Genomic DNA, 57,671 nt, shown 5'->3' with positions numbered 1-57,671 from the left:
GCTGGCGGGTACGGACATTCTGGCCACCGTGCCGGATTATGCGGCGGAAGCGCTGACCTCGGCGGGTGGTTTGCGTGCCGAGGACCCGCCGTTGCCAGTGCGCTCGTTTGAGCTGCATATGGCGTGGCGGGGGTCGCAGGACAATGATCCGGGGGAACGGTGGTTGAGGTCGCGGATTCAGATGTTTTTTGGCGATCCTGAGAGTCTTTAGGTGTCGTCTGGCAGGCTGTTCGGCTGATCATTTCTGCCTTTCCACAAACCATGGAGTTTCATTCACTTCCAGTGGATTGCTACATTGGGGGCACATCTGAGGGCATGCTTTGGATGGTTTGAAACGGATGCCCCCAGCCTGAGGCCAAGCAGGTTATAGATGAAGATGGGTGGACTGAGGGAGATGTGAACGCTCGACCCTACCCGTATCAATGACCGAGCCGTAGTGAGCGCACCACCCACCACGCTGGACAAATGCGTGCAAATGTAAAAAATTATGATGGCATAATGCCTCGGCAACCTGCAAAATCCACACGTTTCCAACGGATTTGAAGGAGCGGTTCCGATGACATGGCCTGTCACGCTGAAACTCGACAGCGAAGCCTACCCGCTCAGCGTGGTGCAACGCGCCGCTTATTCCCTTGCCGACACTGTCGCGATCCAGGTCGGTATTGAAACCAATCAGATAAGTCTCACGGCCCACCCCGCCGAAGCAAGGCTAACGCTTTCCCCGGAGCAGGCTCACTCGCTGATCCTCCAGCATCTGAACGACTTCGCCCTACGCGACCATATCAACCGCGAAACAGCAGGGTTGCGCGAAGTCCTGGCCCGAGCCGCACTCGCTGGATGTGGGGTTTCGCAGTGACACTGATTGCGACAGACGCCAAGCACTACCGCTTGCTGCCTTTTCGATTCATGCGCATGAACACGGGACATGACCGTGACATCCTGCTCACCTCCGATACCGGTGAGTACATGCACGTGAACGACGCGCAATTACGAGCCCTCAGTTACTTCGACGTTCAAGCAAGTACGCCTTTTTACAAGGACCTGCTGGCCCGCCACTTCATCTACGAACCAGGCCGCCACGACCCGTTCCCGGAAATGGCCGCGCAGTATCGCAGCCGCAAGGACTTCCTCTTCCAGGGCCCTGCACTGCACTTGTTCGTGGTTACATTGCGCTGCAACCACACCTGCCAGTACTGCCAGGTGTCGCGAGCCCCTCTGGGAGGATCCGGCCACGACCTGTCGGAAGCGGATGCACAGGCGGCGGTCGATCGCCTGTTCGAATCGAACGCTCCCGCCCTGACTGTGGAGTTTCAGGGTGGCGAGCCGCTTCTAGCCTTCGAGCGCGTCCGCCAGATTGTCGAATGGGTCGCTGAACGGAACGTGGTCGAACAACGGGATATCCAGTTCGTCATCACCACCACGCTGCACCACCTGACGGAGGAAATACTCGACTTCGCAGAACAAAATCGCATCCAATTTTCGACCTCGCTCGATGGGCCGGCGCCCTTGCACAATGCCAACCGCCCTACCCCGTCACGAGACTCCTACGAACGCACTGTAAAAGGCATCCAGTGGGTCCGTCAGCGCCTTGGCCATGATGCAGTTTCCGCGCTGACCACGCTGACTTCAAGAAGCCTCGAACAGCCTGAAGCGATCATCGATGAGTATGTAAGCCAGGGCTTCTCCAGCATCTCGCTTCGGCCTCTGAGCCCTTATGGGTTTGCCACCAAGAGTGCCCATCGACTTGATTATCCGATTGAGCGATACCTGGCCTTCTACAAGAAGGCACTGGACTATTTGTTGCGTATCAACCAGCAAGGCGTGTACCTGTCGGAGAGTTACACGAGCTTGCTGCTGAAGAACATCCTCACGCCCTTCTCCTCCGGCTATGTGGACCTGCGCTCCCCTGCTGGCGCAGGCACTGCGGCGTTGGTTTACAACTATGACGGTTATGTCTATCCCTCGGACGAAGCCCGAATGTTGCTGGAGATGGGTGAAGATGGCTTGAGGCTCGGCACCGTACAGCAACACTTGTCTGAACTACTGGCATCGCCCGTCATGGAGGCATTGCTTGCCAGTGGTGTTGCGGAGGCACTGCCGGGCTGCTCGGACTGCGCACTGGTCCCCTACTGCGGCGCAGACCCCATCGAACACTATGCGCGCCAAGGCGACCCAATCGGACACCGGGTGTTCAGCAGCTTCTGCAAGAAGAACATGGGACTGCTGAAGCATTTATTCGGCCTGCTTCGCGATGGCGACGACAACGCGCAGAGGGTGCTGTTGTCCTGGTTGAACAGGCGCTCCTACAGCGATGTTCGGTTCCCGGGTTACAGGGGCTGATGGCGATGCTGCGCAAAGATACCCATTTCGAAATCTATCACCTGGATGAGCCAAAGCTGCTCAAAGTCATCACCCTGGATGAGTTTATCGAACAAGGCCTGGCTGTATGTGCGGGAAACGCTGAGGTCGGTGAGCTGCTGCTTTGGCTGCCAAACCAAGAACGGCTACGGAGCCCGAACCTGCTTTCATTGCCCGTGGGTGGATTCCTGACCCCAGAGCCATTGATTGGCGACTTCGACAGCGAGCGGCTACACCTGCACACACCCAAAGATGCGGATGTCGTGCAGCCCGGCGATGTCATTGCCATCACACCAGGCAACGCTTTGGTGCGAGTGCTGTATCGACGAGGCTCGGACAGCAACCTGCTGTTCATGACCGATCGTTGCAACAGCCTCTGCCTGATGTGCTCGCAGCCGCCCAAAGATATCGATGACCGTTGGCACATCGAGGAAAACCTTCGGCTGATCGACCTGATGGACCCGGGCGAGGAAAACCTGGGCATCAGCGGCGGCGAGCCAACACTCTATCGCGACGGCCTACTCGAAACTCTGGCCAAGTGCAAAGCCGTTTTGCCGCGGAAATCCATTCATGTGCTCAGCAATGGGCGCCTGTTCAAAGATCCGATCTGGATCCAAGCACTCTCTACTATCGACCACCCTCAGTTGAGCTGGGGTATTCCGCTGTATGCCGACAATGCCGAAGACCATGACCATGTGGTGCAGGCTCCCGGCGCGTTTAGCGAAACCCTGCAAGGTCTTTACAACCTGGCGCGTGCCAACCAGATCATCGAGATACGCGTGGTGCTCAATCGCCTGACCACGCCACGCTTGCCGGAGCTCGCCAACTACGTGTTCAGGAACCTGCCCTTCGTGCGGCATGTTGCGCTGATGGGTATCGAAAGTACCGGCCTGGCTAGGAAGAACTATGAAGAACTGTGGATTGACCCGCTGGACTATCAGGAGTCGTTGAGCCAGGCAGTGTATTTCCTGTTCAACCGCGGAGTGCCGGTTTCGATCTACAACTTGCCCCTGTGCCTGATCCCGGCCCACCTCTCGCGTTTCGCCCGCCAGAGCATCTCGGACTGGAAGAACCTGTTCATCGATACCTGTCAGCAATGCGCTGCCGTCAAACACTGCTCCGGCTTTTTCAAATCCCACACCGACCGCTGGCAGAGCCGCGGCGTACAACAACTATCGACCGAGGCCTTTAGCGCCTATGCAAGGAGTGCAGAGTGAAATTGCTTGACCGCTGGAAAGTCATGATCAGTGGGATCAGTTTGCTGCCTATGGCAGGTACCGCCCTGGCACAGACGGGCCATATGCCGCTCGCCGATGCGAACTGGCAGCCTAATGACAAGCTGCAGCCCCCGGTATTTGCCGATACGCTCAATGCGCCAGACGCCGTGAACATCTATGCGGCACATCGCTCACACAGTTCACACCGGTCCCACAGTTCGCACAGTTCTCACTACAGCGGCTCGGGTGGCTATAGCGCACCTCGCTACTACAGTCCACCCGCTACCAGTACCCGAAGCTACAGCGCGCCGAGTGCTTCGAGCAGCAGCCCAAGTAGCAACAGTCTTTATCAGTCGTCTGGCACTACCAGCGGGACAAGTTCGAGCACTTCAAAGAGCCGCGCGACCAATGAGCAGAAAAGCAACCTGGTCACCCGTGTGCAGACCGCGCTGATGGTGCGACAGTATTACCAAGGCTCCATTGATGGGGTGATGGGCAAAGCGACACGTGGTGCGTTGATGGCCTTTCAGATGGACAGTGGGCTGACCGTGAATGGCCGGATGGATACACCATCGCTGAATGCGTTGGGTATCAAGATTCCATAAGTTTTTGGCGCTGATGTGATTTTTGACGCCGGCTACCGGAACTCATTGGCCCACCCGAGTACTCAAGAAATGATTACCTTGCGGGTGATTTCGGAGGCAGCGTGTGGGTCAGTCAAAATCAGCAACCTGGGTCAAAATCGCATCAGCGCCGACTATCATGGGCTTATCTTGCACCGCAAATAGTTCGATTTGAACTGGCCTAATGCTCCCGGACACCTCTTAAGGGCGATATGATTCGCCCAATCAGGAGGTTTCCATGCAAGAGCGAAAGACCTACACCCGCGAGTTCAAGCAACGTGCTGCAAGCATGGTTCTTGATGATAACTGCTCAGTTCCTGACGTCTGTGCATCGATGGACGTTGGGCCTACGGCTCTGCGCCGATGGATTGATCAGGTTCGCAAAGAGCGTCAGAAAGGGCAGCCAGTGGCAGGTACTAGGGCAATCAGCGACGAACAGCTAGAGCTTCAACAGCTGCGAGCCAAGGTCAAACACCTGGAAACCGAGGCTGAAATCTTAAAAAAGGCTACGGCTCTCTTGATGTCGGATCCCGATCGTTTTTCCTGATCGAGGAGCTGAGAGAGTCGAGCTCATATCCGACCCGCCTTCTTTGTAGCGCGCTCAGCGTTTCCCGCAGCGCGTTTTATGACTGGCTTAAGCGTCGCTCAGTGCCGAATACCAAGCGTGACGCACTCAGAGCAAAAGTCGTGCAACTGCATGAAAAGCCGGGGAAGTTCAGGCGCGCGGATGATTTCTCAGCACTTGAAGGCCCAGCAGATCAAGGTGGGACGGCATCTGGCCGGAAAACTCATGGCGGAGGCAAATCTGGCCAGCAGACAGCGCCGCCGCCAGTATCGCTCTAGAGGAGTCGAAGCATTTGTGGCCAAGAACCTGCTTGAGCGTAATTTCGAGCCAACCGCAATCAATCAGGTCTGGTGCGGCGACGTTACCAGCCTGATGGTTGGTAAACGCTGGTATCACTTGGCAGCGGTCATTGATCTGTTTGCCCGCCGAATCGTTGGCTGGGCGTTTTCTCTGATCAATGATGCCAACCTGGTTACCAAGGCGCTGAGAATGGCGATGGAGGTTCGAGGCAAACATGCAGGTTTGACGTTTCATTCGGATCAAAGCTGCCAATACACCAGCCAGCTCTTTCAATCCGCGCTGCTGGAGCATTGGATAACGCAAAGCATGAGCCGCAGAGGGCAGTGCCGGGACAACGCGCCAACAGAGCGTGCTCAAATCAGAGTGGGTGCCCATTAAGGGCTACACGACGGTTGAAGAAGCCAGGCAGGATATGACCAGCTTCTTCATGCGATACAATCGAATCAGGCTCCACAGCCACAACAACTACCTGTCGCCAATAGCAATGGAGCAGCAGGCGGCTTAATTACCGTAGTCGGTGTCCGGAAAAACTTGACCAGAACACGCCCGCTCCTCCCGATCCTCAGCGGCGACTGCTGCCCGCATGACCGTAGTGTAACCGAGCTACGTTCTGATCGATGCGGCCTTGGATCGTGCGCAAGGTGTCTCGAGTAATAACCTGTGGGTATAGGTTCTCGGCGATGCTTGCAAACTGGCTCGCCACATCGCAAATGCCGTCAATCATTCTGCCGGCAACGTCCGGGGGCACCTCGGCTTCCTCGGCAAGCCGAAACATTTGCGTGCGAGAAATCGACAGGGCTTCCCCCATCACATCCATCTGGTGATATCCACTCGGCCCCTCGCAGAAGGTCACGTCGTAAGCCGGCGACAATCTCCACTGACCGTCTTGCGACATGATGTACGCAAAGTTTTTGGGATGATCGTCTCGATTGTTGAACGCAACATTGAAGACGGCACGTTTGAAGGCCACCGCCATCTCTCGCACGTCGTTGGTACACATCTGTGTTGCCCGCAAGAAGTTGACGTAGTCCAACACCCCCGGAGACCGGTAATTTGCCCCCGTAAAGGCCGCGAGGCTTTGCATGGGTACACGCAGACCATCCCGACGGTCAAATCGCTTACTGGCAAACGCTGCCAACCCATTAGGCAGACTGAAGTAATGCGTGTCAGGGGTCTCGATGCCGCACATGCGCAGGCACTCGGCGTAGACCATTTCGATAGCGCACACCTCGGCATGCTCTTCTTTCGCCGGGAACTTGACCAACCAAGCTTCAAAGCCCGCCGTAACGGCAGTGGTAAAACGGCCAGTTTCTGGATCGCGATAGACGAGGGCCTTAGGCCTTGCACCTTGAGGCGAGCCACCCACCAGCAGCAACGTCTGCAGGAACTCGCCACCGTCTCCATGGAGCACTTCCTGCACCTCGGCGGCAAGCTGCTCCAGCGGGATGTGGACTTCAGACTCCTGCCCTTCTGGTGCCACGGGCTCAAACGTTATGGCCCCCATTGCATTGCTACCGATGTAGGCAAGCCGTTCCAGTGAGCCGATGCGCGCCGTGGTGAGCCCGCGGCGCCTGAACATACGGTCCATCAGTAACATGCCCCACCCATCGGGCAAGGAGTCGTAAACAGGCCCTGGCAAGTACAGTTGGTGGTCTGGAAAATTTTGGCGCAACTGAGCCCCCACCAACGGGAGCGTGTAGGAGGACAGTTCCAGGCCCCTTTGCCTGGCTTCATTGCTGTACTCGAACACGATCAGCGGGCGACCGGTCAAGGCGGTTGTGGAGACCAGCGTCCCCCATTGCCATCGCTCACCCCAGCCCTCGTAGAAGACGTTCACCTGCTCAAGCATTGCCGGACTTCCTCTTTGAACGGAGACGATTGGCGCTGTTTTCGTAGCGCCGAATATCCTCGATGCTGTCCAGCTTTGGCAGGAACAGGCCTTCAAGTTCCTTGGTGCGACCAAGAGCCATCGCCACACGAACGACGTTCTCGAATCCGACATTGCGCCCTGCTTCAAGGTTGGACACCGTGTTTGTGCCGATGCCAGCACGTCCGGCCAAGTCGGCTTGTGTCATGTCCAGCGCCAAGCGCTCTGTACGCAAGCGATCGCAGAGGCGCTTGACGACCTCGCTCGGCTTGCTGAAGCTTAAATCCAACATAGTGTGCACCAAGCCCATTGCCTGCCAGTTAGTCCACAAAATTATAGAATTAACGCCCACCATCTATCAAGCGACTTAATTCCCAGAACCTGTGGCTTATCGATTAATTTCTAGTATTAGCCACAATTTAATGGATTTATCTACCATAAAAGCCAAAAACTGGGAGAGTTATTGGGGGCCGTTAAGAACCGTACTCTGGGTGAAGGCTTGCCTTACGCCCGAGCCCAGTTAGCGTTGGGGGCAAAGATGGGGGCACGCTAAGAATTTCGCGACCTGAAACCACCGTTCTAGAGCCTGGTCAAAATGCTCTTCGGCGACTCGGATAGCCTATAGACGGCCCTTGCAGGCCGAATAGCGCCTATCGCCTTGGCCAAGGCGCTTAGTCGATCCTTCTCATGCTGCAGTGTCAGTGTGGCATGCGCGCGCGTGATCAGTTGGTCCGCCTGCCTAAGGCACGCCGTTTTGAACAGAACAGGGTTTATTTCGGCAAGGCTGATAAGGGCTTTCAACAGGCGAGCATCCACTTCGAACACACCTGCACCGTCTCTGCTGATCGGGGCGAAGAAATCCTCAAACAGATCATCGACGTTCAGCCCTCGAACAAATACCTGCTCACACTGCGGATCTGTCTGCCGGCCAGACCCGCCGGGCTTACCCCAGCATGCCAACGTTCTCACTCCCCGGCCAATCACATCAATAGCGGTACCTGGATCGTTGACGGCAGGTGACAACGCGCGCGAAGCGATTTCAGAGAGGACGCAGAGCCCGAAACGGGGATCGTGTTCGAATGTGCGACGGTTACCGATGGTCAGCGTAGACAGGATCTTTTCCCTGGTGGCCTGTGTGCCATCGTCTTGCCTGGTGCCCAGGCTGACAACGTGCAACAGCGGCATGCCTTCGTGTACGAAGGTTCCCGGCACCACCTCCAGGTAAATATGCGTGCAGTCGTGCTGCGCGATAGCGCCCAAGGCCAACACGTCGATATGTTGCACATAGCCCGTCTGCCCACTTTCGATGGTCATTGCGCCGGGGGCCAGAGCGTGATCGGCCGGGTAGGCTGCAGCGCCAAGGCAGGGCCATTGGGCGCGTTGGCTGATGGCCGCCATGGCCGCTTTTTCGACGCGGTCGATGGTTTCTCCTACCCTGCCGAGCTTGGACAAATGGTCGATCCACCGCAGCAGGGTGTAGACCACCAGTACAACCACGGCGATGGTCACCGCGAACAGCAGCACGCGACCCTGCGCGCCGTAGGCGCCGGTGCTCAGGGCAATGATGCCTACCAGGCTGAAAAGAAATGAGCCAATAAACGTAGCGAGGGCGTTTTGCGTCGTAGTGTCTTCCATCACCAAAGTGGTGGCTCGCGGGGTCACACCACTACTTGCGGCACCGTACGCGGTGACCATCGTGCTCAACGAAAAGGTCGTGACGGCCAGCATGCTGGACGCAATGATGCCCAGAATCTTGTCCACCGCATCTGCACCGATGCGCGTGGGCAGGGACTCGGGAACGAAGTCTTTGAACACAACGGCAAGCAGTGCCGTAGCGACCCCTAGAAGCGAGAACAAGGAGGCTCTGAACCACAATCGCTTGGTGAGACGATGGGTTGCCCAGCGCAAACGGTCGATCATGTGGTGCCCTCGGTGACTGCGTCGATTTGAACGGAGTGTACATGGCTGTCGATACTGGCTAAGTTGAATTAATCTTGGCCATCTCAAAAATGGAACACTGCCCATGTTCGACCTCAACGAACTCTTCCTCTACGCCAAGGTGGTCGAGCACGGCGGCTTTGCGGCGGCGGGCCGTGCGCTGAACCTGCCCAAATCGACCTTGAGCCGCAGAGTCAGCCAGCTTGAAGCCAGGCTGGGGGCGCGGCTGATACAGCGTTCGACGCGCCAGTTCCAGGTCACCGATATCGGCCAGGCCTATTACCGCCATTGCGTGGCGATGATTGCCGAAGCCGAGTCGGCCGAAGATGTGATTGCCTTCAATAAATCAGAGCCGCGGGGCGTGATCCGCTTGAGTTGCACCACTGCGCTGCTCAACTACTGGGTGGCACCGATGCTCGCCCAATTCATGGCCCAATGCGCCAGCGTCGAACTGAACGTGAAAAGCTTCAACCGCAAGGTCGACATCATCAGCGAAGGCTATGACATGGCCTTGAACCTGTGTTTCCCACCGCTGGAAAGCAGTGAGCTGGTCATGAAGGTACTGGCGAAAAGCCCTCAGGTACTGGTGGCGAGCGCGACTTTTCTGCAGGACGCTCCCCTGCCCTCGCTACCGGCTGACCTTGCCGGGATGGCGACGATCCATTGGGGCAACCCGTTGCTTCAGTACGTGTGGGACTTGAACGCGCCGGACGGCGCGACGGCCCAGATCGCGCACACGCCACGCCTGGTAAGTGATGATATGTCGACCCTGAAAAACGCAGCACTGGCGGGCGTGGGCATCGCCAACCTGCCGCAGGTAGTCGTGAAAGACGAACTGGCCGATGGCCGCTTGATTGCCGTATTGCCTGAATGGCAACCCGCTGAAGGCGTGATCACCGCCGTGTTCCCCTCCAGGCGTGGGCTGATGCCGTCGGTGCGGTCCTTGATCGACTTTCTGGGCGATGCATTTGAGGCGCCGTGATGCTCCCACGGGTTGTTGGGAAAGTTCCTTGCACCCTCAGCAACAGTCTTTTGTCATCAATCACATTGATAGCTCCCTAACAAAAACCCCATGCTAGAGGGCTGACTCCGCGCTTATATCATTCCGAATGATAGTTACCTTTGCTTCATTCGATTCGTGACATAGCACCTCCCCGCGCATGATCCGCCCATCTCAAATACATTGGCGGATGCACCTCATGGAACAGTCACTCAAACATTTGCGCTTCCCTCTGGCGATATTGGCCGTGGTGGTGATGAGCGCGTGCGGCAAGTCCCCGGAACAAGCGGCCGCCATGCCTCCTGCCAAAGTCAGCGTGGCCAAGGTGCTGGAACAACCGGTCAACGAGTGGGACGAGTTCACCGGGCGTCTTGAAGCGCCGGAAACCGTACAGATTCGTCCGCGGGTGTCCGGGCAGATTGACCAGGTGGCGTTCACCGAAGGCGCGCTGGTGAAGAAAGGCGACCTGCTGTTCCAGATCGACCCTCGCCCGTTCCAGGCCGAAGTACGCCGCCTGGAGGCCCAGCTGGCTCAGACCAAAGCCGCCGCCACCCGCAGCGAAAACGAAGCACAACGCGGCGAACGCCTGCGCCAGAGCAATGCGATCTCCGCCGAACTGGCCGACTCGCGCACCACCGCCGCCCAGGAAGCCCGTGCCGCGATGGCCGGGATCCAGGCGCAGTTGGATCTGGCCAAGCTGAACCTGAGTTTCACCCGCGTGACCTCGCCCATCAGTGGCCGCGTCAGCCGTGCCGAAATCACCGCCGGCAACCTGGTGACCGCCGATACCACTGCGCTCACCAGCGTGGTCTCCACCGACAAGGTCTATGCCTACTTCGATGCCGATGAGCGCGTATTCCTCAAGTACACCGAACTGGCCCGTGAAGGCCGGCGTGGCGCAACCACCCCGGTGTACCTGGGCCTGTCCAACGAAACCGGCAACCCGCACCTGGGCCAGATGAACTTTGTCGACAACCAGGTCAACCCATCCACCGGCACCATCCGCGGCCGTGCGGTGTTCGACAACAGCAAGGGCGAATACACCCCTGGCCTGTATGCGCGCTTGAAGCTGGTCGGCAGCGGCACCTATTCGGCGGTGTTGATCAATGACGAAGCCGTCGGCACCGACCTGGGCAAGAAATTCGTACTGGTGATGGACGGCGACAAGCCGGCTTATCGCGCGGTGGAACTGGGGCCGAAAATCGAAGGCTTGCGCATCGTGCGCAGCGGCCTGACCAAGGACGACACCGTGATCGTCAAGGGCCTGCAGCGTGTACGCCCAGGCTCGCCGGTCGCACCGGAAACCATCCCGATGGCCAGCAAGGAAACCCTCGCCGCCTTGGCCCAACAACGACAAGCGCTTGAAGCCAGCAACCTGGAGCAAGTGGCGCCGGAAAAACCCGCGCCCAAGCTCGCAAGCGTCGCGACTCCACGCGGTTAAGGGATACGACTCAAGATGAATTTTTCCAAGTTCTTCATTTCACGGCCGATCTTCGCAGCGGTGCTGTCGCTGTTGATCCTGATCGCCGGTGCAATCTCGCTGTTCCAACTGCCGATCAGCGAATACCCGGAAGTGGTGCCGCCGACCGTGGTAGTGCGCGCCAACTTCCCGGGTGCCAATCCCAAAGTCATCGGTGAAACCGTGGCCGCGCCGTTGGAGCAAGCCATCACTGGTGTCGAGAACATGCTGTACATGTCCTCGCAGTCCACCGCTGACGGCAAGCTGACCCTGACCATCACCTTCGCCCTGGGCACCGACCTGGACAACGCGCAGGTGCAGGTGCAAAACCGTGTGACGCGCACCCAGCCCAAGCTGCCGGAGGAAGTGACGCGCATCGGTATTACCGTGGACAAGGCCTCCCCCGACCTGACCATGGTGGTGCACTTGACCTCCCCGGATCAGCGTTATGACATGTTGTACCTGTCCAACTACGCGATCCTCAATATCAAGGATGAACTGGCCCGCCTGGGCGGCGTCGGTGACGTGCAGTTGTTCGGCATGGGCGACTACTCCCTGCGCGTGTGGCTGGACCCGAACAAAACCGCTTCGCGCAACCTGACGGCGACCGATGTGGTCACGGCGATCCGCGAGCAGAACCGCCAGGTGGCAGCCGGTGCCCTGGGCGCCCAACCTGCGCCGAGTGACACCAGCTTCCAGTTGTCGGTCAACACCCAGGGCCGCCTGGTCACTGAGGAAGAGTTCGAGAACATCGTGATTCGCGCCGGCGCCAACGGTGAAATCACCCGCCTCAAGGACATCGCCAGGGTCGAACTGGGCTCCAGCCAATACGCGCTGCGCTCGTTGATCGATAACCAGCCCGCCGTTGCGATTCCGATTTTCCAGCGTCCCGGCTCCAATGCCATCGACATCTCCAACGATGTACGCAGCAAAATGGCCGAGCTGAAAAAGAGCTTCCCGGCGGGCATGGATTACCGCATCGCCTATGACCCGACTATCTTTGTGCGCGGTTCCATCGAAGCGGTGGTGCATACCCTGTTTGAAGCACTGATCCTCGTGGTGCTGGTGGTGATTCTGTTCCTGCAGACCTGGCGCGCCTCGATCATTCCATTGGTGGCGGTACCGGTATCCTTGATCGGTACCTTTGCGGTGATGCACCTGTTCGGGTTCTCGCTCAACGCCCTGTCATTGTTCGGGCTGGTGCTGGCCATCGGTATCGTGGTGGACGACGCCATCGTGGTGGTGGAGAACGTCGAGCGTAATATCGAGCTGGGCCTGGAGCCGTTCCCGGCGACCGAAAAAGCCATGAGTGAAGTGACCGGCCCCATCATCGCCACGGCGCTGGTGCTGTGTGCGGTGTTCATTCCAGCCGCCTTTATCAGTGGCTTGACCGGGCAGTTCTACAAGCAGTTCGCCTTGACCATCGCGATCTCAACCGTGATCTCGGCGTTCAACTCCCTGACCCTGTCCCCTGCCCTGGCCGCTGTGCTGCTGCGCGGTCACGACGCGCCGAAGGACCGTTTCTCCAAGTTCCTCGACAAGGTCTTCGGGGGCTGGCTGTTCCGTCCCTTCAACCGCTTTTTCGAAAAGGCCAGCCATGGCTACGTAGGCACCGTGCGCCGTGTGATTCGCGGCAGCGGTATTGCCTTGTTCGTCTACGCCGGTTTGATGGTGCTGACGTTCTTCGGCTTTGCCCACACGCCGACCGGTTTCGTACCGGCCCAGGACAAGCAATACCTGGTGGCCTTCGCCCAACTGCCCGACGCCGCGAGCCTGGACCGCACCGAAAACGTGATGAATCGCATGTCGGAGATCGCCCTTAAACAACCTGGCGTGGAAGCTGCGATTGCCTTCCCGGGCCTGTCGATCAACGGGTTCACCAACAGCCCGAACAGCGGCATCGTGTTCGTGACCTTGAAGCCCTTTGATGAGCGCAAAGACCCAAGCATGTCTGCCGGTGCGATTGCCGGCGCACTGAACGGCCAATACGCCAATATCGAAGAAGCCTACATGGCGATCTTCCCGCCGCCGCCGGTACAAGGCCTGGGCACCATCGGGGGCTTCCGCCTGCAGATCGAAGACCGTGGCAACCTCGGCTATGACGAGCTGTACAAAGAAGTGCAGAACGTGATCGCCAAGAGCCACGGCGTGCCTGAACTGTTCGGCCTGTTCACCAGCTACACCGTCAACGTGCCGCAAGTGGACGCGGCCATCGACCGCGAAAAGGCCAAGACTCACGGCGTGGCGATCAGCGACATCTTCGACACCCTGCAGGTCTACCTGGGTTCGTTGTATGCCAACGACTTCAACCGCTTCGGGCGTACCTATCAGGTCAACGTGCAGGCCGAGCAGCAGTTCCGCCAGGACTCCGACCAGATCGGCCAATTGAAAGTGCGCAATAACAGAGGCGAGATGATCCCGCTGGCGACCTTTATCAAGGTCAGCGACACCTCGGGCCCGGACCGCGTGATGCACTACAACGGTTTCATCACCGCAGAAATCAACGGCAACGCCGCGCCGGGCTACAGCTCGGGCCAGGCCCAGGCCGCGATTGAAAAACTGCTCAAAGATGAACTGCCCAATGGCATGACCTACGAGTGGACCGACCTGACCTATCAGCAAATCCTCTCGGGCAATACCGCGCTGTTCGTGTTCCCGCTCTGCGTACTGCTGGCGTTCCTGGTGCTCGCCGCCCAATACGAAAGCTGGAGCCTGCCGCTGGCGGTGATCCTGATCGTACCGATGACGCTGCTGTCGGCCATTACCGGGGTAATCATCTCGGGCGGCGACAACAACATCTTCACCCAGATCGGCCTGATCGTACTGGTGGGCCTGGCGTGCAAGAACGCGATTCTGATCGTCGAGTTCGCCAAGGATAAACAGCAGGAAGGCCTCGATCCGCTCGCCGCGGTACTGGAAGCCTGCCGCCTGCGTCTGCGGCCGATCCTGATGACCTCGTTCGCGTTCATCATGGGTGTGGTGCCGTTGGTGCTCTCCAGCGGTGCCGGCGCCGAGATGCGCCATGCCATGGGCGTGGCGGTGTTCTCCGGGATGATCGGTGTGACCTTCTTCGGTCTGTTGCTGACACCAGTGTTCTACGTACTGATCCGTCGCTATGTCGAGCGCAGTGAAGCGCGCAAAGCGGCCAAGGCCTTGAAGCTGGAGACACAGCAATGAGTGTGAAAGTATTCCTGCCGAGCCTGTTGGTGCTGGCGCTCGCCGCCTGTGCCGTAGGCCCGGACTACAAGACCCAGCAACTGGAGGCGGCCAATATCACGGCCGCCGCCGACACCAAGAGCTACGACCACGCGAAATACGAAGGCATCTGGTGGCAGCAGTTCGACGACCCGACCCTCAACCAACTGGTGACCCAGTCCCTGAGCGGCAACCGCGACCTGCGCGTGGCCTTCGCCCGTCTGCGGGCGGCACGGGCCATCCGTGATGATGCGGCCAACGACATCATGCCGGTGGTCACCTCCCGCGCCAGCAGCGATGTGGGCAAAGGCCAGATTCCCGGCCAGACCACCAAACGCGTCAACAGCGAGCGCTACGACCTGGGCTTGGACATGGCCTGGGAAGTGGATTTGTTCGGACGTATCCGCCGCAACCTGGAAGCCAGTGACGCCGACCAACAGGTGGCCGAAGCCGACCTGTACCAGCTGCAAGTCACCATGATTGCCGAGCTGGTGGATGCCTACGGCCAACTGCGCGGTGCGCAACTGCGCGAACGTATTGCCCTGGACAACCTGAAGAACCAGCAGGAGTCGCGCACCATCACCGTCAGCCTGCGCGATGCCGGCGTAGGGGACCAGCTCGACGTGGAGCGCGCCGATGCGCGCCTGGCAGCGGTGGAAGCCAGCGTGCCGCAACTGCAGGCCGAACAAGTGCGCGAGCGCAACCGCATCGCCACCCTCCTCGGCCAGCGCCCCGACAAGCTGAGCGTGGACCTGAGCCCGAAAGACCTGCCAGCGATTGCCAAGGCGTTGCCGATTGGCGACCCTGGCCAACTGCTGCAACGACGCCCGGACATCCTCAGCGCCGAACGCAAACTGGCCGCCGCCACCGCACGTATCGGCGTGGCCAAGGCCGACCTGTTCCCACGGGTGAGCCTCAGCGGTTTCCTCGGCTTCACCGCCGGGCGCGGTTCGCAAATCGGCTCTGCCGCCGCGAATGCCTGGTCTCTAGGGCCGAGCATCACTTGGGCCGCGTTTGACCTGGGCAGCGTACGCGCGCGTTTGCGTGGCGCGAATGCCGAAGCCGATGGCGCACTGGCGACCTATGAACAGCAAGTGTTGCTGGCATTGGAAGAGTCTGAAAACGCCTTCAGCGACTACGGCAAGCGCCAGCAACGTTTGGTCTCGCTGATCCGCCAAAGCGAATCCAGCCGCGCCGCCGCCGACCTTGCGGCGATCCGCTACCGCGAAGGCACCGTGGACTTCCTGGTCCTGCTCGACGCCCAGCGCGAACGCCTGGCCGCCGAAGACGCCCAGGCCCAGGCCGAAGTCGACCTGTATCGCGGCATCGTCGCAATCTACAAGGCCCTTGGGGGTGGTTGGCAGCCGGATACAGTGGTGGCTAGCAGCAAGTGATGTAAAGAGCTCCTTTGGTTGGTCGCATCCAGCCAATTTTTAGCCCTGCGATCCATTCGGTCGCGGGGCTTTTTTTTAGCCTGGCATTAGCGGATCAAGCAATTTGGCATACATGTAATACTTATCTGAAAGAAGTTTCCCAAATATTTAAACAGGTTAAATATCTGTCGCAAGGGGTCGATAGCAGGGAGAACCTTTCATCCTATAAGGAGACGAGCATGGATATGAGATTGGTAATCCCCAATACACTTTCCAAACAGACAGATGCTTTTGTTATCAAAAATCCAGAAAAAACGACGAACACATTTACTTTTACTGAAGAGTCCAAAGCCGTTGATGAGCTGCGAATGTGGCAGCAAAGGGAGCTTTCCGATCTGAAGCAGTTTTTAAAGGGCTATGACATGACATCTATTAGTACTGACGAGCTAAAGGTGGTCGGAAGGCGGTTGTACGAAAGCAATATCATTGATGCAAGCGCTTTCGGCATATTCACATTTGGAGATGGTGCATTTGATGCCAACGGAAAACAAACAAACACACAGGTAAAATTCAACGCAATCGCTCTATTCAACGAGAAGCTGGATGACTACCTTGACTTTGTTAAAAGCAACCCTAGCGTGGGCCGTTCGCAAGGCATTCCTGAATACATAAAAGGGATGGTGGATGCTAATCGCGCAATTAATGCGTTGGCGTACTTCTCGAACTCCTCGAAAAATGATCTGTCGGTCGAAGAGCGTGCCTGATCCCGACTCAGAAACCCAAATCGAAGTGTGCCAGAACCTCTGGCACACCTTATTTATCTATGGGTCAGCGACTCAAGCGAAGGGCGCTGTCAGTTATTTCCTAATCCCGCCTGTAACGCCACTTTCACGCAAGTCAGGTGCCGTCCTGGCCGCCCATTCTAAAAAGAACCTTTTTTAAAATACCAAGTGCTCTTGCACATAGGCCTTGAACGCCTGGTCACGTGCCGGCTGATGCGTGGGCGGGCGCTCGGGAAGCACGGTACCGGGAGGCTGCTGCATTAATCGATAAACTCCGATCAGCTTCTTGGAGCCCTGGTCCATCGCGTAGATCAACCCTGGCGCGGGGGCGATCGCAGCGCGTTCGCTGGCGATTCTTATGGGTACCTGATCGGTGATCGGTAATTCCCCAAAAGCCGCCTGCGCGGCTTCAATTATCGCGCGGTTCTGCTTGAACAAGTTGGGGTCCGTCTTGAGCTGAGAAAGTAGGGCAACACTGGTCATCGTGGATTCCCCGTTGAGACTGCCGGCGCGGGAGCCAAACATGTTGATGCCTGTCTTGCTCACCAGATCTGGTGCATCTTGACCTGGCAGGACCAACACTGCAGGGTCGGTATGCCCGTTGGCCAGGTTGAGCAAGCCTGCCGCATTTTCTTCATCTGTTCTCAACCGCGTGAGGTAGGCGAGATCAAGCGTACCTCGGCTCACAGGGCCTGGCAGGTGGTCAAGTTCATGAATCAACGCGTTGCTCATAGCGCCTTCGTGGGAGCCGAAATGCTGGTAATAGCGCTTGGCACCATCGATGTTGACCTCCATGAATTTCCCCGTCTTATCGACCTTGAAATCTTCCGGGATGACCTGCGCCACCCATCGTTGGTCCCGGGAGCGCATGAACCTTATATTTCTGGTAGTCAGCGCTTGAGCGTTGGTCTTGAGCCGTGAAAGGCGAGATGTCATCAGTTTTCGCGCCTGAACAGGTGTCATGCCCTGGAAGCTCTTGAGCACAAAGTCCACGTCTTCAGTCAGCGCAGGGTCTGCTAGCGCTTTAAGTGCATCGTCCACCTTGGACACCATCAGCGGCTGCGAACGCTCGATGAGCTCCTTGACCTCTGCGCGTGTGGCTATCGGCCCTGGCTTGACCTTGCCTTCGTTCGGTTGCGTCGCCACCGGGTGCTCTTCCTGCGGCTTTTCTGTGCTTTTTAGCGAGTCGCGGCGCATTTGCCGAACGCGCCCGACCCGCTGTTCTTCGAGTTGCGCTTTCCAAGCGGCGCGCACCACGCTCTGGGACTTCTCTCCAAGCCGAAACAGGCGGCTTCCTACCCACTTGGCGACTTTGAGCAGAGGTTCAGAGAGGCCGGCGAATGGATTGAGCAAACCGTTGGTGACTGTCCCCACCGCCCGGGTAGCCGCCGCCAGCCTGGAAAAGCCGGTTTGCGCCTTATCGAACGCTGCAGCCCCCTCCGCTGCACCTCCTGCGACGACAGTAATGGCTACCGCAACGTCGGTGGCGCACCCTGTCAACGCTCTCAGGTCTTTTTTAACGTGCCCGGAGACAATGTCGTCGTAGCAAGCCTTGAAGGGAATCAATGTATTTACAAGTGTTTTACTGACCCGTTTGACCCGATCATCGAAACGCTCCGAGGCCGTTTGCCCCATTGCGGTAGTGAGGAGTTGTTCGGGATCCAGCACCAGATTGCGTTTGGCTACGTAGTCAGCAATCGCATTGGCCCGCTCCGAAAAAAAACCAAGCGGTGCCAGCGTTTGTGAAGATGTCGCCGCCGGCAGTGTTTCGCGCAATGCCCTGATCTGTACCTCGGATGCCCCCGCCCGTGGACCGTCCACGTGGGACTTCATACGGGTCACCCACAACCGCGCGACGATTGCCTCGCCTTTGTCCAACATCGCCTTGAAGTCGTGCCGTTCGACATAGGTCCCGCTCATGGGAAAAAACTCATAACACTTGGCATCTTTGCCCTGCCCGACGCCGATCAGGAAGCCATAGCGCCCCCTCACCGCCTGGAGTTGCTCATCGGCATCTGTTATGGAAGTACCTGCGCCATTAATGGACTCGGCCTCGACTCGATAAAAGGTCAGTTCCTGAGTGGCCAGTGCCTGCCGGTCCGCGTAGGGCATTTTGCTGAGAATGTCTTTCAGGCCCGTGGAGACGGCCTTTTGAAAACGCTCGGTATCACCCTTGACAGCCTCGGCAAGGGACTGTCCGGAATGTTTCAACCTCGTGAAGTGCACCCGCAGGGAAGCCAGCCTGGGGTCATATTCATCTTTGAACAACGTGGCGCCAGTCATATCCACAAGCCTGGTCGAGGCAAATTCACCGTACTTGAGATTGCCGCTCATGTGCAGGTCAACCAGGCTTTCCTTAAAGCCGAGACTGCGCTGCAACCAGGGTAACCCGGGCACCATATTAGACAGCAACTGGGGAAACCGGTACGCCACGGTATGCATCGGCTCGTTCAGATCGTGCCCCGGAAGCACGCGTTCGAGGTCAGCCTGCGCTCGCGCTCGCCGGTCTTTTATCGGGGTGCTCAGTGTTACAAGCGCCTGATGAGAGCTCTCGATATAGTCGTTGTATTTTGTCGCCGCGACTTGCAGGTCTTGGGCGGTGTACTGATCGTCCGCTCGCCGAGCAATGACCCCGTGCATCGTTGCCCAATCAAGCAGCGGTTCTGTTTCGATGGCATGAAACAACACCACTTGCTCCGGCGTCAGGGCCTGGAGGATGGCGCGCTCCAGCACCTGATCATAGGTGAGGGTGCGGCTGGAGCCCTCTGCTGACTCCTCCAGCAACGCGACAGTTTTCCTGAGTACCACCCAGGCAGGAGAGCCGATGCGCAACGTATCCGGCGTGTCTGGCAGCACAAACTCTGGAGCGACACTGGCCAGCATGATATGCACAGTGGCATCCACCGCCTCGGGCCGCACGCGCCCATTGCGCACCAGATGCGCCTTCAAGTCGCCCTTGACTTCTGCCAGGGTACGCCCGGCGTTAGCCGGTGAGTACAGGTCATAACCTGCGATATGGTTTCTACGCTGCCCCAGCTCGGGGTCGATGCTCAACATCAGGGCAGTCAGCAGCAGTTGGTTGCGCTGGTCGTTTGAAAACCCGGCAGGATCACGCCCAATCGCAGCCAGCAATGTGTTCTGCCGATAGCGATTGAGCGGTGCATGGCTACTCAGATGCCGAGTGATCTGATCATCCATGTTTTGCGTGGTCACGTTCATGCTGGTGAGGATGCCGTCGCCGACATAGGTTCTTAACGCCTCGACCAAGCGTTGGCGTTCGTCAAGGCTCAGGCTTGGGTGGCCTGGCTCGGGTGCCTGCGCAGATGCCCAGGTGTAGTTGCCCAAGGCAGGGCTCGATGGTAGCCCAAGACGCTGCCAATTGATCAGGTTACGCACCTGCGCGGCCGTTCGCGGCAGGTTTTCACCACTCAGCCCTGGAAAACGTTGTTGCAGAAACGCCAGCGCGGTGGTGTCTTTGTCGACGGCGCCAGGACGGGGTGCCAGGTTAAACCGCAGGTTCGCCAGGTCGACGAAGGCATAGTCAGCCTTATCGAGCACACTGCGCTCCAACACGGTCAACCAGGCTTGCCGGTCAATCGCGTCCGCCTCGGCTTGAGTGAGTCTGTGTTGCGCGGGATCCGACCCGGCAACCCACGATGACGAGACCTCAGGGGGGGTAACAAAAGGTGGGGGACCGAAACGCGCTGAAGAGAGAAGAGGTATTGCTGCAGGAACTTTTGATAACACGTCCATGACCCAGCGTTCAATAAGGGTTTCCAGACTGAGAGAAGGTCTGCGCTGGCTCCATAGGAAAAAGACGAGGCGCAAGCCAGACCTTTCGCTACGCTAATTGCCGCCGATTCAACTCGCGTCGCGCAGAATCAGGCTGCGCAAGTGCCCCGGATTGGACCCGGACCACTTGCGGAACGCCTTGTAGAACGAACTGGTATCGGCAAACCCCAACCGCGACGCAATCTCGGCAAAACTGATCTGCGGTTCAGCCAGCCACACAATCGCCAGCTCCTTGCGTACACCGTCTTTGAGGCCCTGATAAGTCTGCCCCTCCTCTGCCAGGCGGCGGCGCAGTGTGGAAGCGGAAATGCACAAGCTGGCCGCAAGGCCCTCGGTTTCAGGCCAGGTATGGGGCGGCATCTGGCGCAGGTCGTGCTTGATGCGGGTGGCGAGGCTTTCGGGATCGCGGTATTTGACCAGGATGTTGGCCGGCGCACGGGCAAGGAAGCGCTTGAGTTCTTCCGGACTGCGCTTGATCGGCAGGTCGAGACAATCGGCTGAAAAAATCATGCGTGTGCGTGGTCGGTCAAAGCGCAGGTTGTCAGAAAACATCACCCGGTAATCGTCACAGAAGTCCGGCTGCGCGCAACGCAGTTCAATGGCGAGGATCGGGATGCGCCGCCCCGCCAGCCAGCAGGCGACGCCGTGGACGATCATCCAATAAGTGAAATAGGTAAAAGCGCGTTTTGGCTCATCAGGTTCGAGCAGGACAATCTCCGCCAGACTCTGTTGGCGAACCAGTTGGGCCGGCAGATGCTCCAGCATCAACGAGAGAAACCCCAAGCCGGTTTCCAGGCCGGCCGCCAGGCTGGGTTGCGCCATGGAGGCGCGACACAGGAACGCCAGGCTACCGGACTTGAGTGTGCGTGGGTCCATGCCAAAAAACTCGTCGTCCCTGCGCCGCGCCAGCAAGCGCCACAGGCGTGCATAGGCCGTGGCCGCCACGCGAGCGTCGGGCTGCTCAAGCAACGCCGGGTCAATCCCGACTTTGCTCAATGCCTCAACGGTGGCCGCTCCCGGCGCGCAACTATGCAACAGCGCTTCGCGCACAAGGTGGATGGAGATAGTGTCTTTTTCCGACATGGGGCGTTGAACTGTCCGGCTGCAGTCTGGGTGGTCTGCATCATAAAGGCGGTTGCGCTTCGCCACCACCGTTCAGCCCACGTTCAGCAAAGGTCAATATTTCTTGTTTAGCAATGAGTATCATTATGTTACAACTTAGCTCCCTAACTAGTTGTGCCCGGGTGCCCGATGCTCGTTCCTTTTTTAATCATGCTGCGCGAAGGCATTGAAGCGGCATTAATCGTTGGCATTATCGCCAGTTACCTGCAACAGACCGGGCGTGGCCAATGGATGCCTGCGGTGTGGATCGGCGTATTCCTGGCGGCAGCACTGGCGCTGTTGGTGGGCGGCGGCCTGGAGTTGGTCAGTGCGGAATTCCCGCAAAAGCAGCAGGAATTGTTTGAAGGTGTCGTCGGGCTGGTGGCCGTGGGCATCCTCAGTTCCATGGTGTTCTGGATGCGCAAAGTGGCGCGCTCGATTAAACACTCGCTGCATGAATCCCTCGACCATGCGTTGGCCGGCTCCAGGCACCAGGTGTTCGCCCTGATCGCCATGGTGTTTTTCGCCGTGGCCCGCGAAGGGCTGGAGACGGTGTTCTTCCTGTTGGCCGTGTTCCAGCAAAGCGAAGGTCCGGGCGCTCCGGTGGGCGCCCTGCTTGGCCTGGCCCTGGCCATTGTCGTGGGTTTGCTGATTTATTCCGGCAGCATGCGCCTGAACCTCAGTGCGTTTTTCCGCTGGACCGGCCTGTTCATCCTGGTGGTCGCGGCCGGCATTCTCGCCAATTCGGTGCAAGCCCTGCATGAAGCCGGCGTGTGGAATCACTGGCAGACCGTGCTATTCGACTTCAGCGCTGCGTTGCCCATGGACAGCCCGCTCGGTTCGGTACTGGCCGGTATGTTCGGTTACCAGGAGGCGCCGACCGTGAGCACCCTGGGCGCCTATCTGATTTACCTGGTGGTGGCCCTGGTGATGTTCTTCCTGCCCTCGGCCTCCTCCCAGCCCGTTGCCAACACTTCTTCCGTTTCCAGCCAGTAAGGACCGTCTCTTGTCCAACCCAACCCCTCAATCGGCCCCGCCGTCCCGCGCCCTGCGCTGGGGCGTGGCCGGCTCGGTGGTGGTGATGATCGCCGCCGCAGGCCTGTTCTACTACGCCTCGCAATTGGCCGCCGGCAAGCGCCAGACCAACCACAATGAAATCGCGGTGACCATCCACGGCCACGCCTGCGAACCCAACGCCCTGACGGTACCAGCCGGGCATGCCAGCTTTCGCATCATCAACCGCTCCGACCGCGCGGTGGAGTGGGAAATCCTCGACGGCGTGCTGGTGGTCGAAGAGCGGGAAAACATCGCCCCAGGCCTGAGCCAAGTGATCAACGCCAACCTGCTGCCCGGCGACTACGCCATTACCTGTGGCCTGCTGAGCAACCCGCGCGGCACCTTGCATGTCACGCCCACGGCAGAGTCTGACGCCCAGGCCAAGGCCAAGCCGTCCATGGTGGCCTTTATCGGCCCGTTGTCGGAGTTTCGCGTGTACCTGAGCAGCCAAGGCGGTGCGCTGGTCAAGGCCGTAACGGTCCTGCAACAGGCCATCGCCGCCGGCGACCTGGGCCAGGCCCAGGCGCTGTATGTACCGGCGCGCGAGGCGTATCAGCGCCTGGCGCCGGCGTCTCAGCGTCTGGCCGAATTGGATAACGCGATCAATGCCCGCGCCGATTATTTTGAAAAGCGCGAGCAGGACCCCGCCTTCAGCGGCTTCCACCGCCTCGAATACAGCCTGTTCCAGCAACACAGCCTTGATGGCCTCGCGCCGGTCGCCCAACGCCTGGTTACCGACGTCACCACGCTCAAGCAGCAATTACTGGCCCAGTCCCTGCCCCCGGAGCAACTGGTGAGCATCGTGGTCCGCAACCTCAACAGCCTGGCGGACGTGCGGGCGGCGAGCGGTGAAGAGGAACGCTACAGCCACATCGACTTGAACGGCTTTGCCGCCAATCAGCAGGTCGCGCGCAAGGTGGTCGACCTGATGCGTCCGTTGCTGGTCAAGTCCGCCGCCGACCTGTTGCCCGCTATCGACAGCGCGCTCAACGCCTTCGACAGCGAACTCGACGGGCTCAAGGTGAATGACCGCTACCCCAGCTACGACAAGGTTACAGCCGATCAGCGCAAGCAGATCGGCGACAAGGCCAAGGCACTGGCCGTTGCACTCGATGGAATCGACCCCGCCCTTGGCCTTTCCGGCCTGCAGTGAAGACGACCGCATACATGAGTGATACAGAACAGTTTGACCTCCAACGTCGCCGCGTCCTGTTGGGCATGGCGGCCACCGGCGCTGCGATTGCCGGCAGCAGCCTGACCTGCCCGGCGATGGCGGCAGCGGCTGAGCAAGTCACCACCGCACCGCGCAGTGACAAGACCCAGGACCACCAGGCGTTTTTCGGCAAGCACCAAAGCGGCATCGTCACCCCGCGCCCGGCCTGCGGCATGGTCGTGGCGTTCGATGTACTGGCCAGCGACCGCCAAGACCTGGAACGTCTGTTCCGCACCCTCAACGAGCGCATCGCATTCCTGATGACCGGCGGCACCGTGCCCCAGGTCGACCCGAAATTGCCGCCCACCGATTCCGGCATCCTTGGCCCTGTGGTCACACCGGATAACCTGACCATTACAGTATCGGTCGGTGAGTCGTTGTTCGACGAACGCTTCGGCCTTGCCGCCGCCAAGCCCAAGCGCCTGAGTCGCATGGTCGGCTTTCCCAACGATGCACTGGAACCGGCGCAGTGTCACGGCGACCTGAGCCTGCAGTTCAGCTCCAACACCCCAGACACCAACATCCACGCGCTGCGCGACATCGTCAAAAACCTGCCCGACCTGCTGCTGGTGCGCTGGAAGCAAGAAGGCAGCGTGCCGCCCCAGGCACCGGCCAAGCCCGGCGAACCGGCACAGAGTGCGCGCAACTTCCTGGGCTTTCGCGATGGCTCGGCCAACCCCAACTCCAACGATGACAAGGCCATGGACCAGATCGTCTGGGTACAGCCCACCAGCGACGAGCCGGCCTGGGCCGCCCATGGCAGTTACCAGGCCGTGCGCATCATCCGTAACTTTGTCGAGCGCTGGGATCGCACCCCGCTGCAAGAACAGGAAAGCATCATCGGCCGTATCAAACCCACGGGCGCGCCCATGGACGGCCAGCACGAAACCCAGGTCCCGGACTACCGCAAGGACCCGCAAGGCAAGTTGACCAAGCTTGATGCTCACATCCGCCTGGCCAACCCGCGTACCCCGCAGACCCAGGCCAACCTGATCCTGCGGCGGCCGTTCAACTACTCCAACGGTGTCAACAAAAACGGTCAACTGGACATGGGCTTGTTGTTCATCTGCTACCAGGCTGACCTGGAGAAAGGCTTTATCAGCGTGCAAACCCGGCTCAACGGCGAACCGCTGGAGGAGTACCTCAAGCCAGTGGGTGGCGGGTATTTCTTTACCTTGCCGGGTGTCACCGGGCCCAAGGATTTCATCGGACGCACGCTGCTCGCCGCAACGCACCCTCACCCCCCTGCCAAGACCTAAAACACCCCACAGCGGAATGTCTCCCATGAAGAAGTCGTCTATCGCGTTGTTGTTACTCAGCCTCTCGCCACTGGCAAGCTTCGCCGCTACTGCGCCGTTGGACCTGGTGGGCCCGGTGTCGGATTACAAAATCTACGTCACCGAAGAAATCGCGGAGCTGGTCACCCAGACCCAGGCGTTTACTGACGCCATCAATAAAGGCGACCTGGCCACCGCCAAGAAGCTCTACGCGCCGACTCGCGTGCACTATGAGTCCATCGAGCCGATCGCCGAGCTGTTCAGCGACCTCGACGCGTCCATCGACTCACGCGTCGACGATCACGAGAAAGGCGTGAAGGCCGAAGACTTCACCGGTTTCCACCGCATCGAGTACAGCCTGTTCTCCGAGAACACCACCCAGGGCCTCGCCGCCCTGGCCGATAAACTCAACAAGGACGTGCTGGACCTGAAAACCCGGGTTGACGGCCTGACCTTCCCGCCGGAAAAAGTCGTCGGCGGCGCCGCAGCGCTGCTTGAGGAAGTCGCCGCCACCAAGATTTCCGGTGAGGAAGACCGTTACAGCCATACCGACCTGTACGACTTCCAAGGCAACATCGACGGTGCAAAGAAAATCGTCGACCTGTTCCGTGGCCAGATCGACCACCAAGACAAGGCATTTTTGGCCAAGGTCGATAAAAACTTCGCCGCCGTGGACAAGATCCTGGCCAAATACAAGACCTCGGATGGCGGCTTCGAGACCTACGACAAAGTCAAGGAAAACGACCGTAGGGCTTTAGTGGGCCCGGTCAATACACTGGCGGAAGATTTGTCCACTCTGCGTGGGAAGTTGGGACTCAACTGATCGAAAGCGCCCCCCGTACGTGACACGGCGAGGGCGCTGCCTGAAGTATTTCAGGTCGTCATGCGGGCAGTGCTTTAAACCCGTCCAGCGGCGTGCCGGTCGGTAACCCGGTCTTCGGATGGGTCGCGTACCAACGTCCATCGGTCTGTACCGCGTACACCGGTATCGAATGGTTGTGTCCGTTATGAATAGCAGGCTGAACCGCCTGCTCCTGGACATTGTGCGGCGCCTGCAACTGGTTTGATACACCCAGGCAAGTGCGCAGTTTTTCTTCCACCACGCCAAGCTTTAAAAGCACTGAGGGGTTCGATGCCCTGCCTAACGCTTTAGGCAGCGCGACGAGCCCTTTCCCTCCAGCGGCCATCAAATCTGCCGCGCCATCCAGTGGGTTCAAGAAGCCACTGACCACCTCAACCCCCTTTTCCAGTACGCGAAACGCCTTGACGCCGAAGGGAGCCACAGCTTTTGTGGACTTGACGAGCGGTTTCAAGGTTCCAAATGCCCCACCTGCGAATGCCCCGGCGGTGTCGATGATCAGCCCGCGCATCCCTTCAACGATGTTGCCTTTGGTCAGGTCAATAACGGCCCCGACAAACGGGATCATGCTCAACAAAATACTGTCGTTGCGGCGCAACATTTCGCGCTTTTGTTCCAGCGGCAACATGCCGTGCGCGACCTTCAGCACGCTGGCACGATGATGGATAAAATTGCCCTGCATGATCCGATCGACAATTGACCGGGTGCGGGGCGACGAAAAACTGTTAGGCACCTGGTTGGATGCCTCGCCCTGCACAGGGACCGGCGTAGCGTGCAGGGTCTCGCCCAGCTTATCAATAATGACACCTGGCGAGGTCACACCGGGCCTGGGCAAGGCATTGGAGCTGTAAGCGGCAAAATCAAATGGTTCCACCGCGCCCAGCCGCACGGGAAGCTCTGACACCGCCCAAGGCCCATACGTCTTCGGCACCGTTTGAAAGGTCCCCCCGAGGGCCAAATCACGCGGCAGGTCTTCGCGCTTGACGATCAACAGCTTGTCCGGGAACACCTCGAAGTAGCTGATTACCCCGTTGTAATTACAGCGTATCAGCGTGCCCTTTCGCCCTCTGCGCTCCTCGACCTGCTCCGGTGTTACATCTATCTCAGGCACGCTATCGGTTGCCTCGCGCAAGGCAAACAGGTCCACGTCCCCCCACTCCAAGGCTTGGCGATCAGCCAACGACAGTTGGGCGATCATGCGTCTTGTGGCGATGCTCAAACCCTGCTTGAGTTTGTCCAGGTAGGCATCGACTTCACCGGGCAACTGGGCCTGCACATCCGGTAAACGGGCGATCCTGGCGTTCAACGCTTGCACGTTGGCATCAACGGCTGCCTGGTCGGATGCGCTCAGCCGCGGTATGACAAATGGAGAGGTGCGCCGGGCTGGTTGTGGCGGCTGCTCCCCGGGCGCCAGCAGCATCCACCGGTCCCTTGTAAGGTCGCCGGTCATGTACGTCTCGATCAGCGTACGCGTTCTCGGCTCGGACAGCTTCATGTTGCGGCGTTCATCCGGGTCTGCGATGTATACCCGCATGGCTTTCAACTGTTCCGCGCTCAGGCCTGGAAATACTGTCTGCAAGTTCCTGATCGCCGAGTCTTCTCGTATAGGCAGCGGCAGGTTGAACTGCTCCAACGCATAAACGAGTTGCTCGCACTCCTCATTGAAAGCCGTGATGGCCTGCAGATGGTGCTGCTGTGTGTAGCGGCCATCCACTGGCTTTTCATAAAGCCCGCGCATCAAGCCCCAATCGAGTAACACGTCGATCCCATAATTATCCAATACCGCCGCTTCGCCCGGCGTACTGGTGCTCAGCCGGCTGAGCCCCATAATTTCGGTGTAGCTCATGCGCCGCGAGCAACCAGGCCCACCTTGACGCTCGGCAAACGTGACCCCCAGGCGAAAGTCGGCCCATTCCACCGAGCCTATCCGCATCGTGGAAGGGATATCCCGGACCAGAAACTCGGGCGCGCTACTGGCCAACAACAGATGCGCGGCCAGCGGTACCGTCTTTGGATCGAGCAAGGTGTTCTGAGCCAGTTGGGTCTCGATTTCAGCGCGTACCGACGCCATCGTCCGTCCACTGTTGGCGGGCTGATAGATGTCATAACCGGCAACGTTTCCAGGGCGCCGAGGCATCTCGGGGTCGATCTGCAGCAGAGCCGCCGTGAGTTCCCACTGCTTGGCTTCGAGGGTCGATAAGTCATAAGTACCGGACGTGCCCTGAAAATACAGACTGCGAGCAGCGGCCTTGCCCCAGCTCAGGGCTGACGGTTGGTCAAGGATCCGCTCCAGTATCTTGTCGGCGTTGGCACGCACCTCCTGCGGGGTGTGCTCATCGAGTACGCCTTGAAAATCCAAGGCGCGCAATAGACTCGGTTCGCTGCGGCTGATGGCATCGTCGCGCATGAACTGAGCTACCAAACGTTTGTCATTTTCAGACAACATGCCCGGTGCCCATGGTCGTGCAAGCAATTGCGCGTAATTACCCAGCGCGGGGGCAGGCGCCACCGCAGCTTGCAACCAGCGAATGACATTGCGCACTTCCTTCGCGGTCTTGGGTACGAGGAAGCCGTGAGAAATCAGTACATCACGCACGGCTGCCTTGTCGGCACCGTCTGTGGCAAGCACCGACGTGGCGCCGATCGGCGTCTGCGCATCGGCCAGCGACACCTCTTCGTCGTCGGGTCGATTGCGAACCAGATCAGCCAGGCAACCTGCCAGGTATTGACGCTCATCCAACCGGTCGATGGTTTTTCTTGCCGCAAGGCTGCTGCCCTGCAGCCGGCCTTTTGTCTCGGCTGACCAACCGGACCATTCCTCCGCCAACAGATGTCCGCGCACCAACGCCAACTCATCGGCATTCTTTGGCGGGGTGATGTCATGCCACTGCAAGACAGCATTGCGAGAAAACCGGTCGGACTGTTCCGGCACATAAGCCACTCCATTACCCGCCCTATCCAGCGCCGTGGCAGCGGCGCGCAATCGGGCCCCGACCTGCCACCAGCCAGAATCGTCGTTCAGAGTGAACGTCTTTCGCGCTCCCACGCGACCGCTTAAGACCAGCCCTGTGATCGAATCCGGTTTTACCACCACCGTATCCAGGGCCATGCCTTTGCTCATAATCCACGCCTTGACTTCATCAGTATTGAACGCACTGCGCAAAGCGGCAAAGCCTGCGTAGAAAGTGCTGTCGGTGGGAATCTGGACGAGGGAATCCCACGCGTGGCGCGTGGCTGATGTCGCCAGCTCGTTACGCAGGCGCTGATCACCCTCGCTCGACGCCAAGGGCACAGGTTGCAGCGTCCATCGGCGGGGACTATCTACAGCAGGATTTGAGGCTGCTTCGCGCTTGCTGCGAACAACGGGATCGGGGAAGGCGTTTGCCGCCGGGCTCACAGAATGTAGCGGCGGCGTAAACGCAAGGGTGTCGCGACTAGGGCTGATACTCGACATGTCTGTTTTCCTCTGAACCAATCAAGGGCAGAGTTCTCGTCCTAAGAACCGTCGAGAAGTAACGTAGCAACCAACGCAAGCTATGCGAGTAGGTAAACTCCTAAGGCGGTGAAAACAGTCCTACAGAATACGGTACAGCAACCGCTCGATGCGCACTCGACTGACCCGGCGCAGGAACTTGCCCACCGCGGGTGGATAATCCACCAGCGTTTGCAACTGTTGGTAGCCCTCGATACGGGTTACGTGCTGGAAGATCTGAGCCAACTCGGTACGCCGCGGCGCTAGCCACTGCCCTTGTGGATCATCGATCAGCAAGCCGTTTTCCAAATCGAGACGAAACGCCCGAGGGTTGAGGTTGTTGCCAGTGAGCAAGGTGTAGCGCTCATCCACCCACATGCCCTTTACATGGTAGGTGTTATCGCCGTCGCGCCATAAGTGCAGGTTCAACTGGCCGCTGTTGATCATCGGCTGATGCCGCTTGGCAAAGCGTCGCAGACTGATCTCGTACAGGTACGGCAACGCCGCAATCACCTTGAAAGGTTCGGTGGGTGGAATGTAGAAATCGTTGGCGGTCTTGTCGCCCACCACGATGTCGATCTTCACACCGCGTGCCAGAGCGCGGTTGATCTCACGGGTCACCGGCAATGGGAGGTTGAAATACGGCGTGCAAATAGTCAGTTGCTGCTGGGCGCTGGCGATCAATTCGAGGATTACCCGGCTCAACGGGTTGTTCTTGCCGACGCCCAGCAATGGGCTGACCGACAGATGGCCGTTGGGCAACTGCCCGGCCGTAGTGTCGTAGGCCGCATGCTTGAGACGGCTGCGCAGGTCGCCGATATCGTTGCGCAGGCTGCGAGTGGTGGGCGGGTTCGGCAGGTCCAGGCGATGCACGGCCTTGGACGCCACCAGGCCGTGTTCCACCAGGTGCTGCATCGAATCGGCCAAGGGTTGGCTATGGATCAGATGGTAACGGTCGAAGCGGTATTTATCGAACTTGTGCAGGTACACATTGTTCAGGCTGGCGCCGCTGTACAGCACGCTGTCATCGATCACGAAACCCTTGAGGTGCAACACGCCGAACAGCTCGCGGGTTTGCACCGGCACGCCGTACACCGGTACTTCGGTGGCGTGGCGCTGGGTCATCGCCTGGTACCAGGCGCTGTTGCCCGGTTGCTTGCCCGCGCCGATCAACCCGCGCTGGGCGCGCAGCCAATCAACCATCACCACGATGTCCAGTTCGGGCCGTGCGGCCTTGGCGGCATGTAGCGCGTCGTAGATTTCCTGCCCCGCCTCATCCTGCTGCAAGTACAAGGCAACGATGTAGATACGCCGCGTGGCCTGGGCGATTTTCTCCAACAAGCAGCGACGGTAGGCGTCGGTGCTGGGTAGCACTTCAATGGCCTCGTTGGACAACGGGAAACCGCGCAGCTTGGGCAACAGGGAGCGTTTGAAGAACGACGGCATAGGGCTCGCAATGGGTCGAATCCGAAGAGGCCCAAAGCTTACACCATGAGGCTGCTCAGGTCTCGCAGTGGGCAATTCAAAAAACCAGTTGACCATGAAGAACGATCGTTCTACTGTGCGAAACATGAACGATATCACTCAGAATGAAACCCGCGACATCATCCTCGACGTCACCGAGAAATTGATCTATCGCCACGGCATTGCTGCCACCGGCATGGACTTACTGGTGAAAACCGCCGGTGTGTCGAGAAAGAGTATCTACCGCTACTTCGCCAACAAGGATGAGTTGGTGATTGCTGCCCTTCAACGCCGCGACGAGCGCTGGATGCAGTGGCTGCGCAGCGAAGTGGAACGCAGCGACGACAGCGGCCAGCGCCTGCTGGAGCTGTTCAGCGCGCTCAAGCGCTGGTTCGGCTCGGCGGACTTTCGCGGCTGCGCCTTTATCAACACCAGCGGTGAAACCGGCGACGCCCAGGACCCGGTGCGCCTGTTGGCCAAAGCCCATAAACGCAAACTGTTCGAGTACGCACTTGAACTGTGCCAAGCACATGGCACTCCCGACCCGGAGCAGCAGGCCGCGCAACTGCTGATCCTGATCGATGGTGCCATTACCGTCGCTCTGGTCATGGGTGATTCAACAGCTGCCGATAATGCGCAATGCATGGCGCGGACCTTACTGCAACTTTGAACTCACAGACCAGGCAACTTTCGACCCAACCTTAATTACTTTGAGGAGCCGCCCATGTCAGCCCAAGAAGAAGTCCGTCCACCCCTGCCGCCGTTTACCCGCGATTCGGCCATCGAAAAAGTCCGCCTGGCCGAAGACGGCTGGAACTCCCGCGACCCACAACGCGTGTCTCTGGCCTACACCCTGGATACGAACTGGCGTAACCGCGCCGAATTTGCCCATAACCGCGAAGAAGCCAAGCAGTTCCTGAGCCGCAAATGGGCCAAGGAGCTGGATTATCGACTGATCAAGGAGTTGTGGGCCTTCACCGATAACCGCATCGCCGTGCGCTACGCCTATGAATGGCACGATGATTCGGGTAACTGGTTTCGCTCGTACGGCAATGAGAACTGGGAGTTCGATGAGAACGGCTTGATGGCCAACCGCTTTGCCTGCATCAACGATATGCCAATCAAGGAAAGCGAACGCAAGTTCCATTGGCCGCTGGGGCGGCGCCCGGATGAGCATCCGGGCCTGTCAGAACTGGGGCTATAACCCCGATTTTGCAGACCGAATGAGATCCAATGTGGGAGCTGGCTCGCCTGCGAAAGCGGTCGTGCAGTAACAGATTCAGCGCCTGACACACCGCCTTCGCAGGCAAGCCAGCTCCCACACTTGGATCGCGGGGCATCAATTAGATCAGCGTCTGCTGTCAGCGCCCTCCCATACGTTTAGTCCTGATTCAGCCAGACCTACGGCAACGAAAACTGGGAATTCGACGAGAACGGCTTGATGGCCAACCACTTTGCCTGCATCAACGATATGCCGATCAAAGAGAGCGAGCGCAAATTCCATTGGCCGCTGGGCAGAGCCCGGATGAGCATCCGGGCCTGTCAGAACTGGGGCTATAACCCCGATTCTGCAGACCGAATGATATCCAATGTGGGAGCTGGCTTGCCTGCGAAAGCGGTGGTGCAGTAACAGATTCAGCGCCTGACACACCGCCTTCGCGGGCAAGCCAGCTCCCACACTTGGATCGCGGGGCATCAATTGGATCAACGTCTGCTAACAGCCCCCACATTTCTAGTCCTGATTCAGCCCAACCCGATACAACACGCCGTCATCCTCATCGGTCAGCACATACAGAAAGCCATCCGGCCCCTGCCGCACATCGCGAATTCGCGCTTTCAATTCGCCCAACAAGCGTTCTTCGTGGATCACCTTGTCCCCCTCGAACTGCAACCGAATCAGCTCTTGGCTGGCCAGCGCGCCGATAAACAGGTTGTGCTGCCATGCCTTGAATCGGTCGGCGTCGTAGAACGCCATGCCACTGATGCCCGGCGATTTCTCCCAGACATGATGGGGCGCCACTGTGCCCTCTGCCGTTTTGCCCTTGGCTTCGGGAATCGGCAGCAGGGAATAGTTGATGCCATGGGTTGCCAATGGCCAACCGTAGTTCTTGCCGCGCTCGATGATATTGACTTCGTCGCCGCCACGGGGCCCGTGTTCATGTTCCCAGATCGTGCCGCTCCAGGGGTTCAGGGCCAGCCCCTGGGGGTTACGCTGCCCGTAGGACCAGATCTCCGGACGCACGCCGGGTTGACCGACAAAGGGGTTGTCATCCGGCACGCGCCCATCCGGGTAGATGCGCACCACTTTACCTTGCAGCTTGTCCAGGTCCTGGGCTGTGGGGCGGTCGTTGTTCTCCCCCAGGGTCACGAACAGGTAGCCATCACGGTCGAAGGCCAGGCGAGAGCCGAAGTGGTTGCCAGTAGACAGCTTGGGCTCCTGGCGCAGTATCACCTTGAAGTCCTCCAAGCCGCTCAAGTCGGCCGCCAAACGCCCACGCCCTACGGCTGTGCCGGCCTTGCCACCCTCGCCGCCGCCTTCGGCGTACGACAGGTACACCAGGCGGTCTTGCTTGAAGTCTGGCGACAGCACCACATCCAGCAACCCACCCTGCCCTTTGGCCCATACCTGCGGCACGCCCTTCAAGGGCGCAGACAGTTTGCCGTCCGGGCTCACAAAACGCAGGTTTCCAGGCAGTTCGGTCACCAGGAAACCTTGCTGGTCCGGCAAGAACGCCAGTGCCCACGGATGGTCAAGGCCCTTGGCAACCGGCGTGGCGGTGATGCTGCCTTGCTCGCTGGGGAACTGTTGGCTATCGGCGGCATACGCCGCGCTCAACGGCAGTAACGCGCTGGCGCACAGGGCGGCTAGCAGGGTTTTACGTACAAACATAAGGCGAAATCCTTAGCGGCGATTGCCGTTGGCATCATAGGTGGGCGCTTTGGGTGCGGTGGCCGGGCGGCTGGGGGCCGCCTCCTGCTTGGGGTAGCGGTTGCCGATGCCGCCGTTTTCCAGCGTCGGCCGCGGGTTTTCCGGGACAGGCTGGATACTGCGAACCACCGGTGCATTGGGCTGTGTGCCCTGCATGCTATTGGGGTTGGCCCGGTGAATAGGGCCGTAGTCGCTACGCCCTGGCAGGTTTTGCGCCTGGGCCAATGGCGCAAGGGCCAGGCCCAGCGCCAATGCTGCAAGATGACGTACACAACGGTTCATGGCCAAACCTCTCTATGCCAAGTACTACGTGCTTTCGATAACACGCTACGCCGTGGGTTCGCGTTGTGACACTAAATAGTTTCTCATCAGGTGTAACACGATCTGTCCGAGCATCTATCCGCCGAAACTTTTGCCGTGCTCTGCGAGTCACCAGCACACAGGCTCTTCGTTGAGGAATAACACCTATGCCACGGGCAATCTGGAAAGGCGCCATCAGTTTCGGCTTGGTTCACATCCCGGTATCGCTGGTCTCGGCGACCTCTTCACAAGGCGTCGACTTCGACTGGCTGGACAAGCGCAGCATGGACCCGGTGGGCTATAAGCGCATCAACAAAACCACCGGCAAGGAAGTCACCAAGGACAATATCGTCAAGGGCGTGGCCTTTGAAAAAGGACGCTATGTGGTGCTCAGCGAAGACGAAATTCGCTCGGCCCACCCCAAGTCCACCCAGACCATCGAAATCATCGCCTTCGTCGCCAGCGACCAGATCCCCCTGCAAAACATCGACACGCCCTACTTTCTCGCCCCGGATAAACGCGGCGGCAAGGTCTATGCATTGCTGCGCGAAGCGCTGAAAAAAACCGGCAAGGTCGCCCTGGCCAATGTGGTGCTGCACACCAAGCAACACCTGGCTGCGTTGATGCCGCTGGAGTCGGCGCTGGTGCTGGTCATGCTGCGCTGGCCCGCCGAAGTGCGCAGCCTGGATGAGTTGGAATTGGGCAGCGATGTGACAAAGCCGACCCTGGCCAAAGGTGAATTGGACATGGCCAAGCGCCTGGTCGAAGACATGAGCGCCGATTGGCAGCCCGATGAGTACCGTGACAGCTTCCAGGACAAGATCAGGGCGCTGGTGGCGAAGAAGGCCAAGGCCGGCAAGATCGAAGATGTGGAAACGGCCGAAGGCGGCGAAGAGCGAAAGTCCGCGGATGTCATCGACCTGACCGAACTGCTCAAACGCAGCCTGGCTGGTAAACCTGCGGCGAAAAAGAGCGCCGCGAAAAAGTCCAATAACAAGGCCTCTTGAGCCTGCCGTTGACGGGAGAACGACATGGCAAAGCCCCTGAGCGAGTACAACCGCAAGCGCGATTTCAAGATCACCGCCGAACCCGCCGGCAGCTCACCCGCCAGCAAACGTAACGCTTCGGCCCTGAGCTTTGTGATTCAAAAGCATGATGCGCGCAACCTGCACTATGACTTTCGCCTGGAACTGGATGGCGTGCTGTTGAGCTGGGCGGTGCCCAAGGGCCCAAGCCTGGACCCGAGCCAGAAACGCCTGGCGGTGCATGTTGAAGACCACCCACTGAGCTATGGCAGTTTCGAGGGCAGTATCCCCACCGGCCAATACGGTGCGGGGGATGTAATCGTGTGGGACCGAGGCATCTGGCAACCCCACGATGACCCGCGCAAAGCCTACGCGGCGGGTAAACTCAAATTCACCCTGGTGGGTGAGAAACTCTCCGGTGACTGGGCGCTGGTACGTACCCGCCTCACGGGCAGCGGTGACAAGGAGCAGTGGCTGTTGATCAAGGAAAACGATCAGCAGGCGCGCCCGGCCTCTGAGTTCGATATTGTCGAGGCCGAGCCCGCCAGCGTGCTCAGCGATGCGGTCGTGGGCAAGCCAAAAGCCAAGGCCAAGGCCAGACCCAAGGCCGCGCCAAAAGCCAAAGCGCCCAAGCGCAACGCTGCCCTGCCTGACGAGTTTGCCCCCCAACTGGCAACCTTGGTCGACCGCGCCCCCGAAGGTGATTGGCGCTACGAAATCAAGTTCGACGGCTACCGCATCATGGCGCGCATTCGCGACGGTGAAGTGCGCCTGTTCACCCGCAACGGCCACGACTGGACCGAGCGCCTGCCGCGTCAGTGCAAAGCCTTGCAAGCCCTCAAGCTCAAAGACAGTTGGCTGGATGGCGAAGTGGTCAGCCTCAATGGCGACGGGCTGCCGGATTTCCAGGCGCTGCAAAACGCATTCGATATCGGCCGCAGCCTGGACATCGTCTATTACCTGTTCGATGCACCCTTTTTAAATGGCCGCGACCAGCGCGAAGAGCCGGTCGAAGAGCGTCGGGCTGCGCTTAAATCCGCACTGTCCGCCAGCCGAAGCAAACTGCTGCGCTTCTCCGAAGCCTTTGCCGCCAGCCAGCGCGATATTTTCGAGAGCGCCTGTGACCTGGCGCTCGAAGGCGTGATCGGCAAGCGCGCCGGCAGCCCCTACGTGTCGCGGCGCAGTGCCGACTGGATCAAGCTCAAATGCCGCCTGCGCCAGGAGTTCGTGATTGTCGGCTACACCCGACCCCAAGGTTCGCGCAGCGGCTTTGGGGCGCTGCTGTTGGCGGTCAACGATGACACCGGCCTGGTATATGCCGGGCGCGTGGGCACGGGCTTTGATCAGTCGGCGCTGAAAACTATCTATGCCAAGCTCACGCCGCTCGAGCGCAAGGACTCGCCACTGCAAAAGCCATTGACCAGTGCCCAGGCCCGCGGCGTGCATTGGGTTGAGCCGAGCCTGGTAGGCGAAGTGCAATTTGCCGAATGGACCCGTGAAGGCGTGGTGCGCCAAGCCGCGTTTGTGAGCCTGCGCACCGACAAGCCAGCCTCGCAGATCATTCATGAACAGCCGCGCGCGGCCAAGTCGGTCAAGGCACCGCAGGCATCGAAAGCCGGTAAAGCGCAGGCAACGGTGAAGAACGTGAAAATCACTCACCCCGAGCGCATTATCGACAAGCACAGCGGCACGCAAAAACAGCAATTGGCGCAGTTCTACGCCGATATCAGCGAATGGATCCTGCCCTTTCTGCGCGCACGTGCCGTGTCCCTGCTGCGCGCGCCGGAAGGGATCGAAGGTGAGCAGTTCTTCCAGAAACACTCAGAGCGCATGGCAATCCCCCACATCAAGCAATTGGACCCGGCGCTGGATCCAGGCCATGCCCGCCTGATGGAAATAGACAGCGTGGACGCACTGGTCGGTGCGGTGCAAATGGGTACGGTCGAGTTTCACACCTGGGGCGCGACCGCAGACAAGATTGAAACGCCCGACCTGTTTGTGCTCGATCTCGATCCGGACCCGGCCTTGCCCTGGAAAGCCATGCTGGAAGCGGCCCAACTGACTCTGTCGGTACTTGATGAGCTGGGCTTGCAGGCTTTCGTCAAAACCAGCGGCGGCAAGGGCCTGCACTTGATCGTGCCATTGGCCCGGCGCGATAACTGGGACACCATCAAGGCATTCGCCAAAGCCATTGCCCAATTCATGACCCGCCAACTGCCCGAACGCTTTACCGCCACCAGTGGCCCCAAGAACCGCGTAGGCAAGATATTTATCGATTACCTGCGCAACGCCCGCGGCGCCAGTACTGTGGCGGCGTATTCAGTGCGGGCCCGCCCGGGCCTGCCAGTGTCGGTGCCGGTGAGTCGAGAGGAGTTGAAAGGATTGCGCGGCGCCCAACAGTGGACAGTGGCGAACCTGCACCAGCGGTTGCAGGCTTTGAAGGACGACCCGTGGGCGGGGTATGCCAATCGGCAGAAGATCAGCAAAAAAATGTGGGACAAGTTGGGCGCGCAACCCCCTGGGTGATCCGCGCCCTGAGCCAGGTCAGATAAGAAGGAAGATCAGCGCCAGACCGGCAAAGATCGCCCACTTTTCCAGGTAGTAGCGCGTGCGGTTGCGCTTTTTGAGCTCCTTGCCACGCAGGCGAATCTTGTACAGCCGGGTGAAGGCACGGTTGAGGCCGCCGGTCTTGTCACCCTCATCGTTGGGCGAACCCGCGGCCGCCATCACATTGCGGCTGAACCAGCGGTTGAACGCAGCCGCCCAGCGGTACTTCATCGGCCGTTCGATATCACAGAACAGAATGATGCGGTTCTGTTGGGTGGTGTTTTCCGCGTAGTGAATGTAGGTCTCGTCGAACATCACCGGCTCGCCGTCGCGCCAGTAATAGCTTTCGCCGTCCACGTTGATGTAGCAGCCTGGATCGTTAGGCGTATCCAGCCCCAGGTGATAGCGGTACGAGCCCGCATACGGGTCGCGGTGACGCACCAGCTTGGAGCCCGGTGGCAGTTCGGCGAACATCGCGGCCTTGATCGAGCCGATGCTTTGCACCAACTCGGTGGTGCGTGGGCACAGCTTCATCGCCGAGGGGTGACTGTCGCCGTACCACTTGAGGTAGAAACGCTTCCAGCCGGTCTTGAAAAACGAGTTGAACCCTACGTCGTTGTATTGCTCCGAGCGTTTGATCTCACCCGTCCGCATCAGATTCTGGCCTTCTTCGCGTATCTCTTCCCAGTGCTCCTGCAATGGGCTCAGGTCTGGAAAGTCGCTGGGCGAGAGGTAGGGACGGCTGGGCTGCTTGGAGAACAGGTACAGGAAACAGTTGATCGGCGCCAGGAACGTCGAGTGATCGCTAAGTTGGCGACCCAGCTTGTGTCGCACCCGACCGCGCAGGTGTACATACGCAATGGAAGCAACGTAGAGAGCAACAATGATGAGTTTCAAGGGATTCGTCACACGTCAGGGAGAGAACAGGCTGCTCCTGCGGGCCCACAACGGCCGAGGATGGATAAGCAGCACCTGAAATCACAATTCACATACAGGTGACACGGCCGGCGGGATAACCGCCTGCGTGCGACCATTGGCAGTTATTTAGCCACACTTTGTAACCAAAGGTTAACTAAGAATTGTGAAAAGCTGTCTATTGAGTGTGCTGGGGGTAGGAGCAGGCAGGCCCTTGAGCCTGCCTGTTTGAGGGCGTTTGAAGGGTTACAGCGGCGAATCTTTACCCTCGCGGCGATCCCCTAATGCCGTATAGGGCACGGCCTGAGTGCGGTTGCGCACCAAGTAGCGGATCAGCGCAATCATCAGGCCCAGCAACAGGCCACCGACGAGGCTCAACGCGATAACCAGCGGCTTTTTCGGCTTTATCGGTGACAGAGGCTCCTGGGCTCGACGGTCAATCGTCACCAGCTTGAGGTTGCTCATATCGATATTCAAACCACGCAACCTGGCGACTTCAGCGCGAAGCGGCTCGACGTCCTGCAAGAAGATGTCTTCATTGCCCCGCTTGCGCAGCACCTCAACCTCGCGGTTGCTTTCCAGCAGTTGCAGGTCTTTGCCGATCTCGGCAATGCGCGGGTTGGTGAAATCGTCGCTGGTACGCTGCTGCAATGCAGTGCGTTCGGCTTCCAGCGCCTCGGTCCCCATGAAATACAGCGGGATCTTCTGGTTGTTCACCTCGGTCCGCATGACCTGGCTCGAACCCGTGCGTGTGGAGTCGGCCATTGAGGACGGCGTTGTTGGTGTGCGAATGCCCATGGACTTGGCAATGCTGATAGCCTCAGCCAACTCGGCGAGGCGGTTGGTGCGTTCCATCTTCATCTGCAGGCGCAGGGCGCTGAGTTCATCCTGCAGTTGGGCACGCTTGAGCCGGTCAGCTTCCAACAGCTTGGCGATTTTCGATTCTTTATCGGTATCGTAGTTGGCGCGGGCAGCGTCGATCTTGCCCTTGAGTTCGCTCAAGCGGTTATTGACGATCACCTTGAGGTCCGCGCCCACCTGCTGACGCTCGGCGGCGATGGCGTAATCCACAAAACCGTTGAGGATCGCGACACCATCGACGTCGGTCGGGTATTGCAACTCCAGACGGATATAACTGCTCAATGAATCGGATTTCTTGGGGTCGGGCAGAATCAGATTGACGGAATTGCGGTTGAACGCCTCAAAGCTCTGCTCAAGGGTTTGCCCCGGTTTCTTGAACGCTTTGAACAACTCCTCATGATCCTTGAAGAACCCCAGGCGCGCATCATAGGAATCCAACTGCGCGCCCACTTTGAGCAGCGCATCGGCAGGCGGCAACTTATACACTTCCGAACGGTTCAAGGCGTCCAGCTCGTTGATAGCCGCAGGCCGTAACACACTGCTGACCTCATAGGTCTTGGGTGCCAGGAAGGCATAACCTGCGCCTAATACCCCGGCCAGAAGCGTACACCCGACCACCAGCTTCTTTTGTCGCCAGATGGCGTGAAACAATTCGAACAAATCAATTTCGTCAGACGCTGCGGAAGGCGGGAGCGGGGAAGTTCGATTCAAAATAAGAACACCTTAAAATAATACTAAAAGGCCATCACTTTCATAAGTCTGTATGACTTCGAAAATCAGGGACAACGCCCTGAATACGGCTGATCGATGGCGATGTGACCACTCAGTCCCCTGAAATATCCCACAGACTTAGGGATTATTTCGGTTTCATTTCGGTGAGTAAGCCAAATCACACAGCCATATCAGACTGATCTGACTGCAAGCGTAGTCAATCCAACATGAAAAAGCTGTCAAATACCTGTCTTATAAAGAAAAAAATTTCGCCTTCATGTGGGACAGTGGCAGTCTCAATACAATTGAACATTTTTTTGAACAGCAATAAGGAGTTCGCATGTCACCGCTTTCAGCCTCGGACTTTCACGCACTGCAAGGCACATGGGAACAAACAGCCCTTGAAGACAGTGGCGTGCTCAACCCCGTGGATGCCCACAGCGCACCGGGAGCGATGACGACAATTGCGGGGGATCGCTTCGAAGTGACCACGGTCAGTGGCGAAATATTATTGGCGGGACGGTTCGTACTGGACGCCAGTACCACGCCCAAAAGCATCACCTGGACGGACGCCATCGGCGAAGATGCAGGCAAGCAACTCCCCGCCAGTTACCGGCTCGACGGCGATGATTTCGTGTTTATCGCAGCGGATGAGGGCATGCCCAGGCCCACTGTATTCAGCACCGGCCCTGGGCAAACCATGCGCACCTTTGTGCGGCGGTCTTGATCAAATGTGGGAGCTGGCTTGCCTGCGATAGCGGTGGGTCAGTCAACTGATCTGTCACTGATACACCGCTATCGCAGGCAAGCCAGCTCCCACATGTTGGAACGCGGGGCGTCAAAGAGAAAGGCGGTGGCTGGCAGGCCGTTAAGGGAGCAAGCTCCCTCGCCACAGGTGGACATATAAGACGTGGCTATCCGATTTGATCACGGCATTTTCACAAGGCCTTCACTTTTCGACCTATAAGGTCAGGCCTACCTACTCCAGTGAATCACTTGGCCCGCCCTCTCCTCGCGGGCTTTTTTTTGCGTGCTGAAACCCTCGCTCACCGCGAAACTTATCGCCCAGCCCACAGGTCATTATCCCAACGCGCGCTCAGCCCCTGAACGCCGCTCTTGAAGGTCGCACCGTGGCCCGTCATTCAGACCTGCGCATCGCTTTATCCCTGGACAGCCTGAACTTCTTTCTCGCCGATGTGCGCGACGGTCTCGGACCGTACCTGGCGATCTATCTGTTGGCCGTCCATCGATGGGAGCCGGCCAGCATTGGCGTGGTCATGACCCTGGCAGGCATCGCTGCCTTGCTGACCCAAGGCCCCGCGGGTGCGCTGATCGACCGCACTCGCAGCAAACGCGCGGTGGTTGCCATTGCCGCGCTATTGGTGACGGGCAGTTGCCTGATGCTGCCCTTCGTCAGTTCATTTGGCTGGGTGGCGCTGACCCAAGCTGCCAGCGCCGTTGCTGCCTCTGTCTTTGCTCCGGCAATTTCCGCCATTTCGCTGGGGATCACCGGGCCGCGTGCCTTCACCCGGCGTACCGGGCGCAACGAGACTTTCAACCATGCCGGCAATGCCGTGGCCGCGTTGCTGGCCGGCGGGCTGGCCTACCTGTTCGGGCCGGTGGTGGTGTTCTACCTGATGGCGTTTATGGCCGTCGCCAGTGTCATTGCGGTCAGTTGCGTGCCGGCCAAGGCGATTGACCATGAGGTCGCCCGTGGTTTTGATCCGGCCCATCACACCGACCACGAACAGCCCTCGGGCCTGAAAGCATTGCTGGCCAACCAACCGCTGCTACTGTTTGCCATCTGCTGCGCACTGTTTCACCTGGCCAATGCCGCGATGCTGCCGCTGGTCAGCCAGAAACTGGCGCAGATCAATCTGCAGATGGCCACCCCGCTGACGTCAGCCTGCATTGTCGCCGCACAGTTGGTGATGGTGCCGATGGCCTGGCTGGTCGGGCTCAAGGCCGATATCTGGGGGCGCAAGCCACTGTTGCTTGCAGGTTTCCTGATACTGCCGTTGCGTGGCGTGCTCTATACCTTATCCAGCGACCCCTACTGGCTGGTGGCCGTGCAGATGCTCGACGGTATCGGCGCCGGCATTTTCGGCGCCCTGTTCCCGGTGATCGTCAAGGACCTGACCCAAGGCACCGGGCGCTTCAACGTCAGCCTGGGCGCCCTCTCCACCGTATTCGGCCTGGGCGCGGCACTCAGCAACAGCCTGGCCGGTTTCGTGGTGCAGCAGGCTGGCTACAACGCGGCCTTCCTGACGTTGGCAGCGGTTGCAGCCGCTGCCTTGATGCTGTTGTGGCTGGCTATGCCTGAGACATTGGCAAAACCATCCTTCGCTCGCCATACAACTGTCGCCTGACATATGCGACAATGCGCGCCAAATTCCAACACACATCCCCAATTTTGTGTACAGCGACCGGGTTTCGCGCCTTGATGTCGCTGTTGACGCATGCCTGAAGGCACCTGCCGTCACGCTCGCAACCCATTGATAGGTAAAGTAATTGATCTCCACAGCTAACATCACCATGCAGTTCGGCGCCAAGCCGCTCTTCGAGAACGTCTCGGTCAAGTTCGGCGCCGGCAACCGCTATGGTCTGATCGGTGCCAACGGTTGCGGCAAGTCGACCTTCATGAAAATCCTCGGTGGCGACCTCGACCCGTCCGGCGGCCAGGTCATGCTGGAGCCGAATGTGCGCCTGGGTAAACTGCGCCAGGACCAGTTCGCCTACGAAGAATTCACCGTGCTCGACACCGTGATCATGGGCCACGAGGAGCTGTGGAAGGTCAAGGCCGAACGCGACCGCATCTACTCGCTGCCGGAAATGAGCGAAGAAGACGGCATGGCTGTGGCCGAGCTGGAAACCGAGTTCGCCGAGATGGACGGCTACACCGCCGAATCCCGCGCCGGCGAGCTGCTGCTGGGCCTGGGTATTCCCCTGGAACAGCATTTCGGCCCGATGAGCGAAGTCTCTCCAGGCTGGAAGCTGCGTGTATTGCTGGCACAGGCGCTGTTCTCCGACCCTGAAGTGCTGTTGCTCGACGAACCGACCAACCACCTGGACATCAACACCATCCGCTGGCTGGAAAACATCCTGACCCAGCGCTCCAGCCTGATGATCATCATCTCTCACGACCGTCACTTCCTGAACAGCGTGTGCACCCACATGGCTGACCTGGACTACGGCGAGCTGCGCCTGTTCCCGGGCAACTACGACGAATACATGACCGTGGCGACCCAGTCCCGCGAGCAGTTGCTGTCGGACAACGCCAAGAAGAAAGCGCAGATCTCCGAGCTGCAATCCTTCGTCAGCCGCTTCTCGGCCAACGCCTCGAAAGCCAAGCAGGCCACATCCCGTGCCAAGGCGATCGACAAGATCCAACTGGCTGAGGTCAAGCCTTCGAGCCGTGTGAGCCCGTTCATCCGTTTCGAGCAGAACAAAAAGCTGCATCGCCAGGCGGTCATGGTCGAAAAGATGGCCAAAGGTTTTGACGGCAAGCCGCTGTTCAAGGATTTCAGCTTCCAGGTTGAAGCCGGTGAGCGCGTGGCGATCATCGGCCCCAACGGTATCGGCAAGACTACCCTGCTGCGCACCCTGGTCAACGAACTGACCCCGGACGCCGGTAGCATCAAGTGGACCGACGCCGCCGAACTGGGCTACTACGCCCAGGACCACGCCCACGACTTCGAAGACGACGTGAGCCTGTTCGACTGGATGGGCCAGTGGACCCAAGGCGAGCAAATGATTCGTGGCACCCTAGGCCGCATGTTGTTCTCCAACGACGAAATCCAGAAGTCGGTCAAAGTGATCTCCGGTGGTGAACAAGGTCGCATGCTGTTCGGCAAGCTGATCCTGCAAAAGCCCAACGTGCTGATCATGGACGAACCGACCAACCACTTGGACATGGAATCCATCGAGGCGCTGAACCTGGCGCTGGAGAACTACCCGGGCACGCTGATCTTCGTCAGCCACGACCGCGAGTTCGTATCGTCCCTGGCCACCCGCATCATCGAGTTGAGCCCAAGCGGCGTGATCGACTTCAGCGGCACCTATGACGACTACCTGCGTAGCCAGGGTGTGGTGTTTTAAGAGCAGCACTTAGCTGCAAGCTGCAAGAAAAAGCCCTGTCCCTGTGACGGGGCTTTTTGCATCCGCACTCTGCCAGGCGTTGATCCTGTGGGCGATGCATGACCCGTATGGGAGCTGGCTTGCCTGCGAAAGCGGTGGTTCAGCTAAAGACCCAGTGACTGACACACCGCCTTCGCGGGCAAGCCCGCTCCCACAGGGGATTTGTGCCAGGCGTTGATCCTGTGGGCGATGCATGACCCGTGTGGGAGCTGGCTTGCCTGCGATAGCGGTGGTTCAGTTAAAGATTCAGTGACTGACACACCGCTATCGCGGGCAAGCCCGCTCCCACAGAGGATTTGTGCCGGGCAGTGACTCTGTGGGCGATGAATGACCCGTGTGGGAGCTGGCTTGCCTGCGATAGCGGTGGTTCAGTTAAAGATTCAGTGACTGACACACTGCCTTCGCGGGCAAGCCCGCTCACACACGGGATCTACTGCAGGCGTCCCTCGTTCCTACAGGGATGCAGGTTATGCCATGATGCATTCACCGCCCGCCAGCGATTGAGTATTCATGCCTGCCGCCCCCTCCTCCCTGTCGATCACCCGGCAAATCGTTTCCATCGTTTTCTACACCTTCATTGCCTTTATCTGCATCGGCCTGCCGATTGCGGTGATTCCAGGCTATGTGCACGAGCAACTGGGTTTCAGCGCCGTGGCGGCCGGGGTGACCATCGGTTCGCAGTACCTGGCCACGCTGCTCAGCCGCCCGATGGCAGGGCGGATGTCGGATAACGTCGGTACCAAACGCGCGATCGTGCTAGGCCTGGCCGGCATTCTGATCAGCGGTGTACTGACCTTTATCGCCACGCTGCTGGAAAGTCTGCCGAGCTTGAGCCTGGGTATTCTGATCGCCGGTCGCCTGTTACTCGGCGTGGCCCAGGGCCTGATTGGCGTGGGGACCATCAGTTGGTGCATGGGCGCGGTGGGCGCCGAGCACACCGCACGCTCGATTTCCTGGAATGGCATCGCCTCCTACGGCGCGATTGCGATTGGTGCGCCACTTGGCGTGGTGATGGTGGCTGATTACGGCTACACCAGCCTCGGTCTTGCCCTGGCGGTGTTGGCGGCGTTGGGACTGGTGCTGATCCGCAATAAACCGTCGGTGCCGGTGGTACGTGGCGAGCGGCTGCCGTTCTGGGCGGTGTTCGGGCGTATCGCACCGTTCGGCGCCAGCCTGTGCCTGGCTTCGATTGGCTACGGCACGTTGACGACTTTTATCACCCTGTATTACCTGAATCGTGGCTGGGCCGGTGCGGCGTATTGCCTGACGGTATTTGGTGTGTGCTTTATTCTCTCGCGCCTGGTGTTTATCTCAGCCATCAGCCGGTTTGGCGGGTTCACCGCCGCCATCGCCTGCATGATCATCGAAACCCTGGGCCTGACGCTGCTGTGGCTGGCACCGTCTACCAGCGTGGCCTTGATCGGCGCAGGGTTGACCGGTTTTGGTTTGTCACTGGTTTACCCGGCGCTCGGCGTGGAAGCTATCAAGCAAGTGCCGGACAGCAGCCGTGGCGCGGGGCTGAGTGCGTATGCGGTATTTTTCGACCTGGCCCTGGCGATCGCCGGGCCGTTGATGGGCGCCGTGGCGTTGAATCTTGGCTACGGCTGGATATTCTTCTGCGCCGCGTTGCTGTCGGTCAGCGCGCTCGCCCTGACCGTGCTGCTCAGGCGCCGCGCCTACTGATCAGCCGTCTGCAGGCCGGCACGCGTTGCCTCACCGAGGGTGCGACTGAAAAAGCGCCCGGCCTCGGAGACCATATCGCGGTGAATCCCTTCGCGGTCGACACCATCGGCATCGGTGCAGATGCCCGGCATTGTCGCCAGTTGATCACTGTCGCACGGGGCCATGAATACAAAGTGCCCTGCCCCGGCCAACAGCTTGAAGTCCGGCGGCTCTGGCAGTTTGCGCGCCAGGGCGGCGGCGTTTTTGTCCACTGCCACCAACTGGTCGCCATCGCCACTGTAGAGCAGCACTGGCACATGCACGTCCGCCAGGGTATGGCGGCCAAACATCAAGCTCAGCGGCGCCATCAGCATCAACGCATGGATGCGCGGGTCAGCCTGGGGTTGCAAGTCGTCGCGGTCAACCACCAACTCGCCCTTGGTGGTGCACGCGTCGCGGTCTTCAGGGCGTTCCTGACAGTAGCGGCGTAGACGTTCGAAATCCGGCTTGGCGCCCGCCAGGATCAATGCCGTTTCGCCACCGGCGGAATAACCGATGACGCCGATCTGATCGACATCAACAAAGGGCGACAGCATCGGATCGGCCAGGGTGGCGGTGATCGCCTGGGATATCTGGATCGGCCGGCCATACAGATTACTCACGGTGCCCAGGCGGCTGTGGTCCTTATAGTTGTCGCCGGGATGCAGGACCGCCACCACTACGAATCCCTTACGCACCAGTGACGTAGCCAGATCGTGCAGGGCCAGGGGCGTGCCGGTGTTGCCGTGGGACAGCATCAGCACCGGAAAACGGCCGATAGCAACCTTGGCATCTTCACTGGCCGCGACCTGATAGGCGCCCAGCGGCGTGGTGCGTTCGGTATCGGTGGAAGGGTAAAACGCGATGGCCTTCATCGGCTGCGAATCCAGCGGGTCGAGCACACTCATGCGATGAAACCCCACACTCCAATGGGGGTGCGGTGCCGGCGCGGCGTGCACTGAAACCAGGCCGCCCAACAGCGAAAGTACCAAAACAGCACAAAGACGCATCATGGGGACGTCCACCTTTGCTGCACAAGAACCGGCCTGTCGAATAAAAAGTCCAGGGTATCGAAGGGATGTGTGCATAACCTGGGCCACAACGAAAAACTCCGTACTCCGCTCGCGTTCAGGCGATCAGAATACAGAGTTTAGGCGCTCGGTTTCAGAATGAAACCGAGGACAGGGCAAACTTACATAAGCCTTACGCAGCGGTGAACAGTTGCTCGTTGATGCGCACGTTGGCGTCGCTCATGGCTTTGCTGCGCACTTCATCACCGTAGGCCAGGCCTTCAGCGCGCACGATCTCGATGTCGGTGATGCCCAGGAAGCCGAACAGCAGCTTCAAGTAGCCTTCGTGGGCAGCGCCCGAGGCTTGGTCGGCATGCAGGCCGCCGGCGGTGGAGACAATAATGACTTTTTTGTTGCCGCACAGGCCTTCAGGGCCAGCTTCGGAGTAACGGAAGGTCTGGCCGGCCACTGCGATGCGGTCGATCCAGGCTTTCAACTGGGTGGGAATGGTGAAGTTGTACATCGGCGCACCGACTACCACAGCATCGGCGGCGAGAAACTCAGCCAGCGACGATGCACTCAGTTCAGCCTCGTGCTTTTGCGCCGCATCGCGCAGTTCGGCAGCAGTGCCCAATGCGCCCAGGGTCGCGCCGGAGAAATGGTTGATGCCTTCGCTGGCGAGGTCGCGGTAGGTCACTTCCACACCTGGCTGAGCAGCTTGCCATGCCTTGACCACACCGGCGCTGAGCTGACGGGAGGCCGAGTTGTCGCCGAGGATGCTGGAATCGATGTGCAACAGTTTCATGATGGATCTCCGAGGTGGGATCGACAGTGGCGATCAGATGGTGGTGATGCTACGCATGAAACCAATGGTCGATAAGCCAGCTGAAATGCGATAGTTTGTCCCACTGACAGGACAATAGGCCCACCATGCAAGACCTCAACGACCTCTACTATTTCGCCAAAGTCGTCGAAGCCGGCGGTTTTGCTGCGGCTGGCCGGCTACTCGGCATTCCCAAATCCAGGCTTTCACGGCGCATTGCCGAACTGGAAGACCGCCTGGGTGCACGCTTGCTGCAACGCACCACCCGGCAACTGACGCTCACCGCCGTCGGCGAACGCTACCTGCGCCACTGCCAGGCCATGCTGCTTGAAGCGGAAATGGCCGACGAGGCCGTGGCCAGTATGTCCAGCGAACCACGGGGGCGCTTGCGGGTCAGTTGCCCGGTGGGCCTGGCCCAGCAGATCCTGCCGGAGCTGGTAGCCGGTTTTCTGGCCGCGCACCCGTTGGTGCAGTTGGACATGACCCTGGTGAATCGCCGCGTCGACCTGGTGGCCGAAGGCATTGATGTAGCGCTGCGCGTACGCGAACTGGGCGACGAAGACCCGTTGCTGGTCACCAAACGCCTGCGCCAGGCGCATACCGTGCTGGTGGCCAGCCCCGTTTTCATGCGTGAGCGGCGGGTCGAAACCCTGGAAGACCTCAAGCAGTTGCCAATCCTTGGCGCACTCGAGGCGGACCGAATGGTGCACCAACGCATCATCGACCCCCAGGGCAACATGCGCGAGCTAGTGATGGAGGCGCGCCTGGGCATCGAAGACTTTATCGTGCGCAAGGCCAGCGCAATGATGGGCGTGGGCTTTACGGTGCTGCCAATGATGTACTGCGAAGAAGAACTGGCTAATGGCCGCCTGGTGCAATTGCTACCGGAGTGGTCATTGCCAGGCGGCTGGCTGCAGGCGGTCTACCCGCACCGGCGCGGCGTGCTGCCGGCCATCCGGGCCTGGATCGACTATCTGGAAGAAGGCTTCAAAGGCTGTGGAGATCGGCTGTTATGAGCATGACGGAAGAACAAGTCGCACGTTTCTGCCTGAGCCTGCCAGGCGCACGGGAAGACTATAAATGGGGTGGCGTGCGGGTGTTCTCGATTGCTGGCAACAAGATGTTCGCCTTGCAGAACCTGCGCGGTGAGTCGCTGGCCTTCAAGGTCGACAAAGAACTGTTCCTGGGTCACGTCGACCGCCCGGGCATTCACCCGGCGCCTTACCTGGCGAGGGCGCAGTGGGTCATCATGAACACGCCCTACCCTTTGGGCGCAGAGGAACTGCGCGGCCTGTTGCAGCGCTCCCACCAGTTGGTGGTGAGCAAGCTGCCCAAGCGCACGCAGATTGGCTTGCGGCTAGAGGATTGACAGCAAGGTGCCGCCGAGGAACAGCTGGTCCAGCCAGAACACCTGGTGCAACAGCACAATCACCCAGAACAACACTTGGTAAGACACCTTGCGCGTCTTGTGCCGGAACACCTGCTGGGCGATCAACGCCCCCGGCCAACCGCCGGCCAGTTCCACCGCATGCAGGATGTTTTCCGGGGTGCGCCAGCCTTCGGTCTGCGCCTTGCGCTTATCGCTCCAGTACAAGAAGAACGCCACCACGCTGACCACGCCGTAGGCCATCAACGGGATCACCGTTTCGCCGCGATACCACAGCAACGCCGAGCCCAGCAGCGGCGCGGCACACAGCAGTACAAAGATCAGCGCCTTCAGGCGTGGGTGCTGGATAGTCATGGCTTGACCGCAGTCCAGTCGATCCAGCCGAACTGCCAGGTCGCCAGGATCACCAGGCCGAACGCAATCCGGTACCAGGCAAACGCCGCGTAGCTGTGGCTGGCGATGAACTTGAGCAGGGCCTTGACCGCAATCATGGCGAAGATGAACGAGGTGACAAAGCCAATGGCGAACACCGGCAGGTCCGCGGGCTGGAACAGGTCACGGTATTTATAGCCCGAGTACACCGCCGCACCGACCATGGTCGGCATCGCCAGGAAGAACGAGAACTCGGTAGCTGTCTTGCGCGACAGGCCAAACAACAGGCCGCCGATGATCGTCGCACCAGAACGCGAAGTGCCGGGGATCATCGCCAGACACTGGGCCAGGCCGACCTTGAGGGCGTCTTTCCAGGTGATGTCGTCGACAGTTTCAGCCCGCACTGCATGTTGGCGGCGCTCGGCCCACAACATGATCACGCCACCCACTACCAGGGCAGTCGCTACAGTGATCGGGTTAAACAGGTAGTGCTTGATCAGGTCGGCAAAAATCACACCCAGTACCACCGCCGGCAACACGGCGATGATCAGGTTGACCGTGAAGCGTCGGGCTTGGGGCTGGGTCGGCAGGCCGATGACCACGTCAAAGATCTTGCGCCGAAACTCCCAGACTACCGCCAGGATCGCGCCGAGCTGGATGATGATATTGAAGGCTTCGAAACGCTCGCCGCCAAAATTGATCAAGTCGGCGACGATGATCTGGTGGCCAGTACTGGAGATCGGCAAGAACTCCGTAAGCCCCTCGACGATGCCGAGAATCAATGCCTGTATGGCGGTCCAAAAATCCATGCTGTCTCCAAAGGTCATGCGCGTAGCATGCCTCTTAGTCTTTTTTAAGTTCACTGACGACGAGCGCACACAAGCGCCCGCGGTTGATTCTCAACGCCGGTCTGCAAAAATTCCGTGAAAAATCAGGCAGTACTCAGGTTTTTCGATTCCGGGCCGAAAGCCTATCAGACACGCCGGAAATCTCGAAGCAGCACCACAATTATAAAGAGCAGGGAGTGACAGGACGATGAACAGTTTGCGCAGCATGTCGATCAGCCGCCGCCTTTGGCTGATCCTGATAGTCGCCGTGTTGATGCTGCTGGCCTTGGGGCTGTTGATGCTCAACCAGATCCACGGCGACCTCTACCAGGCCAAGCGCCAGCAGACCCAGCACGTGGTACAGACCGCCAGTGGCGTACTCAGCTATTACCAGAATCTGGAAAAAACCGGCGTACTGACCCGTGACGCCGCGCAACAACAGGCCCTGAGCGCGGTGCGCGGCCTGCGTTATGACCACGATGATTACTTCTGGATCAACGACCTCACCCCCGTGATGATCATGCACGCGGCCAACCCCAAGCTCGACGGCCAGAACCTCTCGGCGATTCGCGACCCGGACGGTTTCGCCGTGTTCAACGAATTCGTGAGCCTGGCCAAGGCCAAGGGTGCCGGCGTCGTCAACTACCGCTGGCCGAAACCCGGCGCCGAAGCACCGGTAGAGAAAACCTCGTACATCCAACTGTTCGAACCCTGGGGCTGGATTATCGGCTCCGGCGTCTACGTCGACGATGTACAGGCTGAATTCAGGGGCCAGGTGTGGAAAGCCTCGGCCATTGGCCTGGGCATTGCGTTGATGATGGCCGTGCTGGTGGTGTTGATCGCTCGCAGCATCGTGCAGCCGTTGCAGGCGGCGGTGAATGCCATGGGCAATATCGCCAGCGGCGAAAGCGACCTGACCCACAGCCTCGACACCCACGGTCGTGACGAACTGACCGCACTGGCCCAGCACTTCAATAGCTTCACCGCCAAACTGCGCCAGGTTGTCGGCCAGTTGCAGGTGTGCGCGAACGCCCTGGGCCAGTCGTCCACCGAGCTGGGCCACAACGCCAGCCAGGCCCATGACCGCAGCCAGCAGCAATCGCAGCAGATGGAACTGGTGGCCACCGCCATCAATGAAGTCACCTACGGCGTGCAGGACGTAGCGAAGAATGCCGAACACGCCGCCAGCGAAATGCGCGATGCCCAGGCCCAGGCACAACAGGGCCAGGTCAACATCGACGGCAGCTTGCAGCAGATCGACCAGCTCTCCACCACCATCAGCCAGGCTGTGGAGGTGATCCGCACACTCTCCAGCGAAAGCACGCAGATCGGCGGGGTACTGGAGGTGATCCGCTCCATCGCCGACCAGACCAACCTGCTCGCCCTCAACGCCGCCATCGAAGCCGCCCGCGCCGGGGAGCAAGGCCGTGGGTTTGCGGTGGTCGCCGATGAGGTGCGACTGCTGGCCCAGCGCACGCAGAAATCCACCGCCGAGATCCAGGTAATGATCGAGCGCCTGCAAGGTCACTCGGAAGCGGCGGTCAAGGTCATCAGCGACAGCCACAGCGCCTCGCAACTGACCATCGAGCAAGCCGGCCAAGCCGGTGCAAGCCTCACCGCCATCGGCCAGGCACTGCACAACCTCAACGGCCTGAACGCCTCGATTGCCAGCGCCACCCTGCAGCAGGCCCATGTGGTGGAAGACATCAACCAGAACGTCACCCAAGCGGCCGGGCTGTCCCACAGCACAGCGCTGGCGGCGGAGCAATCGAGCGTGGCGAGTGCGCAGTTGCGTGGTTTGAGTGAGCAGCTTGATGGGTTGCTGCGCCAATTCCGAATCTAGCGCTGATTAGCCTTTTGTAGGAGCGAACTTGCTCGCGAAAAACCCATAGGCACCGCGGTTATTCAGACAATACGCGGTAACGTTGACGATCTTCGCGAGCAAGCTCGCTCCTACAGAGGGCAATGACGCATTGCTGTGTTTGAGGATCGGTGAGCTCTGGGTACAATCACCGCCCTCTCCCACTCTCCCAAGGATCCGCCATGTCCGGGCTTGAACTGTTCGCCGCCGCCCTGGGGGTGATCGCTGTCTGGCTGACGGTCAAACAAAACCCCTGGTGCTGGCCCATCGGCCTGGTGATGGTGTTGCTCTACACCTGGGTGTTTTTCGAGGTCAAGCTCTACTCGGACATGCTGCTGCAAGTGGTCTACGCGGCGCTGCAAGTTTACGGTTGGTGGCAGTGGACCCGCGCTGGCGAGGTCAAGCAAGGCCGCCAGGTCACCAGCCTGAAAGCGCCGGCAATCATGGCCAGCCTGGCTGTGGGCGCCGTCGGCAGTCTGCTGCTGGGCGCCGCCATGGCCCACTGGACTGACGCCGCCCAGCCCTGGCTCGACGCCGCCCTCACCGGCTTCAGCCTGGTGGCGCAGATGTGGATGGCGCAAAAACGCGTGCAGTGCTGGCCGTTGTGGATTGTGGTGGATGTGATCTTCGTCGGCCTGTTCCTCTACAAAGGCCTCTATCTCACGGCTGCACTCTATGCATTGTTTACCGTGATTGCCGTGCAAGGCTGGCGCGAGTGGCGCGCCGACCCGGCGTTACGCGCATGAAAGTGGTGGTATTGGCGGGCCCCGAATCCAGCGGCAAGAGCTGGCTGGCGGCGCAGTTGCACACGCGCTTCGGTGGGTTGATGGTGGGGGAATATGTGCGGTACTTCATCGATCAGCATCAGCGCGACACCACCCTGGCGGATATCCCGGCCATTGCCCAGGGCCAGTTGGCCTGGGAGGACGCCGCCCGCGCCAAACGCCCCACCTTGCTGATCCTCGACACCCACCTGCTGACCAACAAGCTCTGGAGCCAGACCCTGTTCGGCGACTATCCCGGCTGGCTTGATGACGAGCTACTGGCGCGGCATTACGACCTGCACTTGCTGCTCTCACCCGAGGATGTGGAATGGAGTGCCGACGGCCAGCGCTGCCAGCCGGAACTGGCGGATCGCCGGGCGTTTTTTCAGGCCAGCCTGGAGTGGATGCAGGAGCATCGACAGCCGCTGGTGGTGATTGGCGGGGATTGGGAACAAAGGCGCCAGGCGGCATTTGCCGCGGTCACCCAGCTGCTCAAGCCCTGACACTCTTCCCTGTGGGAGCGGGCTTGCTCGCGAATGCTCTGTATCAGCTAGCACATGCATAGACTGACCCACCGCTTTCGCGGGCAAGCCCGCTCCCACATTTCTTACCGTACCAGGTTTTAGTAGCCCAACGACAACCCCGTATTGCGTCGCGGGTCATTGGCCCCATAGAAGCGGTTGTTACCCACCGGCTTGCCATCCAGAGCAGGCGCACCGACCAGGATCGCCGCCAAATGGTTGGCATCTTGCGGACCGGCAAACTTATGGCCCCAGCTCTCGAGAATCTTCTGGGTATCCGGGCTCACGGCAAACGTCTCAAGGTTAGTGGTCTCAGGCATCCACTGCTGGTGGAAGCGCGGCGCGTCCACGGCTTCCTGGATATTCATCTTGTAGTCGATGACATTCAGGATGGTCAGCAAGGTGGCAGTGATGATGCGACTGCCGCCCGGTGTACCGACGACCATCACCGCCTTGCCGTCCTTGGTGACGATGGTCGGGCTCATCGACGACAGCGGCGCCTTGCCCGGTGCGATAGCGTTGGCTTCGCCCTGCACCAGCCCGTACATGTTCGGCACGCCGACCTTGACGGTGAAGTCGTCCATTTCATCGTTGAGAATCACCCCGGTCTTGCTCGCCATCACCCCGGCACCAAACCAGTCGTTGAGGGTATAGGTCACCGAGACCGCGTTGCCCCATTTGTCGACGATGGAATAGTGGGTGGTGTTATTGCCTTCATGGGGCGATACACCCGGTTTGATTGCCTGGGAATCACCGGCCTTTTGCGGTTCGATCGCCGCACGTAGCTTGGCCGCGTAGTTCTTGTCCAGCAGATGCTCGATGGGGTTCTTCACGAAGTCCGGGTCACCGAGATAGCTGTTGCGGTCCACGTAGGCGTGGCGCATCGCTTCGATCTGGTAGTGCAGGCCCTGGGCCGAGTGATAGCCCAGGTCGGCCATCGGGTAGCCTTCGAGGATGTTCATGATCTGGCAGATCACCACACCGCCGGAGCTGGGTGGCGGCGCCGAGACCACATGGTAGCCACGGTAGTCGCACTCGATGGGGGCCAGTTCGCGAGTTTTGTAGGCGTCGAGGTCGGCCTGGGTGATGATGCCTTTGCCGGCCTGGCTGGAATCCACTACCGCCTTGGCGACCCAGCCTTTATAGAAACCGTCGGTGCCCTTGGCCGAGATTTCTTTGAGGGTTTTGGCCAGGTCCTTCTGCACCAGCTTCTGGCCTACCTGCATCGGCTCGCCGTTATGCAGGAAGATGCCACGCATATCCTGGTCTTTTTCGAACTCACCGGTGGCGGTGTGCAGCAGGTCGATATCGCCCTGCTCCAGCTCAAAGCCGTTTTCCGCCAGCTTGATCGCCGGGGCAATCACTTGGGCGCGCTTGAGGGTGCCGTATTTGCTCAGGGCCAGCTCCATGCCGGACACCGTGCCCGGTACGCCGACCGCCAAATGGCCTTTGGCGCTGAGGCCCTCGACCACATTGCCGGCCTTGTCGAGGTACATATCGGCCGTCGCCGCCAACGGGGCTTTTTCGCGGAAGTCGAGGAAGGTCTTGCGCCCGTCCGCCAGTTGCACCGTCATGAAACCGCCACCGCCCAGGTTGCCCGCCGCCGGGTACACCACCGCCAGTGCGTAACCCACTGCCACCGCCGCATCGACCGCGTTGCCGCCGGCCTTGAGCACATCGACACCCACATGGGTTGCCAGGTGCTGAGCCGTGACCACCATGCCATTTTCACCCGCAACCGGGGCTTGGGAAGCTGCATGCACCCCGTTGATCGTTAATACCAGCGCGGTAGCAATCAAGGTATGACTCAAGGGTTGGTATTTCATCCATGGCTACTCTGATTATTGAGATGCACCAAAATAGCCCCTCGCTGATTCAATCCCCAGCGCAATGGCGTTTTTATTACAGAACTTGTCGGTCATGGAACGCACACCGCTGTGCAAGGCGGCAATCAGCTCTGGCCTATAAAATTAATGGCGCTAGAATCGGCGCCATTCTTTCGCCGCCGCCCTGATACGAGCCTGTCCATGAGCTTTGATTTCGACACGATCCACCCACGCTTCGATACCGGCAGTACTAAGTGGAGCCGTTACCCGCAAGACGTTCTGCCGATGTGGGTCGCCGATATGGACATCGCCGCGCCGCCCGCCATTTTGCGCGCCCTGCACGCGCGCCTGGACCAGCAGATTCTAGGCTACAGCGTGGCCGGCCCGGACGTGCGCGACGCTATCGTCGCTGACCTGTGGGCCAAGTACGCCTGGCGCGTGCAGCCCGAAGAACTGTTGTTCCTGCCCGGCGTCGAGCCTGGCTTCAATATGGCCCTGCACGCATTCGTCCAGCCCGGCCAGGCGGTGGTGCTGCAAACCCCCAACTATCGGCCGATTCGCCTGGCGCCGGGCAACTGGAACCTGCCACGCATCGAAATGCCGTTCGAGTTGATCAACGGCGAATACGTCACGCCTATGCCTGCGATGCGCCAGGCATTGAGCGGTGCCGGTGCGTTGCTACTGAGTAATCCGCACAACCCCATCGGCAAGGTATTTCCCCGGGAGGAACTGACGGCGGTAGCCAATGCCTGCCTGGAAGCTGGCGCGCTGATCATCAGCGACGAGATCCACGCAGAGCTGTGCTTCGACGGCCGTCGCCACATCCCCACCGCCAGCCTCTGCCCCGAGATTGCCCAGCGCACCATCACCCTGATGTCGGCGAGCAAGGCCTATAACGTGGCCGGCTTGAAGACCTGCTTTGCGGTGGTCCAGAACGCCGAAGTGCGCGAGCGTTTCAATAACGCGCGCTGCGGCATGGTCGACAGCGTCAGCCCCCTGGGGCTGGAGGCCACACGTGCCGCCTACAGCGAATGCGCCGACTGGCTCAGCGCGCTGGTGCCGTACCTGCAGGCCAACCGCGACTACTTGCTCGATGCAGTAAAGACCCGCCTGCCTGGCGTAGTGATGCTCGCGCCTCAAGGCACCTTCCTGGCGTGGCTCGATTGCAGCGCTCTTGGCCTGGATGACCCGCAGCAGTTTTTCCTTGAGCAGGCCAAGGTCGGCCTGAGCGCGGGGATCGAATTCGGTGATGACAGCCAAGAGTTCGTGCGCCTGAACTTCGGTTGCCCACGGGCGATGCTGGAGGAAGGTATACAGCGCATGGAACGTGCCTTGCGCCAGCGCTAACCTCCCGGTGGAGCATTCGTGGGAGGGCAGGCAATCCCCTCCCACATTATTCATTCACAACTTGGCGATGGACACTTCAGTCGATTTCACGAAGGCAATCACTTCACTGCCCACCTTCAATTCCAGATCACGCACCGAACGTGTGGTAATCACCGACGTCACAATGCCAGACGCGGTTTGCACGTCGATTTCCGACACCACTTCCCCCAGTAGAATCTCCTTGATCACGCCTTTGAACTGGTTGCGCACGTTGATCGCTTTGATGGTCATGTCGGCTTTCCTTTTGGCTGTTGGGTCAATCCGCACGAATGCGCAGGCCCTCAAAATGCGCTGCCGGATAAAATATTAAAAGGAATAAATACCTATTTATTTATTCGATAACGCTATATGAAAAACTATACGTCATGCCCAGCCCACCGCGCAATTTATGTGTGGCAGCGACCTATGACCGCACATCTTGTGCGTTGACCAGTTTTGTTACACCCCATATAGTGTGCCCATAAACACATCAGACCACTACATAGTGTGCAACGCCGGTATTTACCGACCACACTACGCGCAGTATTTCAATGCCTTGTAGCCTGCAAAAACATTTATTTTTCGAGTACCAGGAAGGAGTATTTCCATGCTGAGTTGGGATGAAGTCGACAACGAAGACACCGGTGCAGCGGTGATCAAAGGCGCCAACGCCGGCCACGCCAGCGAAGCCAACATGGACCGCCTCGACGGTGCCGGCGCCGCTGCCGCCGTGGAAGCCCGCGCCGTCACCGCCAACGACTCCGCCGCCATCGTGCGCGCCAAGGCCGCCCTGGACAAACTCGACGTCGCCGAAGGCCTCGCCGAGCTGGAAGGCGCCTCCGCCCGCGTCGCCGTTGACGAAAAGCGCATGATCAACT

The 57,671-nt window shown here is 59.5% G+C and carries 48 protein-coding genes and 2 pseudogenes (1 of these 50 running past the window's edge); 33 read left to right on the top strand and 17 right to left on the bottom strand.

The features are described from left to right. The 8 genes from GIV35_RS16475 to GIV35_RS16440 all read left to right on the top strand — a co-directional run. Positions 1-211, top strand: the end of a protein-coding gene (locus tag GIV35_RS16475) for a LysR family transcriptional regulator (RefSeq protein WP_034127379.1). The gene continues 704 nt to the left of window position 1, outside the view; the window shows 211 of its 915 coding nt (coding positions 705-915); the start codon falls outside the window, past its left edge; it ends in the stop codon at positions 209-211. Positions 212-556: 345 nt separating this feature from the next. After that, positions 557-856: a His-Xaa-Ser system protein HxsD gene (hxsD, locus tag GIV35_RS16470; protein ID WP_153388184.1), complete on the top strand. Its 300-nt coding sequence runs from the start codon at positions 557-559 to the stop codon at positions 854-856. After that, a complete protein-coding gene (gene hxsB / locus GIV35_RS16465) occupies positions 853-2,340 on the top strand; it encodes a His-Xaa-Ser system radical SAM maturase HxsB (protein ID WP_019098275.1) in 1,488 nt (495 codons plus the stop codon). Before hxsD ends, hxsB begins: the two co-directional genes overlap by 4 nt. Next, on the top strand, positions 2,340-3,575 hold the full coding sequence (hxsC, locus tag GIV35_RS16460; protein WP_236264578.1) for a His-Xaa-Ser system radical SAM maturase HxsC: 1,236 nt from the start codon (positions 2,340-2,342) through the stop codon (positions 3,573-3,575). Before hxsB ends, hxsC begins: the two co-directional genes overlap by 1 nt. Next, complete coding sequence (gene hxsA, locus GIV35_RS16455) at positions 3,572-4,180, top strand: His-Xaa-Ser repeat protein HxsA (protein WP_236264577.1); 609 nt, start codon at positions 3,572-3,574, stop codon at positions 4,178-4,180. The genes hxsC and hxsA overlap by 4 nt, the downstream gene beginning before the upstream one ends. A 256-nt stretch (positions 4,181-4,436) precedes the next feature. Further along, positions 4,437-4,745 carry a transposase gene (locus GIV35_RS16450; protein ID WP_236264576.1) on the top strand — a complete coding sequence of 103 codons (309 nt, stop codon included), beginning with the start codon at positions 4,437-4,439 and terminating at the stop codon, positions 4,743-4,745. Between the two features lie 180 nt (positions 4,746-4,925). Continuing rightward, a complete protein-coding gene (locus tag GIV35_RS16445) occupies positions 4,926-5,441 on the top strand; it encodes an IS3 family transposase (protein ID WP_236264575.1) in 516 nt (171 codons plus the stop codon). Further along, complete coding sequence (locus GIV35_RS16440) at positions 5,413-5,568, top strand: hypothetical protein (RefSeq protein WP_329609936.1); 156 nt, start codon at positions 5,413-5,415, stop codon at positions 5,566-5,568. The genes GIV35_RS16445 and GIV35_RS16440 overlap by 29 nt, the downstream gene beginning before the upstream one ends. Before the next feature lie 57 nt (positions 5,569-5,625). Here GIV35_RS16440 and GIV35_RS16435 read toward each other — a convergent pair whose 3' ends face one another. From GIV35_RS16435 to GIV35_RS16425, 3 genes are all read right to left on the bottom strand, one after another. Further along, positions 5,626-6,912 (bottom strand): type II toxin-antitoxin system HipA family toxin, encoded by a 1,287-nt coding sequence (locus GIV35_RS16435; protein WP_236264574.1) that lies wholly within the window; start codon positions 6,910-6,912, stop codon positions 5,626-5,628. Next, the gene (locus tag GIV35_RS16430) at positions 6,905-7,222 is read right to left on the bottom strand and encodes a helix-turn-helix domain-containing protein (protein WP_057008794.1); all 318 of its coding nucleotides are present in this window, start codon (positions 7,220-7,222) and stop codon (positions 6,905-6,907) included. Before GIV35_RS16430 ends, GIV35_RS16435 begins: the two co-directional genes overlap by 8 nt. 287 nt (positions 7,223-7,509) lie before the next feature. Beyond that, a complete protein-coding gene (locus GIV35_RS16425; RefSeq protein WP_236264573.1) occupies positions 7,510-8,850 on the bottom strand; it encodes a DUF2254 domain-containing protein in 1,341 nt (446 codons plus the stop codon). A gap of 103 nt (positions 8,851-8,953) precedes the next feature. Between GIV35_RS16425 and GIV35_RS16420 the strand changes: the two genes are divergently transcribed. The 5 genes from GIV35_RS16420 (at position 8,954) to GIV35_RS16400 (ending at position 16,659) form a co-directional block, all read left to right on the top strand. Continuing rightward, entirely contained in the window at positions 8,954-9,850 is an 897-nt protein-coding gene (locus tag GIV35_RS16420; RefSeq protein ID WP_105226770.1) for a LysR substrate-binding domain-containing protein, read from the top strand. A gap of 217 nt (positions 9,851-10,067) precedes the next feature. Further along, positions 10,068-11,309 carry a multidrug efflux RND transporter periplasmic adaptor subunit MexE gene (gene mexE / locus GIV35_RS16415; RefSeq protein ID WP_236264572.1) on the top strand — a complete coding sequence of 414 codons (1,242 nt, stop codon included), beginning with the start codon at positions 10,068-10,070 and terminating at the stop codon, positions 11,307-11,309. A 15-nt stretch (positions 11,310-11,324) separates the two neighbouring features. Beyond that, entirely contained in the window at positions 11,325-14,504 is a 3,180-nt protein-coding gene (locus GIV35_RS16410; RefSeq protein WP_236264571.1) for an efflux RND transporter permease subunit, read from the top strand. Further along, complete coding sequence (locus tag GIV35_RS16405; protein WP_198715467.1) at positions 14,501-15,916, top strand: efflux transporter outer membrane subunit; 1,416 nt, start codon at positions 14,501-14,503, stop codon at positions 15,914-15,916. The genes GIV35_RS16410 and GIV35_RS16405 overlap by 4 nt, the downstream gene beginning before the upstream one ends. 218 nt (positions 15,917-16,134) lie before the next feature. Beyond that, entirely contained in the window at positions 16,135-16,659 is a 525-nt protein-coding gene (locus GIV35_RS16400; protein ID WP_236264569.1) for a hypothetical protein, read from the top strand. A 174-nt stretch (positions 16,660-16,833) separates the two neighbouring features. Here GIV35_RS16400 and GIV35_RS16395 read toward each other — a convergent pair whose 3' ends face one another. Continuing rightward, positions 16,834-20,235 (bottom strand): hypothetical protein, encoded by a 3,402-nt coding sequence (locus GIV35_RS16395; RefSeq protein WP_236264568.1) that lies wholly within the window; start codon positions 20,233-20,235, stop codon positions 16,834-16,836. A 303-nt stretch (positions 20,236-20,538) separates the two neighbouring features. Next, positions 20,539-21,552, bottom strand: coding sequence for an AraC family transcriptional regulator (locus GIV35_RS16390; RefSeq protein ID WP_054895923.1), 1,014 nt, complete (start codon positions 21,550-21,552; stop codon positions 20,539-20,541). A 168-nt stretch (positions 21,553-21,720) separates the two neighbouring features. Between GIV35_RS16390 and efeU the strand changes: the two genes are divergently transcribed. From efeU to efeO (GIV35_RS16370), 4 genes are read left to right on the top strand one after another with little or no spacing between them, the layout of a single operon-like run. Continuing rightward, entirely contained in the window at positions 21,721-22,566 is an 846-nt protein-coding gene (efeU, locus tag GIV35_RS16385; protein ID WP_197880406.1) for an iron uptake transporter permease EfeU, read from the top strand. A 10-nt stretch (positions 22,567-22,576) separates the two neighbouring features. Next, entirely contained in the window at positions 22,577-23,779 is a 1,203-nt protein-coding gene (gene efeO, locus GIV35_RS16380; RefSeq protein WP_236264567.1) for an iron uptake system protein EfeO, read from the top strand. Positions 23,780-23,793: 14 nt separating this feature from the next. Then, on the top strand, positions 23,794-25,098 hold the full coding sequence (efeB, locus tag GIV35_RS16375) for an iron uptake transporter deferrochelatase/peroxidase subunit (protein WP_034127406.1): 1,305 nt from the start codon (positions 23,794-23,796) through the stop codon (positions 25,096-25,098). Positions 25,099-25,123: 25 nt separating this feature from the next. Beyond that, positions 25,124-25,939: an iron uptake system protein EfeO gene (gene efeO, locus GIV35_RS16370; RefSeq protein ID WP_105226764.1), complete on the top strand. Its 816-nt coding sequence runs from the start codon at positions 25,124-25,126 to the stop codon at positions 25,937-25,939. 58 nt (positions 25,940-25,997) lie between these two features. Here efeO (GIV35_RS16370) and GIV35_RS16365 read toward each other — a convergent pair whose 3' ends face one another. After that, on the bottom strand, positions 25,998-29,429 hold the full coding sequence (locus tag GIV35_RS16365) for a hypothetical protein (protein WP_236304351.1): 3,432 nt from the start codon (positions 29,427-29,429) through the stop codon (positions 25,998-26,000). A gap of 120 nt (positions 29,430-29,549) precedes the next feature. Beyond that, positions 29,550-30,893 carry a CDP-diacylglycerol--serine O-phosphatidyltransferase gene (pssA, locus tag GIV35_RS16360; protein WP_198715460.1) on the bottom strand — a complete coding sequence of 448 codons (1,344 nt, stop codon included), beginning with the start codon at positions 30,891-30,893 and terminating at the stop codon, positions 29,550-29,552. Positions 30,894-31,017: 124 nt separating this feature from the next. On the opposite strand from pssA, the gene GIV35_RS16355 reads away from it, so the two are divergent. The 3 genes and pseudogenes from GIV35_RS16355 to GIV35_RS16345 all read left to right on the top strand — a co-directional run. Then, positions 31,018-31,581: a TetR/AcrR family transcriptional regulator gene (locus GIV35_RS16355; RefSeq protein WP_089041609.1), complete on the top strand. Its 564-nt coding sequence runs from the start codon at positions 31,018-31,020 to the stop codon at positions 31,579-31,581. A 54-nt stretch (positions 31,582-31,635) separates the two neighbouring features. Beyond that, positions 31,636-32,115: a nuclear transport factor 2 family protein gene (locus tag GIV35_RS16350; RefSeq protein WP_060764364.1), complete on the top strand. Its 480-nt coding sequence runs from the start codon at positions 31,636-31,638 to the stop codon at positions 32,113-32,115. Positions 32,116-32,307: 192 nt separating this feature from the next. Continuing rightward, positions 32,308-32,471, top strand: a pseudogene (locus GIV35_RS16345) (DUF1348 family protein); the annotation flags it as partial. Between the two features lie 172 nt (positions 32,472-32,643). Here the strand turns inward: GIV35_RS16345 and GIV35_RS16340 are convergent. Then, positions 32,644-33,801 (bottom strand): PQQ-dependent sugar dehydrogenase, encoded by a 1,158-nt coding sequence (locus tag GIV35_RS16340; protein ID WP_223023400.1) that lies wholly within the window; start codon positions 33,799-33,801, stop codon positions 32,644-32,646. A 12-nt stretch (positions 33,802-33,813) separates the two neighbouring features. After that, complete coding sequence (locus tag GIV35_RS16335) at positions 33,814-34,122, bottom strand: hypothetical protein (protein WP_223023401.1); 309 nt, start codon at positions 34,120-34,122, stop codon at positions 33,814-33,816. 185 nt (positions 34,123-34,307) lie between these two features. Between GIV35_RS16335 and ku the strand changes: the two genes are divergently transcribed. Then, positions 34,308-35,147 (top strand): non-homologous end joining protein Ku, encoded by an 840-nt coding sequence (gene ku, locus GIV35_RS16330; protein WP_034127353.1) that lies wholly within the window; start codon positions 34,308-34,310, stop codon positions 35,145-35,147. Between the two features lie 24 nt (positions 35,148-35,171). Next, positions 35,172-37,691 carry a DNA ligase D gene (gene ligD, locus GIV35_RS16325; RefSeq protein WP_223023402.1) on the top strand — a complete coding sequence of 840 codons (2,520 nt, stop codon included), beginning with the start codon at positions 35,172-35,174 and terminating at the stop codon, positions 37,689-37,691. A gap of 18 nt (positions 37,692-37,709) precedes the next feature. Here the strand turns inward: ligD and lpxO are convergent, their stop codons facing one another. Beyond that, entirely contained in the window at positions 37,710-38,609 is a 900-nt protein-coding gene (gene lpxO, locus GIV35_RS16320; RefSeq protein ID WP_236264964.1) for a lipid A hydroxylase LpxO, read from the bottom strand. Between the two features lie 264 nt (positions 38,610-38,873). Continuing rightward, on the bottom strand, positions 38,874-40,199 hold the full coding sequence (locus GIV35_RS16315; RefSeq protein ID WP_202691671.1) for a Wzz/FepE/Etk N-terminal domain-containing protein: 1,326 nt from the start codon (positions 40,197-40,199) through the stop codon (positions 38,874-38,876). Positions 40,200-40,539: 340 nt separating this feature from the next. Here GIV35_RS16315 and GIV35_RS16310 point away from each other — a divergent pair, with 340 nt between their 5' ends. From GIV35_RS16310 to GIV35_RS16295, 4 genes are all read left to right on the top strand, one after another. Then, positions 40,540-40,926 carry a TIGR03067 domain-containing protein gene (locus GIV35_RS16310; RefSeq protein ID WP_198791634.1) on the top strand — a complete coding sequence of 129 codons (387 nt, stop codon included), beginning with the start codon at positions 40,540-40,542 and terminating at the stop codon, positions 40,924-40,926. 403 nt (positions 40,927-41,329) lie between these two features. Continuing rightward, positions 41,330-42,568, top strand: coding sequence for an MFS transporter (locus GIV35_RS16305; RefSeq protein ID WP_198715213.1), 1,239 nt, complete (start codon positions 41,330-41,332; stop codon positions 42,566-42,568). A gap of 142 nt (positions 42,569-42,710) precedes the next feature. Then, entirely contained in the window at positions 42,711-44,297 is a 1,587-nt protein-coding gene (locus GIV35_RS16300; RefSeq protein WP_003191057.1) for an ABC-F family ATPase, read from the top strand. 549 nt (positions 44,298-44,846) lie between these two features. Continuing rightward, entirely contained in the window at positions 44,847-46,019 is a 1,173-nt protein-coding gene (locus GIV35_RS16295) for an MFS transporter (protein ID WP_200649461.1), read from the top strand. On the opposite strand, the gene GIV35_RS16290 is transcribed toward GIV35_RS16295, so the two are convergent. Beyond that, complete coding sequence (locus tag GIV35_RS16290; protein ID WP_200649460.1) at positions 46,013-47,050, bottom strand: alpha/beta hydrolase family protein; 1,038 nt, start codon at positions 47,048-47,050, stop codon at positions 46,013-46,015. The two genes, GIV35_RS16295 and GIV35_RS16290, sit on opposite strands and share 7 nt — an antisense overlap. A gap of 190 nt (positions 47,051-47,240) precedes the next feature. Continuing rightward, positions 47,241-47,852 carry an FMN-dependent NADH-azoreductase gene (locus tag GIV35_RS16285; protein ID WP_213153987.1) on the bottom strand — a complete coding sequence of 204 codons (612 nt, stop codon included), beginning with the start codon at positions 47,850-47,852 and terminating at the stop codon, positions 47,241-47,243. Between the two features lie 125 nt (positions 47,853-47,977). On the opposite strand from GIV35_RS16285, the gene GIV35_RS16280 reads away from it, so the two are divergent. Both GIV35_RS16280 and GIV35_RS16275 read left to right on the top strand, forming a co-directional pair. Then, positions 47,978-48,886 (top strand): LysR substrate-binding domain-containing protein, encoded by a 909-nt coding sequence (locus tag GIV35_RS16280; protein ID WP_236264966.1) that lies wholly within the window; start codon positions 47,978-47,980, stop codon positions 48,884-48,886. Further along, positions 48,883-49,239, top strand: coding sequence for an MmcQ/YjbR family DNA-binding protein (locus GIV35_RS16275; RefSeq protein ID WP_034127343.1), 357 nt, complete (start codon positions 48,883-48,885; stop codon positions 49,237-49,239). Before GIV35_RS16280 ends, GIV35_RS16275 begins: the two co-directional genes overlap by 4 nt. Here GIV35_RS16275 and GIV35_RS16270 read toward each other — a convergent pair. Continuing rightward, the gene (locus tag GIV35_RS16270) at positions 49,228-49,611 is read right to left on the bottom strand and encodes a DUF1294 domain-containing protein (RefSeq protein ID WP_034127342.1); all 384 of its coding nucleotides are present in this window, start codon (positions 49,609-49,611) and stop codon (positions 49,228-49,230) included. The genes GIV35_RS16275 and GIV35_RS16270 overlap by 12 nt on opposite strands. Next, positions 49,608-50,438, bottom strand: coding sequence for an undecaprenyl-diphosphate phosphatase (locus tag GIV35_RS16265; protein ID WP_034127341.1), 831 nt, complete (start codon positions 50,436-50,438; stop codon positions 49,608-49,610). Before GIV35_RS16265 ends, GIV35_RS16270 begins: the two co-directional genes overlap by 4 nt. A 226-nt stretch (positions 50,439-50,664) precedes the next feature. On the opposite strand from GIV35_RS16265, the gene GIV35_RS16260 reads away from it, so the two are divergent. From GIV35_RS16260 to GIV35_RS16250, 3 genes are all read left to right on the top strand, one after another. After that, a complete protein-coding gene (locus tag GIV35_RS16260; RefSeq protein ID WP_198715218.1) occupies positions 50,665-52,299 on the top strand; it encodes a methyl-accepting chemotaxis protein in 1,635 nt (544 codons plus the stop codon). A 200-nt stretch (positions 52,300-52,499) separates the two neighbouring features. Further along, positions 52,500-53,063, top strand: a complete 564-nt coding sequence (gene pnuC / locus GIV35_RS16255; protein ID WP_034127339.1) for a nicotinamide riboside transporter PnuC — start codon at positions 52,500-52,502, stop codon at positions 53,061-53,063. Then, the gene (locus GIV35_RS16250) at positions 53,060-53,584 is read left to right on the top strand and encodes an AAA family ATPase (protein ID WP_213153608.1); all 525 of its coding nucleotides are present in this window, start codon (positions 53,060-53,062) and stop codon (positions 53,582-53,584) included. The genes pnuC and GIV35_RS16250 overlap by 4 nt, the downstream gene beginning before the upstream one ends. Positions 53,585-53,703: 119 nt before the next feature. Here GIV35_RS16250 and ggt read toward each other — a convergent pair whose 3' ends face one another. Then, positions 53,704-55,428, bottom strand: coding sequence for a gamma-glutamyltransferase (gene ggt / locus GIV35_RS16245; protein ID WP_138763747.1), 1,725 nt, complete (start codon positions 55,426-55,428; stop codon positions 53,704-53,706). A 201-nt stretch (positions 55,429-55,629) separates the two neighbouring features. Between ggt and GIV35_RS16240 the strand changes: the two genes are divergently transcribed. Continuing rightward, positions 55,630-56,775, top strand: a complete 1,146-nt coding sequence (locus GIV35_RS16240; protein ID WP_236485874.1) for a MalY/PatB family protein — start codon at positions 55,630-55,632, stop codon at positions 56,773-56,775. Positions 56,776-56,829: 54 nt separating this feature from the next. Here GIV35_RS16240 and GIV35_RS16235 read toward each other — a convergent pair whose 3' ends face one another. Beyond that, the gene (locus tag GIV35_RS16235) at positions 56,830-57,045 is read right to left on the bottom strand and encodes a TOBE domain-containing protein (protein ID WP_003173733.1); all 216 of its coding nucleotides are present in this window, start codon (positions 57,043-57,045) and stop codon (positions 56,830-56,832) included. Between the two features lie 355 nt (positions 57,046-57,400). Between GIV35_RS16235 and GIV35_RS16230 the strand changes: the two are divergent. After that, positions 57,401-57,671: pseudogene (locus GIV35_RS16230) on the top strand (ribonucleotide-diphosphate reductase subunit beta); the annotation flags it as partial.

Source organism: Pseudomonas sp. PA-1-6B, assembly GCF_021609545.1.
Classification (GTDB): Bacteria; Pseudomonadota; Gammaproteobacteria; order Pseudomonadales; family Pseudomonadaceae; genus Aquipseudomonas; species Aquipseudomonas fluorescens_BV.
This window is presented reverse-complemented; position numbering and strand designations above follow the sequence as displayed.

Bases quoted from the DNA above. Each gene is read 5' to 3' on its own strand.
- hxsD (WP_153388184.1), top strand. From the start codon at position 557: ATGACATGGCCTGTCACGCTGAAACTCGACAGCGAAGCCTACCCGCTC.
- hxsC (WP_236264578.1), top strand. From the start codon at position 2,340: ATGGCGATGCTGCGCAAAGATACCCATTTCGAAATCTATCACCTGGAT.
- GIV35_RS16450 (WP_236264576.1), top strand. From the start codon at position 4,437: ATGCAAGAGCGAAAGACCTACACCCGCGAGTTCAAGCAACGTGCTGCA.
- GIV35_RS16445 (WP_236264575.1), top strand. From the start codon at position 4,926: ATGATTTCTCAGCACTTGAAGGCCCAGCAGATCAAGGTGGGACGGCAT.
- GIV35_RS16435 (WP_236264574.1), bottom strand. From the start codon at position 6,912: ATGCTTGAGCAGGTGAACGTCTTCTACGAGGGCTGGGGTGAGCGATGG.
- GIV35_RS16430 (WP_057008794.1), bottom strand. From the start codon at position 7,222: ATGTTGGATTTAAGCTTCAGCAAGCCGAGCGAGGTCGTCAAGCGCCTC.
- GIV35_RS16425 (WP_236264573.1), bottom strand. From the start codon at position 8,850: ATGATCGACCGTTTGCGCTGGGCAACCCATCGTCTCACCAAGCGATTG.
- GIV35_RS16420 (WP_105226770.1), top strand. From the start codon at position 8,954: ATGTTCGACCTCAACGAACTCTTCCTCTACGCCAAGGTGGTCGAGCAC.
- mexE (WP_236264572.1), top strand. From the start codon at position 10,068: ATGGAACAGTCACTCAAACATTTGCGCTTCCCTCTGGCGATATTGGCC.
- GIV35_RS16410 (WP_236264571.1), top strand. From the start codon at position 11,325: ATGAATTTTTCCAAGTTCTTCATTTCACGGCCGATCTTCGCAGCGGTG.
- GIV35_RS16405 (WP_198715467.1), top strand. From the start codon at position 14,501: ATGAGTGTGAAAGTATTCCTGCCGAGCCTGTTGGTGCTGGCGCTCGCC.
- GIV35_RS16400 (WP_236264569.1), top strand. From the start codon at position 16,135: ATGGATATGAGATTGGTAATCCCCAATACACTTTCCAAACAGACAGAT.
- GIV35_RS16390 (WP_054895923.1), bottom strand. From the start codon at position 21,552: ATGTCGGAAAAAGACACTATCTCCATCCACCTTGTGCGCGAAGCGCTG.
- efeU (WP_197880406.1), top strand. From the start codon at position 21,721: ATGCTCGTTCCTTTTTTAATCATGCTGCGCGAAGGCATTGAAGCGGCA.
- efeB (WP_034127406.1), top strand. From the start codon at position 23,794: ATGAGTGATACAGAACAGTTTGACCTCCAACGTCGCCGCGTCCTGTTG.
- efeO (WP_105226764.1), top strand. From the start codon at position 25,124: ATGAAGAAGTCGTCTATCGCGTTGTTGTTACTCAGCCTCTCGCCACTG.
- GIV35_RS16365 (WP_236304351.1), bottom strand. From the start codon at position 29,429: ATGTCGAGTATCAGCCCTAGTCGCGACACCCTTGCGTTTACGCCGCCG.
- pssA (WP_198715460.1), bottom strand. From the start codon at position 30,893: ATGCCGTCGTTCTTCAAACGCTCCCTGTTGCCCAAGCTGCGCGGTTTC.
- GIV35_RS16355 (WP_089041609.1), top strand. From the start codon at position 31,018: ATGAACGATATCACTCAGAATGAAACCCGCGACATCATCCTCGACGTC.
- GIV35_RS16350 (WP_060764364.1), top strand. From the start codon at position 31,636: ATGTCAGCCCAAGAAGAAGTCCGTCCACCCCTGCCGCCGTTTACCCGC.
- GIV35_RS16340 (WP_223023400.1), bottom strand. From the start codon at position 33,801: ATGTTTGTACGTAAAACCCTGCTAGCCGCCCTGTGCGCCAGCGCGTTA.
- GIV35_RS16335 (WP_223023401.1), bottom strand. From the start codon at position 34,122: ATGAACCGTTGTGTACGTCATCTTGCAGCATTGGCGCTGGGCCTGGCC.
- ku (WP_034127353.1), top strand. From the start codon at position 34,308: ATGCCACGGGCAATCTGGAAAGGCGCCATCAGTTTCGGCTTGGTTCAC.
- ligD (WP_223023402.1), top strand. From the start codon at position 35,172: ATGGCAAAGCCCCTGAGCGAGTACAACCGCAAGCGCGATTTCAAGATC.
- GIV35_RS16310 (WP_198791634.1), top strand. From the start codon at position 40,540: ATGTCACCGCTTTCAGCCTCGGACTTTCACGCACTGCAAGGCACATGG.
- GIV35_RS16295 (WP_200649461.1), top strand. From the start codon at position 44,847: ATGCCTGCCGCCCCCTCCTCCCTGTCGATCACCCGGCAAATCGTTTCC.
- GIV35_RS16290 (WP_200649460.1), bottom strand. From the start codon at position 47,050: ATGATGCGTCTTTGTGCTGTTTTGGTACTTTCGCTGTTGGGCGGCCTG.
- GIV35_RS16285 (WP_213153987.1), bottom strand. From the start codon at position 47,852: ATGAAACTGTTGCACATCGATTCCAGCATCCTCGGCGACAACTCGGCC.
- GIV35_RS16280 (WP_236264966.1), top strand. From the start codon at position 47,978: ATGCAAGACCTCAACGACCTCTACTATTTCGCCAAAGTCGTCGAAGCC.
- GIV35_RS16275 (WP_034127343.1), top strand. From the start codon at position 48,883: ATGAGCATGACGGAAGAACAAGTCGCACGTTTCTGCCTGAGCCTGCCA.
- GIV35_RS16270 (WP_034127342.1), bottom strand. From the start codon at position 49,611: ATGACTATCCAGCACCCACGCCTGAAGGCGCTGATCTTTGTACTGCTG.
- GIV35_RS16265 (WP_034127341.1), bottom strand. From the start codon at position 50,438: ATGGATTTTTGGACCGCCATACAGGCATTGATTCTCGGCATCGTCGAG.
- GIV35_RS16260 (WP_198715218.1), top strand. From the start codon at position 50,665: ATGAACAGTTTGCGCAGCATGTCGATCAGCCGCCGCCTTTGGCTGATC.
- pnuC (WP_034127339.1), top strand. From the start codon at position 52,500: ATGTCCGGGCTTGAACTGTTCGCCGCCGCCCTGGGGGTGATCGCTGTC.
- GIV35_RS16250 (WP_213153608.1), top strand. From the start codon at position 53,060: ATGAAAGTGGTGGTATTGGCGGGCCCCGAATCCAGCGGCAAGAGCTGG.
- ggt (WP_138763747.1), bottom strand. From the start codon at position 55,428: ATGAAATACCAACCCTTGAGTCATACCTTGATTGCTACCGCGCTGGTA.
- GIV35_RS16240 (WP_236485874.1), top strand. From the start codon at position 55,630: ATGAGCTTTGATTTCGACACGATCCACCCACGCTTCGATACCGGCAGT.
- GIV35_RS16235 (WP_003173733.1), bottom strand. From the start codon at position 57,045: ATGACCATCAAAGCGATCAACGTGCGCAACCAGTTCAAAGGCGTGATC.